This is a genomic window from Lyngbya sp. CCY1209, assembly GCF_035615495.1.
Classification (GTDB): Bacteria; Cyanobacteriota; Cyanobacteriia; order Cyanobacteriales; family Microcoleaceae; genus Limnospira.
This window is the reverse complement of sequence record NZ_JAJENU010000419.1, coordinates 1-49,672: the sequence shown is the minus strand read 5'-3', so window position 1 is coordinate 49,672 and position 49,672 is coordinate 1. Positions and strand designations below refer to the sequence as shown.

38 protein-coding genes are annotated in these 49,672 nt (G+C 52.9%); 21 read left to right on the top strand and 17 right to left on the bottom strand.

Features of this window, described 5'->3' with window-relative positions:
• The 4 genes from LKE08_RS12705 to LKE08_RS12690 all read left to right on the top strand — a co-directional run.
• Window positions 1-409: DUF6745 domain-containing protein (locus tag LKE08_RS12705; protein WP_375341422.1), on the top strand; the 409-nt coding region annotated here is incomplete at its 5' end.
• A 211-nt stretch (window positions 410-620) separates the two neighbouring features.
• A complete protein-coding gene (locus LKE08_RS12700; protein ID WP_324704597.1) occupies window positions 621-968 on the top strand; it encodes a hypothetical protein in 348 nt (115 codons plus the stop codon).
• Between the two features lie 59 nt (window positions 969-1,027).
• Complete coding sequence (locus LKE08_RS12695; protein WP_324704596.1) at window positions 1,028-2,323, top strand: glucosyl-3-phosphoglycerate synthase; 1,296 nt, start codon at window positions 1,028-1,030, stop codon at window positions 2,321-2,323.
• Between the two features lie 208 nt (window positions 2,324-2,531).
• Window positions 2,532-4,037, top strand: coding sequence for a site-2 protease family protein (locus LKE08_RS12690; protein WP_324704595.1), 1,506 nt, complete (start codon window positions 2,532-2,534; stop codon window positions 4,035-4,037).
• 10 nt (window positions 4,038-4,047) lie between these two features.
• On the opposite strand, the gene LKE08_RS12685 is transcribed toward LKE08_RS12690, so the two are convergent.
• The 4 genes from LKE08_RS12685 to LKE08_RS12665 form a co-directional block, all read right to left on the bottom strand.
• On the bottom strand, window positions 4,048-4,686 hold the full coding sequence (locus LKE08_RS12685; protein WP_324704594.1) for a Uma2 family endonuclease: 639 nt from the start codon (window positions 4,684-4,686) through the stop codon (window positions 4,048-4,050).
• Window positions 4,687-5,011: 325 nt separating this feature from the next.
• Window positions 5,012-8,245 (bottom strand): SUMF1/EgtB/PvdO family nonheme iron enzyme, encoded by a 3,234-nt coding sequence (locus tag LKE08_RS29290; RefSeq protein WP_375341421.1) that lies wholly within the window; start codon window positions 8,243-8,245, stop codon window positions 5,012-5,014.
• Between the two features lie 859 nt (window positions 8,246-9,104).
• Window positions 9,105-9,590: an ATP-dependent zinc protease gene (locus LKE08_RS12670; RefSeq protein WP_375341420.1), complete on the bottom strand. Its 486-nt coding sequence runs from the start codon at window positions 9,588-9,590 to the stop codon at window positions 9,105-9,107.
• 144 nt (window positions 9,591-9,734) lie between these two features.
• Window positions 9,735-11,138 carry an ankyrin repeat domain-containing protein gene (locus LKE08_RS12665; protein WP_324704593.1) on the bottom strand — a complete coding sequence of 468 codons (1,404 nt, stop codon included), beginning with the start codon at window positions 11,136-11,138 and terminating at the stop codon, window positions 9,735-9,737.
• 327 nt (window positions 11,139-11,465) lie between these two features.
• Here LKE08_RS12665 and LKE08_RS12660 point away from each other — a divergent pair, with 327 nt between their 5' ends.
• Complete coding sequence (locus LKE08_RS12660) at window positions 11,466-11,936, top strand: DUF4079 domain-containing protein (RefSeq protein ID WP_324704592.1); 471 nt, start codon at window positions 11,466-11,468, stop codon at window positions 11,934-11,936.
• Window positions 11,937-12,015: 79 nt separating this feature from the next.
• Here the strand turns inward: LKE08_RS12660 and LKE08_RS12655 are convergent, their stop codons facing one another.
• Window positions 12,016-12,729 carry a DUF1997 domain-containing protein gene (locus tag LKE08_RS12655; RefSeq protein ID WP_324704591.1) on the bottom strand — a complete coding sequence of 238 codons (714 nt, stop codon included), beginning with the start codon at window positions 12,727-12,729 and terminating at the stop codon, window positions 12,016-12,018.
• Window positions 12,730-12,870: 141 nt separating this feature from the next.
• Between LKE08_RS12655 and LKE08_RS12650 the strand changes: the two genes are divergently transcribed.
• Window positions 12,871-13,530 carry an NAD(P)H-binding protein gene (locus LKE08_RS12650; RefSeq protein WP_324704590.1) on the top strand — a complete coding sequence of 220 codons (660 nt, stop codon included), beginning with the start codon at window positions 12,871-12,873 and terminating at the stop codon, window positions 13,528-13,530.
• A gap of 5 nt (window positions 13,531-13,535) precedes the next feature.
• Window positions 13,536-14,330 carry a glycoside hydrolase family protein gene (locus LKE08_RS12645; RefSeq protein WP_324704589.1) on the top strand — a complete coding sequence of 265 codons (795 nt, stop codon included), beginning with the start codon at window positions 13,536-13,538 and terminating at the stop codon, window positions 14,328-14,330.
• On the opposite strand, the gene LKE08_RS12640 is transcribed toward LKE08_RS12645, so the two are convergent.
• The 11 genes from LKE08_RS12640 to trxA form a co-directional block, all read right to left on the bottom strand.
• Window positions 14,320-15,009, bottom strand: coding sequence for an RNA methyltransferase (locus LKE08_RS12640; protein WP_324704588.1), 690 nt, complete (start codon window positions 15,007-15,009; stop codon window positions 14,320-14,322). The genes LKE08_RS12645 and LKE08_RS12640 overlap by 11 nt on opposite strands.
• Window positions 15,010-15,144: 135 nt before the next feature.
• Window positions 15,145-15,627 (bottom strand): hypothetical protein, encoded by a 483-nt coding sequence (locus LKE08_RS12635; protein ID WP_324704587.1) that lies wholly within the window; start codon window positions 15,625-15,627, stop codon window positions 15,145-15,147.
• A gap of 137 nt (window positions 15,628-15,764) precedes the next feature.
• Window positions 15,765-16,625, bottom strand: a complete 861-nt coding sequence (locus tag LKE08_RS12630; protein ID WP_324704586.1) for a hypothetical protein — start codon at window positions 16,623-16,625, stop codon at window positions 15,765-15,767.
• A gap of 158 nt (window positions 16,626-16,783) precedes the next feature.
• A complete protein-coding gene (locus LKE08_RS12625; protein ID WP_324704585.1) occupies window positions 16,784-17,701 on the bottom strand; it encodes an Npun_R2821/Npun_R2822 family protein in 918 nt (305 codons plus the stop codon).
• A gap of 13 nt (window positions 17,702-17,714) precedes the next feature.
• A complete protein-coding gene (locus LKE08_RS12620; RefSeq protein WP_324704584.1) occupies window positions 17,715-18,713 on the bottom strand; it encodes an Npun_R2821/Npun_R2822 family protein in 999 nt (332 codons plus the stop codon).
• A 12-nt stretch (window positions 18,714-18,725) separates the two neighbouring features.
• On the bottom strand, window positions 18,726-19,688 hold the full coding sequence (locus LKE08_RS12615) for a glycosyltransferase family 10 domain-containing protein (protein ID WP_324704583.1): 963 nt from the start codon (window positions 19,686-19,688) through the stop codon (window positions 18,726-18,728).
• A gap of 308 nt (window positions 19,689-19,996) precedes the next feature.
• On the bottom strand, window positions 19,997-22,009 hold the full coding sequence (locus tag LKE08_RS12610; protein WP_324704582.1) for an ABC transporter ATP-binding protein: 2,013 nt from the start codon (window positions 22,007-22,009) through the stop codon (window positions 19,997-19,999).
• A gap of 53 nt (window positions 22,010-22,062) precedes the next feature.
• Window positions 22,063-23,238 (bottom strand): glycosyltransferase family 4 protein, encoded by a 1,176-nt coding sequence (locus LKE08_RS12605; protein ID WP_324704581.1) that lies wholly within the window; start codon window positions 23,236-23,238, stop codon window positions 22,063-22,065.
• A gap of 205 nt (window positions 23,239-23,443) precedes the next feature.
• The gene (locus LKE08_RS12600) at window positions 23,444-24,565 is read right to left on the bottom strand and encodes a glycosyltransferase (protein WP_324704580.1); all 1,122 of its coding nucleotides are present in this window, start codon (window positions 24,563-24,565) and stop codon (window positions 23,444-23,446) included.
• A 95-nt stretch (window positions 24,566-24,660) separates the two neighbouring features.
• The gene (locus tag LKE08_RS12595) at window positions 24,661-25,941 is read right to left on the bottom strand and encodes a glycosyltransferase (RefSeq protein WP_324704579.1); all 1,281 of its coding nucleotides are present in this window, start codon (window positions 25,939-25,941) and stop codon (window positions 24,661-24,663) included.
• Window positions 25,942-26,241: 300 nt separating this feature from the next.
• Complete coding sequence (gene trxA / locus LKE08_RS12590) at window positions 26,242-26,559, bottom strand: thioredoxin (protein WP_324704599.1); 318 nt, start codon at window positions 26,557-26,559, stop codon at window positions 26,242-26,244.
• A 310-nt stretch (window positions 26,560-26,869) separates the two neighbouring features.
• Here trxA and fabG point away from each other — a divergent pair, with 310 nt between their 5' ends.
• The 8 genes from fabG (at window position 26,870) to LKE08_RS12550 (ending at window position 40,727) form a co-directional block, all read left to right on the top strand.
• On the top strand, window positions 26,870-27,637 hold the full coding sequence (fabG, locus tag LKE08_RS12585) for a 3-oxoacyl-[acyl-carrier-protein] reductase (RefSeq protein ID WP_324704578.1): 768 nt from the start codon (window positions 26,870-26,872) through the stop codon (window positions 27,635-27,637).
• 367 nt (window positions 27,638-28,004) lie between these two features.
• Complete coding sequence (gene groL, locus LKE08_RS12580) at window positions 28,005-29,699, top strand: chaperonin GroEL (protein ID WP_324704577.1); 1,695 nt, start codon at window positions 28,005-28,007, stop codon at window positions 29,697-29,699.
• Window positions 29,700-29,941: 242 nt separating this feature from the next.
• Window positions 29,942-31,609, top strand: a complete 1,668-nt coding sequence (locus tag LKE08_RS12575; RefSeq protein ID WP_324704576.1) for an AAA-like domain-containing protein — start codon at window positions 29,942-29,944, stop codon at window positions 31,607-31,609.
• Between the two features lie 35 nt (window positions 31,610-31,644).
• Window positions 31,645-35,199 carry an AAA-like domain-containing protein gene (locus tag LKE08_RS12570; RefSeq protein ID WP_324704575.1) on the top strand — a complete coding sequence of 1,185 codons (3,555 nt, stop codon included), beginning with the start codon at window positions 31,645-31,647 and terminating at the stop codon, window positions 35,197-35,199.
• Complete coding sequence (locus LKE08_RS12565; protein WP_324704574.1) at window positions 35,196-38,753, top strand: AAA-like domain-containing protein; 3,558 nt, start codon at window positions 35,196-35,198, stop codon at window positions 38,751-38,753. Before LKE08_RS12570 ends, LKE08_RS12565 begins: the two co-directional genes overlap by 4 nt.
• 210 nt (window positions 38,754-38,963) lie before the next feature.
• Window positions 38,964-39,866 (top strand): Rpn family recombination-promoting nuclease/putative transposase, encoded by a 903-nt coding sequence (locus LKE08_RS12560; RefSeq protein WP_324704598.1) that lies wholly within the window; start codon window positions 38,964-38,966, stop codon window positions 39,864-39,866.
• A gap of 124 nt (window positions 39,867-39,990) precedes the next feature.
• The gene (locus LKE08_RS12555; protein ID WP_324704573.1) at window positions 39,991-40,404 is read left to right on the top strand and encodes a XisH family protein; all 414 of its coding nucleotides are present in this window, start codon (window positions 39,991-39,993) and stop codon (window positions 40,402-40,404) included.
• Window positions 40,392-40,727, top strand: coding sequence for a XisI protein (locus LKE08_RS12550; RefSeq protein ID WP_324704572.1), 336 nt, complete (start codon window positions 40,392-40,394; stop codon window positions 40,725-40,727). Before LKE08_RS12555 ends, LKE08_RS12550 begins: the two co-directional genes overlap by 13 nt.
• Before the next feature lie 53 nt (window positions 40,728-40,780).
• Here the strand turns inward: LKE08_RS12550 and LKE08_RS12545 are convergent, their stop codons facing one another.
• Complete coding sequence (locus LKE08_RS12545; RefSeq protein WP_324704571.1) at window positions 40,781-40,972, bottom strand: hypothetical protein; 192 nt, start codon at window positions 40,970-40,972, stop codon at window positions 40,781-40,783.
• Between the two features lie 230 nt (window positions 40,973-41,202).
• Between LKE08_RS12545 and LKE08_RS12540 the strand changes: the two genes are divergently transcribed.
• From LKE08_RS12540 to LKE08_RS12515, 6 genes are all read left to right on the top strand, one after another.
• Window positions 41,203-44,751 (top strand): AAA-like domain-containing protein, encoded by a 3,549-nt coding sequence (locus LKE08_RS12540; protein WP_324704570.1) that lies wholly within the window; start codon window positions 41,203-41,205, stop codon window positions 44,749-44,751.
• 370 nt (window positions 44,752-45,121) lie between these two features.
• The gene (locus tag LKE08_RS12535) at window positions 45,122-45,559 is read left to right on the top strand and encodes a DUF4079 domain-containing protein (protein ID WP_324704569.1); all 438 of its coding nucleotides are present in this window, start codon (window positions 45,122-45,124) and stop codon (window positions 45,557-45,559) included.
• A 157-nt stretch (window positions 45,560-45,716) separates the two neighbouring features.
• Complete coding sequence (locus LKE08_RS12530) at window positions 45,717-46,679, top strand: SMP-30/gluconolactonase/LRE family protein (protein WP_324704568.1); 963 nt, start codon at window positions 45,717-45,719, stop codon at window positions 46,677-46,679.
• Between the two features lie 256 nt (window positions 46,680-46,935).
• A complete protein-coding gene (locus LKE08_RS12525) occupies window positions 46,936-48,654 on the top strand; it encodes an iron uptake porin (RefSeq protein ID WP_324704567.1) in 1,719 nt (572 codons plus the stop codon).
• A 271-nt stretch (window positions 48,655-48,925) separates the two neighbouring features.
• Entirely contained in the window at window positions 48,926-49,222 is a 297-nt protein-coding gene (locus LKE08_RS12520) for a DUF1830 domain-containing protein (RefSeq protein WP_324704566.1), read from the top strand.
• Window positions 49,223-49,300: 78 nt separating this feature from the next.
• Window positions 49,301-49,513, top strand: coding sequence for a hypothetical protein (locus LKE08_RS12515; RefSeq protein WP_324704565.1), 213 nt, complete (start codon window positions 49,301-49,303; stop codon window positions 49,511-49,513).
• Window positions 49,514-49,672 lie beyond the last annotated feature (159 nt).

Here is a 49,672-nt window from a genome sequence, read left to right as displayed (position 1 = left end):
CGCCGAAGGGGAAGCCGCGATCGAATTTTCGGACGGATATCGCCTCTATTTTCATCACGGGGTGAGACTGCCGGAAACATACGGTCGAGTCCATCCCCGCCAGTGGAAGTCCGAATGGTTGTTGGAAGAAGAAAATGCGGAATTGCGGCGGATACTGATCCGAGAAATTGGCTACGGGCGAATTTGCCAGGAATTGCGATCGGTGGAGTTGGACAGTTGGGAAGAATATACGTTATTGAGAATCGAAAGTCCCCGGGAAAATGAACCGATTGTTCTGTTGAAAATGACCGATCCGAGTACGGATTCGATTCACGCGCTGCGGGTGCCTCCCAACATGACTTCGGCGCGGGAGGCGATCCGGTGGGTGAATTGGGGGATCGATCCGGAAGACTTTGCAATTCAAACTTAGAAAAATGGCATCAATCCGACGTCAGACGAAATCTAAAATTGTGGTCGTCGAAAATGGCGCGCGATCGCGGACGGATCAGGTGACAACCGAAGAACCCCGGTAAATCCGCCTCCTTCCCCCCAAAAAACCGTCGCCATCACCCCGGCGGATGCCGGGGGCTGGTTTCCTGTACGGGGAGGGAATTATTGCCCGCCGGGACGATATCGCCAAAATGAGTTACTGTGTTGATCCGGAAATCGACGGGGAACAAGGGCAAAATATTGTCAATATCGAATTGCGATCGGGTTTGAACCCGGACTTCGCCTGCCTTGATCGCCACTTTTTGACCACCGGCGCCTGCAGCCTGTGCGGAAAGGCGAGTATCGAGGCGTTGAAGTGGCTCGGACATCGATTTCCGACGCCGGATTTTTGCACGGCCGGCGGTTCAATATCTACTCTGAACCGAAGCGAATTTCGCTCTGACATCGACCGCGATCGGCGCGGCAAAAGGAGCGGCGATCGGGTCGAAGTCGCCCCCCGAAAATCAAAATGTAATAAATTGTATCAATTCCAACAGTGAGATGGTACAATAGATCGTATCATGACAACGTCCGATCGTTTGGGAGTTGGGTGTTTTTTATGGATTACAAACAAGAATTAATCACTACAATTCACGACTTTGGCTGCGATCTGGAATTGCTCGAAGGTCGCCTAACCCAACTCAGTGAAGTGTCTCCGACCGCCGTCCTGATCCCGGCCCTGTACGAAGAACTCGAAAGGCCGGCGCTGACCCAAATTCGGGACTGTTTGCGAGGGTGCGACTTTGTCAAACACATCGTCGTCTGCGTGTACGCCAAAACCGCCCAACAGTACGCCCGGGCCGTGGAATTTTTTGAAGTCCTGCCCCAGCCGATTTGGGTGATTTGGGAAAACGGGCCGCGCGTCACCCAACTGATGGAGAAGTTGCGGGAAAAAGGGCTGGACCTGTTGAGTTTCAAAGGCAAAGGTCAGGCCGTCTGGCTGGGGTTGGGGGTGGCCACCCTCCACGCCGAAGCGATCGCCCTCCACGATGCCGACATCACCACCTACGACAAATCCTATCCCCTGAAACTGCTATTTCCCCTGGTGGAGAAAGAGCTGGGTCTGGCCTTCAACAAAGCCTACTACGCCCGCATCGGCGGCAACCCCCCCAGCTTCCACGGCCGGGTTGTCCGCCTGTTCGTCACCCCCCTGCTGACGGCCATGATGGACGTGTTCGGCTACCACAACTACCTCCGCTACCTCGGCGCCTACCGCTACCCCCTCTCGGGAGAATTCGCCCTCACCAACGACCTCGCCCTCAACACCCGCATCCCCGGCAACTGGGGGTTGGAGATCGGGCTGCTGGCAGAAGTGTACCGCAACGTGGCGGAAAAGCGGATCGCCCAGATCGATCTGGGGATTTTCGACCACAAACATCAAATCGTCGGAACCTCCAGCAACGAGGGGCTGCGGAAGATGTGCCGGGACATTTTCCGGTCGATCCTGAGAACCCTGGCCGAAACGGAACGGGTGACGATCGACCGGGAACACATCCACACCCTGCGGATCAAATTCCGCCGCGAAGCCCAGGACTACACCCGCCAGTATTTCGTGGATGCCCGGTTCAATAATTTACACTACGATCGCCACCAAGAAGAAATCACCGTCGAACTGTTTGAACAGGTGATCGCCGAGGCGGGAGAAGAATATTTCAGGAACCCGGCCGGGGCGCAAATTCCCGACTGGACGAGGGCTCTGGCCGTCATGCCCGCCCTACGGGAACAGTTGCGGGAGGCAACGCGGCGGGATATGGTGGACGCGAGGAAACTGCGATCGCAAACGCCAACGCCGATATTTTCCCCGGAATCTCCCCCCCTCCTCGAAACCGAACCCGTGCGAGTGCAGCAACACTGACAGGGCGCTTCGCGCCGGGAACGGGGATCAATTGATAACTGATAATTGATAATTATCAATTCTTCCCCACACCCCGATCGCGGACTGTCGCACCCACCAGATCGCCGTCAGGGGTTATTGTAAATAGAGAGGAAAATTGACGGACGCGATTTTGGGTCGCAAAGACTGCGCGATCGCCGAATTTTGGGTGACTGACAAAAGGAAGAGAATGTTTATTGCATCGGACAACACCACGATCTTTATCTTGCTGATAGCCCTGGGAATCCTGGGGTGGGGGTACTATCGCTCCCGGCCCTACGGAAAAGCCGGACTCCTCTCTTGGTTGCAGTCGGCCTCCCTGATGGCGCCGTGGCTGTTATTTTTCGGGCTGGCCGCCTTCGGCATCTATATCAACTTCGTCAGCATCCTGCTGCTGTTCGTCGCCTCCACCGGGCTCTACATTTACCTGGGGCGACGGATGCGGGCGATCGCGGACGAAGAAACCCCCGAGACCCCCCCCGCGCCCTCGGATGCCCCCCACGCCGCGGAAAACGAGTCCTCCCCCGGCGAAGCGGAAACCCGGACGACCCCCGAACCCGACGCGACACCGGCGCCGGAACCCGCCCCCATCCCCCCGGAAGATTTGAAAGTGATCCAGGGGATTTTCGGCATCGACACCTTTTTCGCCACCGAAACCTTCCCCTACCAAGACGGCGCCATCTTCAAAGGCAACCTCCGCAGCGACCCCGACGAGGCTTACAACCGCCTCTCCGCCAGCCTGGAAGACAAAATGGGCGATCGCTACCGCCTGTTTTTGATCGAAGATCCCGAGGGCAAACCCGTCGCGATCGTCCTCCCGAGTCGCAACGACCCCAAACCCACCACCGTCCCCCAAACGGTCCTCGCCCTGATTTTACTCGCCATCACCGTCGCCACCACTTTCCAAGCCGGGGGCCTGCTGATGGGATTCGACTTTTTCAGCGAACTGAACCGCTACCGGGAAATTCTGCCCATCGTCGTCGGGGTGGGGGCCGTCCTCGCCGCCCACGAAATCGCCCACCAGGTCATGGCCCGCCACTACGACGTCAAATTCAGCCTGCCCTTTTTCATCCCCACCGTCCAGATCGGCACCTTTGGCGCCTTCAACCGCTTCGAGTCGGCGATCCCCAACCGGCAGGTGTTGTTCGACGTCGCCCTGGCTGGACCCGCGGCGGGGGGCCTGCTGTCCCTGCTGATGCTGCTGGCGGGGTTGATCCTCTCCCACCAGGGCAGTCTGTTCCAAGTTCCCACAGCCTTTTTCCAAGGTTCGGTATTGGTGGGAACCCTAGCCAAGGCGATCCTGGGTTCGGCCTTGAATCAGACCATCGTTGACGTCCATCCCCTCACGATTATCGGCTGGTTGGGGTTGGTGATCACGGCGATCAACTTGATGCCCGCCGGACAACTCGACGGGGGCCGGATCATGCAGTCCATCTACGGCCGCAAGGTCGCCGGACGATCCACCTTCGCCACCTTTATCGTGCTGGCGATCGCATCTTTGGTCAATCCCCTCGCCCTGTACTGGGCGGCGGTGATCCTGATTTTGCAGCGCAATTTGGAACGCCCCAGCCTCAACGAACTCACCGAACCCGACGACACCCGGGCGGCGCTGGGACTGCTGGCGCTATTTCTGATGATCGCCACCCTGTTTCCCCTCACCCCCGCTTTGGCGAGTCGCTTGGGGATCGGGGGTTAGGCAATCCTTTTTATAATTGTTCCGGATCGATGCCCAATTCCCGCAACTTGGCAAAGGCGCGATCGCGTTCTTCGATAAATTCCTCCGGTTCCTTGAACGGTTCCCCGTCGGGATAGAATATAGCCAAACCGTCCTCGAACATCTCAAAGCGAATGTTGAGTGTGGGGGAAGTCCAGGGAAAATTCAGAGGAGTAACGGGGGTGAAATCCTGTGTCGGATCGGTTCGTACCCAGCCCCAGAAATCGCGGGAATCCGGATCGTAAAAAAACATTTCTAAAACGCCGTGCTGGGTATAAAATAACTGTTTATTCAGCATTTCTCTGGCGCTATTGCTGGGGGAAATAATCTCAAACACCACCTGGGGCGCGATGTCGTCCTCTTCCCACTGTTTGTAACTGCCCCTGTCTCCATCCGGGCGCCCCAAAGCCACCATCACATCCGGGGCGAGGCAGGGGGCGGGCGGCGTTTCCACCTGTATCGGATACCAGAGTAAATCCCCGGCGACAAAAGCCGTTTGTCCCTGCAATAACCGCTTCAAATTGGTGACGAGGCGGACAATCCAGCGATATTGAACGGTATTTTCGGCCATCGGCTTGCCGTCCGAGTCGGGGTAGAGAACTTGAGATGCGATCGGGCTTTTTATAACCATCGGTCGGATGATCTGATACTGAGGTTTATTATATAGCAGTTTCCGATCCAATGAGAGACGGAAGATCCCCCATTATCCCCCTTAAAAAGGGGGACTTTGAATGGGTCAGTGTACCCCATTGAATTGAAAATTGCTGTAGCATTTCCCAAACTGACGAGGTGAAACCTCCTCTGGCTCCCCCCTTCTTAAGGGGGGCGGGGGGGGATCGAAGAGAAATTTGAGGGAATTATCAATGCAAAACAGTTCACAAAAACCCATCAATCAAAGCCCCCAGAATTGGGGGTTTGGGGGCGAGAGTCAAAATTCAAAATTCAAGGGAAAAAAGCTAAGGGGAAAGAGTCTCCAAGGCGGGACAGACGACGCGGAAACCGAGGCTGTTGTAGAGGAAGTCCGGGACGTCCCAGGAGCGGTGGGCACAGCGACAGTTTTCAAGATTGTAAGACCACGAACCGCCGTGCAGCACCCGTTTGCGTTTATCACCCAATAATTTAACTATAAAATTAATGTATTGACTATAATAACTTTTATCACTCTTCTCATCCCACACCCGAGAATCTGAGGGTGCACCGTCATAGTGATCATGCCACGGGTCTGCACACCACTCCCAAACATTCCCGTGCATATCGTACAGACCAAAGGCATTCGCCACTTGGAACCTTCCCACCGGAGTGGTTCGGTTGCGACTTGCTGCCGTAGAATTTGCCAAATCGCCGGTCAGGGTATTTCCAAAGGCAAAAGCCGTTTTCGTTCCGGCACGGCAGGCATATTCCCATTCGGTTTCGCTGGGCAGGCGATAGCACCGATTCGTTTTGCGGGAGAGTCGAGCACAAAACTCGATCGCATCATACCATGAAACCCGTTCGACGGGAAGATCTTCCCCTTTAAAATAGGAAGGGTAGGGTTTGAGGTCGCGTTGAATCTTGGGTAAATTTGCAACCGCCCGCCACTGGGCTTGAGTCACCGGATATTTGCCCATCCAATAGCCCGACACCCGAACCTTGTGTCGCGGATACTCATCATTATATGAGCCGACTTCTCCTTCCTCCGAACCCATCCAAAATTCACCCCCCGGAACCCTCACCAATTCCAAATAAATGCCATCCCCCAAATCCTCAATTTCTATCGGCGGGGAATCAATCACGCGCAGCCAGACATTCCCTTCCCTATCCGTCTTTGCCGTCCGCATCGGCACATCCTCCCCCCACCGCTTCAGCAGCCAAGAAGCCGCCAACCTCACCTTCGTTTCTTCCCTCTCACTGTCCAGAAGTTTCCCCAGGTTATCCTTCGTCAAATAGGATTTATCAGCCGCGTCTTTTTCCAATCCTTGCTGATTTAAACTATCAACCTTCTTGTCTGTCAGATAATTACATAACTCTTGGTGCCAACTCGTCTCTAAAAATTCCCGCGCCAACGGCGAGAAGGATAACACCGTTGCGTATTCTTCCAAGACTTTTTCCCCGGCTTCCAGCCGCAATCCCTGCCACAAAAAATCCCCGGATTTGTCGTGTTTCCACCAATCTTCCGCATCCCGTTCCAACTGCTTCGCAAACTTCCGACTCTTCCGCGTCTCCGTCCGCCACGCATCCAACTGTTTCCACCCGGAAATCAACACTTCATGGGTCAAATCCACTTCACTCTCCCCCGCCACCAACAGGCGACCTTTCACCAACCCGCAGTCCCCATCAATCAATTCTGTCAACCGTTCCCGCTTTTCCCAGTCATCTCCGCCGATGGAGAAAATATCGGCTTTCAATTGGGGCAGCCTCGTCTCCTTTTCCCCCTCCCCAACTTGTAGCAGTTTCAAGAAAATTTTCTGGATTAAATCTTTCTCCATTTCCGAACGCCGGTCTTGGGGATTCTCTTCCTCATAATCCCGATAATGATAAACCTTGGTCGCGTGTTCATCCAGCGCCCCGGCCAGCCGACCAATCGCTTCATATCCCTCTAAAGTCAACTGTTTCCGTTTTTCATCCCGCCGTTCCCAAAGCCGCGTCAACGCAAACTCCAACAGCGGTAAAGTCGCCCGTTCTTTGGCTACATCTTGCAGGATTTCCCCCAACAGTCCCCCGGCTAATTCATAACCCTGCCGTCTCGCAGGTCTGACAATGACAGTTACTAAATTTTCTCTTTCCAGATAGGGCATAAAAACTGGATTTTCGATTAACTGACTCAAGTCTGCATCCTTCAAACACTCCGTCAAAAAATCAGACCGCAGGGTGACAACCACCGACAGGCGCGACTGAGTTTCCACCTGAGACAGCAGGTTGATGAACTGTTTCTGGTCGTCTTCGTTATCACAAAGCGTGAATAATTCCTCAAACTGGTCGATGACCAACAAAAAACGCTCCGTTCCGGGCAATCTTTCAATCAAACCCGGCAAGTTTGGCGGATTTTTTTTGATATAATCATTGAGCTTTTTCCGCTCTTTTATAGATTGATTAAAATAAGGATTGAAAACTGTTTTAATTTGATGCAGCGGCTGACTCCCCGGTCGAATAGTTGACAGGATATTCCAACCCTCCAATTCTTTAAACCGAGGCATGACCCCCGCCAAAACCACCGACGATTTGCCACTACCGGACTCCCCGATAACCGGAACAAAATTCCGCCGACTCAACTTCTGTTCGATTTCTTCGACCTTCCGAACCCGACCGAAGAAAAATTGCCGGGTTTCCTCCGTAAACGACTTCAACCCCTGATAGGGACAGATAACTTCACCCGTTTCATCCCTTAAAGGTTCCGCATCTGTTTCCCCTTCTTCTTCCGGACGTTCCTTATCCCCGGCAAACAAGAGTCCGTCCCGCAACCGCATCCACAAAACGGGCGCCCCAAAATCCCGACGGTTATGGGATTGATTGCCAATTGCCAACTGTTCCCGTCCCGCCTGCACCGCCACATCCACGGGTTTCCCCGCCGCCAATTTGCCATAAAAAGTTTTGACAAACTTCCACGCCTGGGGTTGAGAAATCGGATACCGGATGGCGACGGCGGCGGGAATGTGAGTCTCAACTAACGTCGCTGCGGTTCCCGTGAACGCCAATTCCTCCGACGGAGATGCCCCCTCGCAGGCTTGCAGGACGACCAATTTCACGCCTTTCACACCTCCTACCCGCAAAACATCGGACAGCGATTGGTCTGACAACCAGGATGTTTCGCCATCCGGCAAGTCTCCCAAGGCCAACGCCCCCTTTTTTCCTTGTCCTAAAAAATGCAAAATATGCGGGGATTTTTCCTTCAGCGTTTCGGACAATATCTCCGGTGTCGGGTTGTCTAACGTTTCAACTTCGACGCTATCCCCCAATTCACTCAATACTCGATTAACCAAACTGACAAAACCAACCGCTTCTAATTTTGAAAGCCGACCGCAAACGAACAAAACCCGCAGCGGCAAGTCTCGGACGGCATATCCCTCCAGGGGATTATTCAGCCAAGTTTGATAGCCGCAGGAGAGGGCGACGCGGGGATGGGTCGCCAAAAATGTATGATTATCATCGGGATAGCAAAGAAACTCCCAAGGCAGGTTAATAATCTGGCTGGCGAGTTCGGTGCGTTCATTCACTTCCTCAAAAACAATCCGAAACCGCAAAGATAAGGCATCATCACGAGTGATGAGCTTCCAAACTTCACTATGAAAGCTGCCATTTACGGGTTTAAGGAGGGCTGCAAACAGTAAATTTCCTAAATAAGTAAAGTCATCTCGTTCTTGAAATCTACCGTTGGTTAAGAAACGAAAACAGTGTTGGATATGCTTGAGCTGTTCTCTGTCAAATTGCCCTCGTGGCGACTCTTCCCCATTGACTTGAGGAACAATCTCGCCGTGATTTCGGATGGCTAAGGTATAGTTGATAAACTGATTCACCGATCGCGAATTTTTTTTGTATATTTGTATACTGAAAAAATACTTATCGATCTATCCAAAAGCACTTCTTGCCCTCACCCCCAGCCCCTCTCCCAATTCTGGGCGAGGGGAGAAATGTCCGGTTTAACCCGAAAATCTTTGATTTGCCCTCACCCCCAGCCCCTCTCCCAATTCTGGGCGAGGGGAGAAATATCCAGTCTAGCCCGAAAATTCTCGATAGTGCAACCCTTCACAGACCAATTGCGAGAATCCGGAAACCCAAAAGACAAAGTCCCCCAAAGTTGGGGGATTTAGGGGGCTTGAGTCTTAAAAGTCCCGATCTTGCATTCGCGCCTCGATTCCCGAGATTAATTGTTCCTCGGCAATGTGACAATTTTCCAGTGTCAAAGGATAGACATCGAGTTGCGGTGTAAAATCGACCCGTTCTTCCCACAGATTTTAAAGTCGTGCGATCGCCTTTTCTTTGAACTTATCGACTTCCGCTTCGGGGAATTCATCCCTCAATTATATATCAGAAAAACGGACAATTTCTATCGCTTTTTCGAGCCAGGCTCGGTCTTCAATCTTCATCATATCTGTCCTCCCGACTCCCTACTACAGGCTTGTGACTCAACAAATACGATCGCCCCGGATGAACCAAAAATTGATCCCGCACGGCGGCGCGTCCGAGCAGCATTCGGAACCCCATCACGTCCCGATTTGTCAGGGTCAATTCGATCGCCCATTTGTGCTCCTTGAGTTGGGCGGTGGTGAGGATGACGGTGCGCTCCTCCGCCTGCCCCCCGGAGTTGCGGACGTGGCGGCGATCGAGGACTTTTGCCCGGGCTTCCACCGTCTGGGTGGTGCTGCGCTGGATGGGGTGCATTTTGAAGCGCACCATCGGCTGTTCCCCTTCAAAAAAATGGTGGATGTCGAAGGCGTGGATCGCCGACGATCGCGCCCCCGTGTCGATTTTAGCTTTAATTGCAGTTACGCCCAAATCGGGAAGAGCCAGCCACTCGCGCCACCCGATTACATCGATTTTTTTTCGGTTCGGTTCGTTCAAAATTCTTGCCTATTTTTGACGACAATATAGCGCTACGCGCAATTCAAAATTCAAAATTCAAAATTCAAAACTTGATGACAAGGGCTGTTCGGCTTTTTGCAATATCCCGATCGATATGCGGAGTGCTATCGACCGGCGATCGCTTCATTCGATAGCATCGGCATTTCTGAGCCGTTCCACTACCTCCCGATGGCGGTTAAATTCGGCCAACATCAACGCCGTGTAACCGCCCCGATTTTTCAGGTTCACGTCCGCGCCGCGATCGACGAGCAATTGCACCGCTTCCCCGTGACCTGCGTAGGCGGCCCGCATCAGAGCCGTCGATCCGGTATCATCTCTGATATTAATATCGATGTCGGCCTCCAAAAGACGCTCCAAAATCTCCGTATTTCCCACTTCTGCCGCCGCCATCAAAGGCGTTTTATTTCCCTCCCCGGTCAAATTGATGTCGGCACCGCCCTCCAACAAGAGCTGCACCGCTTTCAAATCCCCCTGGCGGATCGCGAGGATCAGGATCGTTTCCTCGCCGATTTTGACGTTGAGGAGGGCATCCCGGCGATCGCGGGAGATGCGCGGGACCAGGAGCGCCACGATTTCGGCGTGTCCCTGGAGCGCGGCCACCATCAGCGGGGTATCGCCGAACCGGTTGACGGCGTGGACGTCGGCCCCCCAACCCAGCAGCAGTTTCGCCATGTCCGGATATCCCTCCAAAACCGCCAGGTGCAGGGCCGTCTCCCCGTCGCGATCGCACGCATAAATATCGGCCCCCGCTTTCAACAAGGTACTCGCGATCGTCAGGTCCCCGGCCGCCGCCGCCGCCATCAGGGCCGTTCCACCGTCCACATTTCGGGCGTTCGCGTCCGCCCCGGCTTGCAGCAACAGTTCCACCCCCTGCCAGTCCCCCCCGTCCGCGGCCAACATCAGCGGCGTCTCCCCCTCCGCGTTGCGGACGTTCGGGTTCGACCCCGCCTCCAGCCAGCTTTTCAGCGCTTCGGGATTGCCCGTCCGGGCCACTTGCAGCAGCAGTTGGGAATCGGTCCGGGCGTCGTCGGGAGTCGCCCCCGCCTCGATCAGATCTTCGGCGATATCGAGATGATTTTTGGAGAGCGCCAATTTCAACGCCGTGTCGCGATCGCGATCGGCCACATTCACCTCCGCCCCAGCCTCCAGCAACAGTTTCACCATCGAGCGATCGCCCTTCGACGCGGCCGCCATCAGGGCCGTGCTGCCGTCCTCATTGCGGGCGTTGACATCCGCCCCATTTTCGAGCAAAAAGCGGGCGCTATCAAGTTTCCGGTGCGCTGCAGCCGCCATCAGGGCCGTCATGTTGTGGTGCCGACTACTGTAATTGACCTCGGCTCCCCGATCCAGAAGCGATCGTAAAATATCCGTATATCCGGCCCGGGCCGCCAACATCAAAACCGTCGCGCCGTTGCGATCGCGGGCGTTGGCATTTCCCCCCTTGGCCAGCAGGGCGCGGGTATGAATGAGATTGCCGGTTTTGACGGCGCGAATTAAAGAACTGTCCCGCTGTGCTGTCGATCCCATGAAATCTGCTTTTCACCCCACTCGTCGGTTGGAGAACAGAACGACGATTCCCCCGGCGGAGGGGAAGCCGGCAGTTATGTCAATTGAATCTTCGCAGGATCTATCAAAAACCGTCAATCCCTTTTGTTGGGGTGTGGGATGTGGCCCTTCGACTCCGCTCAGGGCAAGGGGTGTGGGGATTTTAGATTTTAGATTTTAGATTTTAGATTTTCCCCTCCGCTCCCCTGCCTCCCCGACTCCCGACTCCCAACTCCCGACTCCCATCTTTAAACGGCTGATATACTAAGTTTTGTGAAGATCTGACGATATTACCATTCGGAGAATACTATGGAGCTTCCCATTCCAGAGTCGATCAAGCCTTACCTGAATTTTATCCACCCGGCGATCATGTGGGTTTTGCTGGCCCTCTCGTTTTACGCGCTGTACCTCGGGGTGCAGATCCGCCGCACCCGGGCCGCTGAGGGAGACGAGAAAAAGGAACTGATCAAAGGTAAATTTAATGTCAGGCACTATCAAGCCGGTTCGATCCTTCTGGCTTTGATGGTTCTCGGCGCCATCGGAGGAATGGCCGTCACCTACATCAACAATGGCAAATTGTTCGTCGGCCCCCACCTGCTGGCCGGTTTGGGGATGACGGGGTTGATCGCCGTTTCGGCATCCTTGAGTCCTTTGATGCAAAAGGGAGTCGATTGGGCACGATATAGCCACATCGCCCTGAATGTCGCTTTGTTGGGCCTCTTTGGCTGGCAGGCGTTGACGGGGATCGAAATTCTCCAGCGGATTCTCGAAAAAATGTAATCCCAAAAAAATGGGGGCGACTGAGTTCAGTCGTCCCCGCGTTTTCGATCGCATCTCCGCAGAGAATCGGAACATCCCTTCACCGTTTTTTGCCTTTGAGGGGGAAGGGCAGGTTGTGGGTGGTGTGGAAATCCATTTGAGTTTTGTAGCTGAGGCGGCGGGAAACTTGGTTGACGATGCGTTTCAGGAGGCCGTCGCCGGTTTTTTGGATCAGCGATCGCGACATCGACAGGATAAACTGGGGAAACTTCACGCCCACGGCCAGATCCAGGTGCCACTTGGCGCCGACGACGGTGGCCGGACAATCCTTCGGGTCGAGGCCGTATTTCTCGCACACCTGTTCGAGGGGCAGTTCCACCAATTTCATGATCGATTGAAAATCGACTTCGTAGCCCGGGGGGACGTAATCCGGGATGGGGGTGGTGCGGATGCGGTAGGTCCCGGTTTCGTCGGGGGGAACCAGTTCCAAACCGACTCGGGCTTCGACTTGGTAGCCGAAGGCCCCGAAGCGCCCGACGATCAGCGCGTAGGCGTTTTCCCCGATGGGTTCGGTTTTCATGGGTTGGGCACACCGACAGAACCAACCCCGGTGAGTTCCCAGATATTCGGCGACCGTATCGAGATCGGCAAACATCTCCATGCAGTCCTCGTACTGGGTATGGAACCAAATGGTTTCGGCGCGATCGCCCGATGCCTCACGATTTTGAGAATCTGAGGATTGCAGATCGAAAGGCTCGCGCAAGTAGGGATCGGATGCTGCCACAGGCTGAAGTTTGACCAAATCGTGCTGCATGATGGGTTCTCCTGGAATATGCCATGTGCCTCTATCTCTAGAATGCCTCGTGACAAGGTGAGACCGCTACAATGAATATACTGAAATTTTGAGAGTAGAATCGGACAAAATATAACATCTGTTTTAGCATAGGTGGGAGATATGAAGGCTTTTGTAGCAGGTGCGACCGGTCAGACGGGTCGCCGCATCGTCGAGGAACTCGTGAAGCGAGATATCCCCGTCCGCGCCCTGGTGCGGAATCTGGAGAAAGCGCAGGAAGTTTTGCCCCCGAATGTTGAGATTGTTGTCGGGGACGTGACCGAGCCGCAAAAGCTGCCCGATTCCATCGGTGACAGTACGGTTGTATTGTGTGCCACGGGTGCGACACCGAGTTTCGATTTCACCGCCCCCTACCGGGTGGACTGCGAGGGGACGAAGCATTTGGTGGATGTGGCCAAGGAAAAGGGGATCGAGCATTTCGTGTTCGTGTCTTCCCTGTGCACGTCCCAGTTTTTCCACCCCCTGAATCTGTTCTGGCTGATTTTGTTCTGGAAGAAGCAGGCGGAGGAGTATTTGCAAAAGAGCGGGTTGACTTATACCATCGTCAGGCCGGGGGGTCTGAAAAATGAGGAGAACGGATATCCGGTGGTGATGGAGTCGGCGGATCGGTTGTCCGACGGCAGTATTCCGCGATCGCAGGTGGCCCGGGTTTGCGTGGAGGCGTTGTTTGTTCCCGCGTCTCAGAATAAGATTGTGGAGGTGATTGCCAAACCGGAGGCGGCTGAGAAGTCCCCGGAACAGTTATTTGCCAGTGTCGCTTAATTGTAATGCACCCATCCAGACCCCGGCGGAGGCGCGATCGCATCGAGCAATCGGCCTCCGAGATCGATCCCCCCGTATTTGTCACCCGACCCCCGCGACCGACGCCGAGACGGCGGTTGCTCAAACCGCTGATTCTGGGATTTTTGATCCTGTATGGTCTGAGTTGGGGGTGGTCGAATCTCGTGACGCGATCGCCTTTAGGACAATTGGGGGGCGATCTTCGGGTCGAGGAACAGTGGCCCCCGCTGGTGATGCGGGGGGGCGACCCCTACATCCGGGCCCTGATGCGGACGATTTCGGCCAGCGAGTCCAACTATCCACACCCCTACCATGTTATCTACGGCGGGAAGTACGTCTGGGATCTGAGCCGCCACCCCGATCGCTGTGTTACGATCGTTGCCGGCCCGAATCGGGGGAGATGCACCACCGCGGCTGGACGGTATCAGTTTTTGACGACGACCTGGGAACAGATGGCCGATCGCTACCACCCAAAACCTGCTAGATTTTGGTATTGGCATCCCTATAGTTTTGATCCGGAATATCAAGATCTGGTGGTCTACCGCTGGCTGTTGGATGAGGCGTTTTGGGATGCGGACATTTCGGGGATGCTGCGGCGGGGGCAACTCGACGAGGTTTTGAAGTTGCTCTCGGGGACTTGGACGAGTTTGGGATACGGCATCGAGGATAATTTGATGACGAGTTCCTTACCCCGGGTTTACGAGCAAGTGTTGCGGGATGAATTGTACGGTTTTCAAAATTCCGGGGGTTTGGAAGAGGCCTATTTTCCCCCTAGCAACTAGATTGGCTCAAAAACCGAGCTTCGATTTGCGGCCCGCCCCGGATGGACTGGCGCAGCCAAGCGACTTCTAAATCGAGGATTTCAGCTTCGCTCAAGCCCCAGGTTTGGGGGGGTTGCTCCCGCAGTCGGGTGGTGGTTTCGTAGAGGCAGAGGGCGACGCTAACGGAGATGTTGAAGCTTTCGCTGAAGCCGAACATGGGAATTTTGACGAAGCGATCGGCCCGGGAAATGGCGCCGTCGGAGAGTCCGGTGAGTTCGGTGCCGAACATCAGGGCGATTTTGCGATCGAGGGGGAGGTCGTGAATGGAGATGTCGTCGGTGTGGGGGGTGGTGGCGACGAGGAGATATCCTTGTTTTTTGAGGGAATTGAGGCAGGTTTCGGTATTGTTAATGTCGGGTCGATTGTAGCGGTGCAGGGTCAGCCAGCGATCGGACCCGACGCTGACTTCCCGGTTGAGGTCGAAGCGGTTGCGATTTTCGATGATGTGGACGTCCTGGATGCCGAAGCTGTCGCAACTTCTCAGGCAGGCGCTGGCGTTGTGGGGTTGGTAGAGGTCTTCGAGGACGACGGCGATCTGGCGGGTGCGCTCGCGCAGGATGGTTTGGATTTTGCGCGATCGCTCCGGGGTGGCGAATTCTTGCAGGTGGTTGATGAGCGATCGTTTCTGTTCCGGGTTCATGGGGGTGCGATCGGGCTGCTTTTGTCGATTATACTGGCTCGGGGTGCGATCGCGAGCGCCACTACCCCTGGCGTTGCGGAAACCTGGCGGGCGTTGATTTTGTCAATAGAGCCTTCGAGGGCTGGTCTGTGTGCTTCATTGTTGGACATCAAAAAACTTGCCGAATGCATTTAAGCGTTTTTGTAATCCCTCAATTTTGAATCCGACAAAACGTTGAAGTCGGTCTGCAGACAGGGCGGTTTGACGTTTGAGAAAAAACCGTTTCCGATGTAGCACCGGATTAGAACACCATCTGTGATAGGCGGGAACGGCCACATCTGTCAGAAACTCGATCCATTCTTGAGTTAAGATATTCGGCTGAGTTTCGTATGCTCGCCGTCTGCCATTTTCGACCATCGATTGGCGGAACAGCACATCGTCTCTAAGTTTCTTGAGGGCCGCCAGGGCTTCTTCTACTGTTGTAACTTCCAAATAATCCAAGTGACTTTTCCGTTCGGCTTGATAGGCAGACTCCCATCCTAAAATGGCGGGAACGCCCCCATGCCAAGCATTGAAAAGCTTGGTGGCCGGTTTCCAGGCAAAATTATCGGTACATTCAAACTGACGGACGGCAATCATTACATCTATGTCGCCAAAGTCCTTCCAGCCTTATCCTCGTTTTCCCGGTCCTCTAAAAGACCAGTTCAATCCCAACTCCTTGATGCTCCGTTTCCAGAAATCAGTTTTGAACTCGGGAGCCAAGGAGCGACCCACACCTAAAAATACGACCTCAGACGAACTGAGTGATATATATATTCTATATTTTTTGTTATTTTCCGGACAATTTTATCAAAAATAGAAGAATTTGAATTTTCAATTTTTTTCTGAACTTCAAAATACATTTTTTTCGCTTCCGGGTCGGATTGTCCTTTTGCTATCCTGACTTTTTCGATGCGATCGTCAAAAAAATCGATTCCTTCCATCGTATCATGTCGAATGGGAAAACCAACTTTTGCAGCCGCCAGCCCGATGGCATAAGCGGGGTGCTTGTGGTGTTGATGTAGTTCGGCGTACAGTGCGAGTTTTTGCCATTGCTCTAAAAACTCAATTTCTTTGCCCCCATCACGAGTCACCACAAATAAAAATTCATTGACAAACGTAATCGGATCTTTTTCCAAGTCCAAGCCGATTTTTTTTGCCATATCTTTGTAAAAATTAAACTCTTTAACCAAAGTTAGCCTCGGGGGATTGGTTTTGTCAAGTCGCCCTCGAATATGCTTCATCATGCTCGTACAACTTCGAGCCGTTATTCCGGGGAACCAGGACAGATTGTCTGGTATGAGAGCGCAGATACGTATATCTGCATCTAAATACATACAAGAGTTGAACTTTGACAAAGCATTTGCGATCGCAAATCTCCGTTCGTGGTAACACAAAACTCCTTGCCTTTTATGACCAAAGATCAGAACATCATTATTTTTGATGTCACTAAAATCCCCCGGTCTATCTGTCAATAATATGAAAGGAGTTCCGGGAGCGTATTTCTGACAATCTTGAATCAAATTTTTGACGAGATTTCGGTAGACTTTGCCGGCGGCAAAGGTACAAAAGCAAAAGTCTCTATTTTGTAGTTTCATACGATACTTTAACCTCTAATAACATCAATATTCAGATACCTTATCTAACAGATAAGAACTAGAATAGCCACTGCGTCAACTTCCATTGAATCTGACCGTTTTTTCTGCCCTCTCAATTTTGATGCTAAACTTCAGAATAAGTAATTGGCAAATACACTTCAAAAGCGCTCCCCAACTATTTTTTTGATGGTCTGCCATAAATTGCTTTTCGTTTTGGGCTGTAAGGACTCATCATCCGGCATGGGTTCGTCCAAATACCGATAATATTTCCAGATCTCCCAGTAAGGACAACCGGGTTTGATGCGAATTCCCGCCCAGTGCAAGTATTCCAGTGGTTGATTGACGTTAGGATCGACGATTTGACGCTCTCCTGTCACCTGAAAATGCTTGCTACCCGCCCAGCTTCCCGGCGCCCCCCCAGGCCGACGGACGATGTTGAAGCGACGCGGGATTTTTTTCAAAATCATATAGTTGATGATCGGTTGATCTGACGTTTTTTGAGAAAAGTCGAAATATTCGGGGTGGGCGGCACATTCGGAAAACGTTTCATATAAAGTTTCTTCCGAAATCAAATTTTTACGCGCCCCCCAAAATCCGCCGTTGAACAGATCTTGAATGTCACTTTCTTCGAGGACACCATCTGCAAATATTTTGGGGGTGAACACATTGGTGATTCCCCCCTTATGCTGATAGTCGTAACAAATAAAATCGGACTCATCCAAATAATTGGTCGTCTCGATGATCTTGTCAAATACGACAATGTCCGTATCGATATAAATAAATTTTTCAAACGGACCGAACCAGCAAGCCTGTTTGCGAAATTGATTGGGTCGGGCGAAAAACCCCTCGCCAAAGATTTGGTATAACTGGTTGGACAGGCGGTCTATAAATTCCAGATCTTGATAGATTTCGACGCCGTAGGATTCGGTCAATATCGAGGCAATTTTTTGATAGTTATCGTCGTAGGGGATCAAAACAACCGGTGTCTCGCTGTCGTACATCCGGATGCTCTTCATAAGTGCGATCGCCTGTTCGATCACCTTGTCATTCGCCGTGATATAAATGCCGCGACTCATAGAATTGTCCTCATCAGTTGAAAGTTGACTTAAATTGATTCAAAGCTCGTCGGAATAAATTTGGGGGGCGCTTGTACGGTTCGGGTTGGGAGTCAAATCGAGGTCGTTTTTCCGGTTCGTGTAAATAGCGATAATAGAGGAAGGTCTCTCGATAGGGAAAATCGAGGTTTTCTCCGGCACAGACCCGGGCAAAAATCTTGGAAGATACGCCGATATAGTGCAGGTAGGTCAGACGTTTTCCGCCGTCGTAAACGAGATGATCTTTTTCTTGGAAGTGGGCGGAAGTGACGCTATTTCCCGTTTTTTCGTCGGCGGGCAAGCTCCGGGCCAAATTGCACACCTTGAGATCCGACCTCATCACCATATAATTGAGCACCGTTTGATCGGGAGCCATCAAATATAAAATTTCGGCTTCGCCCGCTTCGAGCTGATGCAGCAGTTGCTCTCTTTTCTGCTCTTCAAATATTCTTTTCGATGTGGCATAAAATCCAGAACAAAAGATCTCCGACTCGATGCGATCGGGCGAAAAGACTTCCCCCAATTTGTTTGAAGACAGGTCGTAAACGTGGCCGGGATCTTTAAATTGAAAGTCGTAAACGACCCAATCGCTGCGCTCTAACTGCCGAAAAATGGGCACCGCCGGCGACAGAAGTAAGGCGTCGGCATCCATGTAGATAAACCGGTCGAAAGGCCCGTCAAAAGCGCAGTAGCGGCGATGAGTCCCGACCCGATGATAAGGTTCGTAGCCCCGCTGCGCCCAAGTTTGGCGGGCCGAGGGGTGGGCGTCCCAAACTTGGCGGGCGAAACGGTCCCAGCGTTCTATGGATTCGCGATCGCCATAAAGCTGCACTTGAGGGCGGCGGTTAATTTCCGCGGCGATCCGCTCCGTATTATCATCGTAGGGATAAACGCAAACCGGTATATCAGCCCCCTGATTGGCTTCGATACTATTTAAGAGGGCGACGAGCTGATCGTAAACTTTATCATTGGCTAAGGTACAAATTCCATCCATTATTTCAACCCACTAAGCAACAAATTCTGACAGCCAGTTGAGGAGGTTCAACTTGTGCAAAATAATCTGTCGAGCTTCGGCGATCGCGGGCCATGCCTGATGCCAGCGATCGGGGTCAGAAATGACCTCTTTCACGTAGGAGATGCCCTTTTCATCCAAACTCGGCAATCTTAAAAAACTGCCGGGGGGCAACAACTTGTCAGCCGCCGGCCCCCCGTAATAAATCGGCAAACACCAGGCCAGCAAAGAGTCCCACAATTTTTCACTCACATACAGGTCATTTTCGGCATAATTTTCGATCGCCAGATTGTAGTAATAGGGAGCCATTCCATGCCATTTATTGCTGAGAGAACCGCCCGATTGGGACCAGTCGGGCAAGTTCCGCCCGTAGATATCAATGTCCATCTCCGATTTAATTTGTCGCAGAAAGTCGAGGCGTCGCTGGTGATTTAAAGTGCGGTTGATACCGGATGTGATCCAAGAACAGGCTTTAGTTTTGGCGGGAGCTTCGAGAGTATCCAGTTCGCGAAATGAGTTGCTGTGATACCAAATGGCGGGCATATAGTCCGGCACGGGAGCGAAATCATCCGGCCCGGATATATACCCGCAATAATTCTGGGCTTGTTCGTAATTGACCTTGTTGATTTCCCGAATTTCTTCCAGGGGAGGTTCCCGCAATAAATAAATGATTCGCTCTTTCGGAACCCCCCGAAGCTTTTCGGGCAGGCTCGGTTCTTCGGGTTGGGGCTGCGGTTTGAGGATCTGCTTCAACTGCTGACGTAAAGTCGGACTCTTTTTCGGCTTCTTGCGGGCAAAATCGAATTGGTAAAGGAGAAGGTAATCGGGGCGAGGGTGATTGGCTTGCATGATGATATTTCCCCATTTGCCAAAGCTGTGAGGAGTTTGCTTCCACAGCCAATCGCTTTGATTGAGCTGCGGATAGCTGGTTAACATTCCGATAATTTTTTCGCTCACTTGACTTGAATGATTGAACTCGAATTTGCAGGACGCTTTTCGTCAATTCAGTCCCAGTTTACACCCATCAATTTGATCGAATTGGCATTTTTATGATAGCACACACCCGGCTGAGTTGCACGTTTTTTAATATTAAAGAAATGTAAAGGCAATCGTCGGAATGGCGGCAGCTTTGACGGCGGACTTGAGAACAAATGGGTTGCCCCACTATTTCCGGAACGCCCCCTCGCTGACGGTTTCGGCGATCGCGCTCCGGGAGGGTCAATTGCCGGAAACGGTGGCTGACCCGGCTCATTTTGGGGGTGCAACTACTTTTCATGCAGTTTATTTTCAAACACCTCTATAGTTCTCAACAAATAGATAGCCGATTGATAGGCTTCTTCGGTGAGTTCCGCTTGCTCGTCGGGCGTGTCTACAATCTCGTCTGCCAGCAATCTCAGGGAACCAATAATTGAATTGAGAAAACCGCGAGCTTCGTAAGACGCTTTGGCCAGAACCTGTTCGTCCAAATAGTTTTCTTCTTTCTCCTTGTCGGCAAATTGTATGGAATATAAGCGACGGTAATAACCGTCTTCTTTTTGGAGCAGTTGTTTGTGGCTGCCGACTTCGACGACCTCTCCCTGCTCTAAAACGGCGATCGTATCTGCTTTTTGAACCGTGGAGAGGCGGTGGGCAATCACCAGCACGGTGCGATCGCGACTCAACCGGTCGATCGCCTCTTGAACCAGACGCTCGGAAACGGTATCCAAAGCACTGGTTGCCTCGTCCAAAATCAGAATTTGGGGCTTTTGAAGTAAGGCTCGGGCGATCGCCAACCGCTGACGCTGCCCCCCCGAGAGCATGACGCCGCGATCGCCGATTTCCGTTTCCCACTGTTTGGGCAAATTCATGATAAACTCGTAAGCATTCGCCTGTTTGGCGGCATTCACGATTTCATCTTCCGTAGCATCCGGACGGGCATAAATAATATTATTTCTGACGGTATCGTTAAACAGAAAAGTCGTTTGACTGACAATTCCCATCGACCGCCGAAGACTGACCAAATCGAATTGGCGAAGGTCGGTGCCGTCGATGGTAATCGAGCCCGAGGTGGGGTCGTAAAATCTGGGCAGCAAATCTGCAAAAGTTGACTTTCCCGCCCCGGAACTTCCGACTAATGCCAATGTCTGTCCTTTGGGCAGCGTCAGGTTGATGCCTTTGAGCGCCTGGTGACTTTGCCCCGGGTAGGAGAAAAAAACGTCGTTGAAACTGATGTTGTCGTGACAACCTTCAAAGGGAATCGACCCCCGTTCCATGATCGGTTTGTTGTCCCGTCTCCACAGGTCATAAGCCATATTAAAACTCGCAGATCCCCGAGAAATTTGGTTGCGAATGCCGTTCAAACTGGAGACCACCGGGAGCAGGCGAAATAAGACGAGCAAGTAAGTCAGCAAGACGGCCGATATGGCTTCGATTTGATCGGAGAATAAGCTGCGGCCCAACACCAAGATAACGATGATTGCCAGAATGCTGGTAATTTCATTGATCGGTTGGATGAGTGAAGAGTTCATCTCCGACTTGAGAGCGATATTTTCAAGTTTCAGCATCAGGTCTCTGATGGTTTCGTATTCTCGATTTTCGCTCCCCACAGATTTGATCAATCGAATTCCATTTAAGGTTTCAATAACTTTGACAAAATAACCCTTTTGAGTTTGATTGAGGAGATCTCCATATTGCTTCGAGCGGCGGATAATATTTTGGTTGATGAACAGAATTAAAATAATTAAAATAGTCGAGGCTAATGTGAGCTGCCATGAAATCGACACCAGCAATCCCACAAAGACTAAAATCGTGATGCTTTGTGTGACCAAATTGATGTACGCATTGATGGTCTGAACGGACTGGGCCGTATCCGATCCCAATCGCTTGGTCAGGTCTCCGACTTTCATTTTTGTAAAAAAATCCAGGTCGGTGTCCATCAAAGTGATGAGCATTTCCGATTTGACCGTATTCGCCAAACTGCGATTGAATGCGACGGAGAGCAAATTTCTCAGATAATTGGTTCCATTTTTCAGGACGATCGTCAAAACAATAACCGCCAGCATGACGATCAGTCGGTACTGCTCCGGAATCGACTCGAACGGAGAAAACAGGGTTTTGATGATGGGTGGAGAGCCTTTGAGTTCGATTTCTTGACCCGCAATCTGTAGCAGTACGGGGACGATCAGTGCCGTATTGACACCGTTAAAAATCGCGCTAGAAAAACCCAATAAAATATTGAAAAATACTTTGAATGGATTGCGTTTTATCAGGTTGATAACAAATGCATTTGTGCCAGACATAAATCGATCCTTTCATTCAACTTGAACGGCGATCGCCCCCGACGCCAATCACCCTAACGATAGTTTTCTATCACCTCGGACAAAATTTCAGACATCCGATCAATACCGTAGTGCTTGACGCACCGGGCACGAGCTTGGATGCCGAGCTGATTTGCCTCATCTAAATGATTGAAAATCCACTGAATTTGGGTGGCAATTTGTCGGGGAGAACTCGGATCGACCAAATACCCGGTCTCTCCCAAAATTTCGGGGATGTCGCCGACGCGGGTCGCCAAGACGGGTTTGGCCATCGCCATGCCATCCGTCAGCTTCAGGGGGAACTGTGCCCGAGTGGCGGGGTGATCCCGTTGGGGCACAACAACCAGGTGAGCGGCCGACACAATCTCCGGCATCATTTGAGGCGGGGAGTTGGGAAGCTCGACGATCCACCGCCCCCACTTTTCATTCAGTTTAGCATCATAATCGTCGTAGGGACTGCCGCCCACAATTGCCAATCTCAGATCCGATTCGTCCAATAAATCGAGCGCCGTCAGCACCTCTTCCACTCCCTTGTAAGGCCGGGGAGCCCCCGGAAACATCAACACTCGATATCCGCTCAACCCGTAACGATTTCGACTCGCGTCAGGGTCGTAATTTGCCGGGTCGAATAACTTCGTATCTTTGCCGTTGGGGAGGTAGATGCCGCCGAAACGCTCCCGCAGAAACCGGGTGTGCAACGTGACGCGATCGGCTTTTGACACCCATTTTTCGATCCAATTCAAATAAAAGGGATGGTCGGGTTGTCGCAAAGCGCCGTCGGCTTTTAACAGATCCTTTGCGAACTGTTTGACCGTCGGGCGATACTTCCAGTTGTCTCCTCCGTGCCAACTCAATTCCCAATCGTCGATATCCAAAAAGACCGGGCGACCCGTCTGCATTTTTTTGAGCAGCGCCAAACCAAAGCTGGTGGGTTTGAGCTTGTAAGCGTAAATGATATCTCCCGTGATTCGGGCTAGTAATTTTTGAGCCGATCGCCAAAATTGGGGATAAGACTTGGAACTCGGAATGGCAACGATTGGCACCGGGCTGTTGTCAAAATTAATCGGCGAACCGTCCTGGCAAAATCCCAAGATTTCGACATCATACCCAATTTGTCGCAGGGCTTGGGAAAGCAGAAAAGGGCGGACCGCGCCCCCCCATCTCCCGGCTCCACTGCTCGACAGATCGCTAACGATTAAGGAAATTTTCACGAAGTTTCTACCCCCGCCCGTCTGAGATTGATTGATCGGTCTACTTCTGCCCCCCGCCAACTCAACTTTAGGTTAACCTAAAACCTTGAAAGTGTCACGACTGCGATCGCCGGTACTGCCGAACCCGACCGACACATCCGGGAATCAATGTGGCAGGGCTGGGGCATTTTGGGGGTTTTTTAAACGGGCCACAACCGTTGGAAACTCAGGGTTCGGATGTCCCGGACTGAGAGAGTTGCAATTCATGGTTGACAAATTCCCCGATTTCCTTCGTAAAATGTTCGGTCGAAAAGATGGACTGACGTTCCTCTAAAGTTTGTCGGAGTTGTTGCTGCTTCTCGGGATGCTCCAACACAAATAAGATTTTTTCGACGGCTTCTTCTTCGCTGTCAAAAAATAAATCTCGATTCTCCGGCCCGACAATTTCGACCTGGCCGCCGACACTGCGGACGAACGGAATGGCCCCGGCTTTCACCATTTCGGCAATTGAAATCCCAAAGGGTTCTTTTTTGTAGTGAATTCCATAGCGACACTTGGCCAAAACCTTCACGTAGTCCGGGTAGGGTAAGTTTTGATACAACGTCACCCAATCCGAATTTTCGGCGACCATTTTTTTGAGAAATCGAACGTATTTCCAACCGTACAAGCCACCGCCACCCCCGGTGAGATAGAGTTGGACATCGTGGCCTTTTTCTCGAATTTTTTTGAGAATTTGAATCGCTTTGTGGGGTTGCTTGGCAACGGTCAATCGGCCGCTACAGATAAAGGCATTTTCTTTGAGTTCCCAGGGAATATTTTGCACCTCCAAAACGACGGGAGGGTAAATTACGGTTGACTCGATACCATATTCATCCCGGACTGAATCAGCCACAACGTAAGAATTGGAGATGGATATATTGCCTTTCATCCTATCATCAGAAAAGTGGGAAATGTTCTTATAAAATCTGTCGTCTTTGTCAAAAACGTTGATCCAGTGAATGTATTGAATCCCTCTTTTTCCCAAGTCGGCTGCATTGTAAGCTGACACCACCAAATCATCGTCTTGAGTTTGGGCTTTAAACCAACCGATAAAAGAATGATTGACCCACTTTTTGACCCCACTATTGTTGGCGATTAAAAACTGCAAGCTCTTCTGGGCGGCGCGTGGAAACATCGATTTTACGGCTACATTTTGGGGCGAAAGTTGGGTTCCATAGGCTGAATTGATCTGTTGGAAGTCGAGAGGAAATAAAGTTAAAAGTGTGACATCATACTGATTTTTTAAAGCCTCTAGAATCCACAGGCCGACACTTTCCGCCCCTCCCCCTGCAAAATTTGGGTAAAACACGGCAATTGAGGGTTGAGAAGCGACTTCTCGTGTGAATTGATCGCTGCTTGAGCCACTGGACATTCTCGTGTTTTCCTCACGCTTGCTCTAGTTTTTCATCGCCTTTCATTCAATCTGACATCTTCATCAACTTCCGTCACCCGCCAACTCAATTTCAGGTTGACCCAGAAATTCCAAAGTGTCACGATCGCGATCGCACCCAATTTCGCCAGATAAGCGCCGACACCCAAGCCCCAAACCAAGGCGTTGAGTATAACTACATTCAATCCTAGCCCCGCCAGACAAATTAAATTAAATTTTAACAATCTTTTAAACCTTCGATGCCAGCCGGACTGGCGGCGGGAGATGTCCCCGAAGGTCCAGCGGTCGTTCCAGAAAAAATTGTTGAGGAGGGCGATTTCCGCCGACAGCAGGGCACTCAGCGTCAAAGGCCAGCCCCACCCATCCAGCAATAAGTAAAAGATGGCCATATCCACCAACAGCCCACTCGTCCCCACGATCGCAAATCTTAAAAATCGACCCACCGGCCAGCGGGCCATCCGCAGCCGCAGCAGATGTTCGAGATATTCCCAATATTGCTTCCAAGTGACCTTGCTCTCCCCCTCCTGCCGTTCCTGGAACACATAGCCCACCTCCCGCACTGTAGCGATCTGACCCCGCCCGAGCACCTCAATTAACACCTTGTACCCCACCGGATTAAGATTGATTTGGGCGATCGCATCCCGGCGCACCATAAAATAGCCACTCATCGGGTCCGAAACCCGGCCGAGGACTCCCGGCAAGACCATCAGCCCCATCACCTGCGCCCCCCGAGACAGCAGCCGTCGCGCCAAACTCCAGTCGCTCACCCCGCCGCCCTCGACGTGGCGACTCGCCACCGCCAGATCGGCCCCGGTTTCCATTTGGGCCCACAATTCCAATAAGGTGTGCAGGGGGTGCTGCAGGTCCGCGTCGATGACCGCCAACACCCGGCCCCGGGCGATCTGCCAGCCCCGAATCACGGCCGTCGAAAGGCCCCGTTCCCCCCGGCGGCGCATCACCCGCAACTGGGGGTAAAACTCCGTCAAGGCCGCGGCCACTTCCCCGGTGCGATCGGGGCTGTCGTCGTCCACGACAATCAATTCGTACTGTCCGGGGATCGCCGGGTCCAACAAGCCGACGAGGCGATCGATCAGGATGGGGAGGTTCTGGCGTTCCCGAAACGTGGGGATGGCGACCGAGAGGAGAATTTCCGGTCGGTCCAAATCGGGCGATCGCGAAGCCGTCGGAGGAATCCGCAGCGGCCCCTCCGGGACGGGTAGAAGACGGCAAACCTCATCCGGACTCAAATTTGGTCGTCTCGTCTCCCCACAACCCTCGCCAGAAAAGGGATACATCCGCGCACTCCCACTCAACCTGTTATCTCACAAAGCGTAGAAATCATAAGACATTTATTTATGAATTTCAAGTCGATCGCCCAGATCGGGAGTGATTTGGGAAGATTTTAAATTCGGGATAATTCCGCGATCGCTACCGATATTTATCAAGGCTCGAAACGCCACAAAATTTCCCATTCTCCAGACGCGATCGCCCGCTTTCAAACAGCAGAAAAACGACTCAAGGTCAGCTCCAGTAAAAACTCGCCCCCCTCAATTCGAGCCGACTTTCCGGGCGATCGCCCCCTCAAATATAACGAATCAAAGTAATCCGTACAACCACTGAATCAGTTCCGGAGCACGTTTGACCCCCTCAATGCGATCGGCGGGCTTGCCATTTTTAAATAAAACCAGGGTCGGCAGCGCCATAATCTGGTAGGTGGACGCAATGTCCGGATATTTGTCCGTGTCAATTTTGACAATTCTGATTTGTTCTTTCATTTCTTGGTTGACCTCTTCCAAGATGGGGGCCATCATCTGGCACGGACCGCACCAAGTTGCGTAAAAATCGACCAAAACGGGAACGTCAGAACTGTCGAGAAGTTCCTGAAAGTTGTTAAACTGCTTGTGAACGGCCATAATCTGAACGGGTTCGTCGGTTTTGCTCTCCAATTATAGTACAGTCCCCCGAGTGTAAATTCCTCGACCTCCGGAAACAGTTGAGTCTCCCCCTTCACCGGCGTGGCTCGATTTTGGGGGGGGCGACTTCGAGGCGGTCAAACGGTTGAGAAAGTGGGACATTATTTTTTGAGGCGACATCCATCTCGGGGGCGAAATCCGCCCGGTTCTCGGAGATGGGAGGGGGGGTTGAAGGCGCGATCGCGGCACTGCGATCCCCCCATCGCTATATCATGGTTGAGTTTGAGCGTAAATTAAAGGAAAAACCGATATGGAAGGACTACCCGAACCCATGGGACGGTTGAACGGACAAGTCGCCCTCGTGACCGGGGCATCCCGGGGCATCGGCAAGGCGATCGCGATCGCCCTGGCCGGCGAAGGCGCTCGGGTTGTGGTCAATTATGCCAGTTCGAGCGCTGCGGCCGAGGAAGTGGCCGCCGAAATCACCGCTGCCGGGGGGGAAGCGATCGCCCTGAAAGCCGATGTCTCCCAAGCCGCCGAAGTGGACAACCTGGTTAAAAACATCACCGACGAGTGGGGCGGCATCGATATTTTGGTCAACAACGCCGGCATCACCCGCGATACCCTGCTGCTGCGGATGAAACCGGAAGATTGGCAGGCCGTGATCAATTTGAACCTGACCGGGGTGTTTCTCTGCTGTCGGGCGATCGGCAAACTGATGCTGAAACGGCGATCGGGGCGGATCGTCAACATCGCCTCCGTCGCCGGCCAGATGGGCAACCCCGGCCAGGCCAACTACAGCGCCGCCAAGGCCGGAGTCATCGGCCTGACCAAAACCCTGGCCAAAGAATTCGCCAGCCGGGGTGTCCTCGTCAACGCCGTCGCCCCCGGATTCATCGCCACGGACATGACCAAGGACCTGAAAAATAGCGAAGAGATCCTGAAATTCATCCCCCTCGGCCGCTACGGCGAACCCGAAGAAGTCGCCGGCCTGGTGAAATTCCTCGCCGCCGACCCCGCCGCCGCCTATATCACCGGCCAAGTCTTCAACGTCGATGGCGGCATGGTAATGGCTTAGGGAGTCGGGAGTCGGTATTAGGGAGTCGGGGAGGCCGAGGAAGCGGAGGAGGCCGAGGAGGCTAGTTTATATAAGATCCGTACACACTCCCCAATCATCTGAATATGATTTTCGCTTGTAGGGGCGCAAGGTTTGCGCCCTCGGGAATTGATTCCCAAGCGATCCGGATATCCCACCCTCCGCTCCCTCCGCTCCCTCCGCTTCCCCCGCTCCCTCTTCTCCCTCTGCTCCCTCCGCTCCCCCCGCTCCCCCCGCTCCCTCCGCTCCCTCCACACCCCACACCCCAACTCTGTACGGTTTCCACGAATTAGCACTCAGACCCCATGAGTGCTAAATTGACTATTTGGAGAGCTAAATTAAGGTTCCTATGGCGAAAATTGTAGCGTTTGACGAAGAGTCACGGCGGGCGATCGAGCGGGGCGTGAACGCCCTAGCCGATGCCGTCCGCGTCACTCTCGGGCCGAGAGGTCGCAACGTGCTGATAGAGAAAAAATTTGGTGCGCCGGACATCATCAGCGACGGGATCACGGTGGCCAAAGAAATCGAACTCAGCGATCCCCTGGAAAATACAGGCGCCCGGCTGATTCAAGAAGTGGCTTCCAAAACCAACGACGTGGCTGGGGACGGGACCACCACCGCCGCGGTTTTAGCCCAGGCCATGATCCAGGAAGGGTTGAAGAACGTCGCGGCGGGAGCCAACCCGGTGTCACTGCGGCGGGGGATCGATAAGACAGTCCAGCACCTGGTCAAAGAAATCGAAGCCCTGGCCAAACCCGTCGAAGGGAGCGCGATCGAACAAGTCGCCACGGTTTCCGCCGGCAATGACGCGGAAGTGGGCGAGATGATCGCCTTGGCGATGGATAAAGTCTCCACCGACGGCGTGATCACGGTGGAAGAGTCCAAATCCCTGACCACCGAACTCGAAGTCGTGGAAGGGATGCAGATCGATCGCGGCTACCTTTCCCCCTACTTCATCACCGACAACGAGCGGATGACCGTCGAGCTCGATAACGCCCGCATCCTGATCACCGACAAAAAAATCGGCGCCATCCAGGATCTCGTCGCCGTGCTCGAAAAAGTCGCCCGCGCCAGCCAACCGCTGCTGATCATCTCCGAAGACATCGAAGGCGAAGCCCTCGCCACCTTGGTCGTCAACAAGGCCCGGGGCGTGCTGAACGTCGCGGCCGTGAAAGCGCCGGGATTCGGCGAGCGCCGCAAGGCGATGCTGCAAGACATCGCCATCCTCACCGGCGGCCAGATGATCTCCGAGGAAATCGGTTTGAGCCTGGAGACGGCGGACCTGGATATGCTGGGGACGGCCACCAAAATCACCATCGACAAGGATTCCACCACCATCGTCGCCGGGGCGGGGAATAAGGGCGACGTCGAACAGCGCATCGTCCAACTGCGCCAGCAACTCGCGGAAACGGATTCCGACTACGACAAGGAGAAATTGCAGGAGCGCATCGCCAAACTGGCCGGCGGCGTGGCGGTGATCAAAGTCGGGGCTGCGACGGAAACCGAGCTCAAATCCCGCAAACTCCGCATCGAAGACGCCCTCAACGCCACCAAAGCGGCGGTGGACGAGGGGATCGTCCCCGGTGGCGGCACGACTCTGATTCACCTGAGCAAGAAGGTGGAAGAATTGATGGCGACGTTCACCATCGAAGAAGAGAAGCTCGGCGCCCAGATCGTGGCCCGGGCCTTGGAAGCGCCGCTGCGTCAGATCGCCAACAACGCTGGGGTGGAAGGCTCGGTGATCGTCGAGCACGTCCGCGGCACCGATTTCAACGTCGGTTACAATGCCCTGACGGGCGAGTTTGAAGACCTGATCGCGGCCGGCATCATCGACCCGGCGAAGGTGGTCCGCTCCGGGCTGCAAAATGCCGGATCGATCGCCGGAATGGTGATCACGACCGAAGCCCTGGTCGTCGAGAAGCCCGAGAAGAAAGCCCCGATGCCCGACATGGACGGCATGGGCGGCATGGGCGGCATGGGCGGCATGGGCGGCATGGGCGGCATGGGCGGCATGGGCGGCATGGGCGGCATGGGGATGATGTAATCCCGATCGCCCGTTCCGCAGTCCATTAAACCCGTAAAAACCCGGTAGAATCGACACCTACCGGGTTTTGTTTTGTCCGTCAGGTGGGTGATTTCAAGCGATTATGATAGGGTTATAGCTAAATCCGGTTCAATGCCCAGATGTCGAGCGATCGCTTTGACTCCCCCCCGGCGAAGGGGAGGGCTGGGGAATCCGCGATCAATTCCAGTTCGACACCGGCTCTGATATTCGTCAATTATGGGATGTTGCCAGTCAAAATCATGCAATTTGAAGATCCCAGCGGCCCCGTTCCTCTCGACTCGCCTCTCTATATTTTCCGACCGCCGATCGAAGAGCGAATTTACCGAGAAATTGAGCAACCGGGCAGTGTCATTCGCATCCGCGCCCCCAGAAAAATGGGCAAAAGTTCCCTCCTTTACAGAATATTGGCGCGGGCTCAACAGTGCGGTTATCATACGGTCAGCATCGATTTTACCCGGGCAGAAACTGCGATTTTGTCGGATCTGAATCGGTTTTTACGTTGGTTTTGCGCCGCCGTTTGCCATCACCTCCATCTCCCCCCTCAATTGGACGACTATTGGGACGAAGATATCGGCAGCAAAATTAGCTGCACGATCTATTTTCAGGATTATATATTGACCCAGATCGATCGCCCCTTATTTATCGCCCTCAACGAGGTAAATCATCTCTTCGAGTACCCCGGAGTGGCGATGGAATTTCTGCCGTTGCTGCGGTCGTGGTACGAAGAGGCGCGGCAGGTGGAAGTGTTAAAAAAGTTGCGGTTGGCGATCGTCCATTCGACGGAAATTTACGTCCCCCTGAAATTAAATCAATCTCCGTTTAATATCGGACTGCCGATCCGACTTCCTCCCTTCACGGGCGAACAGGTCGAAGATTTGGCGCGACGTCACGGACTGGACTATAAGATTGAAAAGATGGTGCCAAAATTGATGGAGATGGTGGGGGGTCATCCCTATTTGGTACGGCTGGCGTTGTACGACCTGGTCAGTTCGTCCGAGGGGGGCAAAAATGGCAATTATAACCGTCGCCTCGACACGATTTTCGACACCGCCACCACCCAAGCCGGGATTTACAATCAACACCTGTGCGAACTGCTGGCTATTCTCGAAGATCGACCGGAATTGTTGGACGGTTTGGAAGCCGTTGTGATGGCGGAAGGGGGAACCCAAATCGAACCCATCGCTGCCTACAAATTGGAAAGTTTGGGGTTGGTGAAACTGACGGGAAATCAAGCCACGATCGGTTGCGAACTCTACCGCCAGTATTTTAGAATTCTGTGCGAACGGGGCATATTGAAACAGCGATCGCGGCTCGAACAGTTGGAGGAGATGAACCGGGAATTGCAAAAAATGGCGAATGTGGACGAATTGACCCAAGTCGCCAACCGGCGCTTTTTCGCCTCCTACTTGCGAACGCAGTGGGAACAACACGCCCTGCGGGGGGACGTCCTCTCCCTGATCATGTGCGACCTCGACTATTTCAAAGCCTACAACGATACTTACAGACATATCGCGGGCGATCGCTGTTTGCAACTGGTGGCAAAAACCCTGCAGTCGAGCGTGGGGCGATCGTCGGACGTGGTGGCTCGTTACGGGGGGGAAGAATTTGCCGTCATCCTGCCGCAAACCACCCCGGTCGGAGCCCGACATATCGCCGAAACCATCTGCAAAAATGTGAAAGCGTTACAAATTGTTCACGAAACCTCTCTCACCGGCGAAAAAATCGTTACGATGAGTGTCGGAGTCGTCAGCATGATTCCGAGGCGAAACCTCGATCCTTCAACGTTGGTGGCGGCGGCGGATGAGGCGCTGTACGAATCGAAATCTCGGGGTCGCGATCGGGTCACGGCTAAAGATCTGACGGCCGCGCCCTTTCACCAACAACTCTAGTTTCTCCGACCCGCCGAGCGATCGCAATTTGTGTCATGAATTTATCTTATTACCAAGTCGGCGGCAGCCTCCGCAATGACGCTCCCTGTTACGTAGAACGGGCGGCGGATACTCAACTCTACGAAGCTTTAAAACGGGGGGAATTTTGTTACCTCCTCAACGCCCGACAGATGGGAAAATCATCTTTGCTGGTGCGGACGAGCCACCGTTTGCGTCAGGAAGGATATCTCTGCGCCACCCTGGACATGACGGTGATCGGCAACCAGGATATCACGCCGCAGCAGTGGTACAAAGGGATCGTCGCGGCCCTGTGGCAGAAATTGAAACTGATCCGAAAGCTGAATTTAAAATCTTGGTGGGCGGAGCGAGAAGAGCGTCCGTTCGTGCAGCGGTGCGGGGAATTTATCGAGGAAATATTGGGGCAATTTCCGGATCAAAAAATCGTCATTTTTATCGACGAAATTGACAACGTTTTGAAGCTCGATTTTTCGGCGGATGATTTCTTCGCACTGATCCGTTTTTGCTACAATCAACGGGCGCTCAACCCGGAGTACGATCGCATCACGTTCGCCATTTTCGGCGTGGCAACCCCGTCCGACTTGATCCGCGATGGGTGCGCTATCGCGAATCGCACCCGCACCCCCTTCAATATCGGGACGGCGATCGCGCTCCACGGTTTTACCCCGGAAGAAGCGGAACCTTTGGCGCGGGGATTGTCGCCCCGCTCGGAGGTGGGGCGATCGCTCCTCCGAGAAATTTTAAAATGGACATCCGGCCAACCATTTCTCACTCAAAAATTGTGTAAAATACTGACAACTATAGTCGCAAAAAAAAGCAAAAATTTTATCACAGAAAATTTCGATTTTCCCCCTTTTTGGATCGATTCTGTCGTCCGAAATGAAATCGTCGAAAGTTGGGAAGCGCGGGACGAACCCGAACATTTGCGGACGATTCGGAATCGCCTTTTTTCCGACTCCAACAAGGTCGGCCGGTTGTTGGGAATCTATCAAAAAATTGTGCGGGGAGAAGCGGTCAAAAGCGATGACAGCCGGGAACAGATCGAGCTGCGGCTGTCGGGATTGGTCGCCGTCAATGGCAACTATTTGCAAGTCAAAAATCGCATTTACGAAGCCGTCTTCAACTCGGACTGGGTGCGACGGCAACTCGACGACATCCGCCCCTATTCTCAGGCGTTGGAAGCGTGGACGGCATCGGGACAGAGCGATCGCTCGCGGCTGTTGCGGGGGCGAGCCCTGCAAGACGCCCACCGGTGGGCGCAGGGCAAAAGTTTGGGCGATCTGGACTACCAATTTTTGGCGGCTTCTGTAGAGTGCGATCGCCGGGAAGTGCAGCTATTTTTGGAAGCCAAGCGGACGCAAGAAATCGAAGCGCGGCTGAAACAAGAACAACAAACCGCGAAATTTCAGCGATTATTTTTATTCGCCCTCGCAACGGCTTTTTCCGTCGCTATCGTATTGGGAATATTGTTGTATTGGCAGTATTTGCGGGCTGTCGAAGAAGCCCAAAAAGCGAAAATCAATGAAATTAAAGCCCTGAGTTTGTCCGCCGAGAAATTGTTGTTTTCTCCGCACCATTTGGAAGCCTTGTTGGGGGCGATCGAAGCCAAAATAAAATTGAATGGGGTCGAAACTCCGGTGGAATTACGGGGCCAAGTCGATGCGATTTTGGGAAAAGCCATTTTCGATCCCACCATGCCTTTCAATCATTTTTCCGCCCATGAGGGGGTGGTGACGGCGATCGATATCAGCCCCGACAGCCGGACGATCGCCACCGGCGGTTACGACAAAATCGCGCGCCTGTGGAAGCGAAACGGCGAGTTACTCCAAACCCTCGACCACGATGCCAGCATCTACAGCCTGCGCTTCACCCCCGACGGCAAAACGTTGGTGACTTCCACGCAAAAAGGCACGATTTATTTCTGGCAGCCCGACGGCCGTTTGTTGCGGACTATTCCTGCCCACGACTCCGGAATTTGGACGGTGGCGATCGCCCCGGACGGAGAAACAATCGCCTCGGCCGGAGAAGATAAAACCGTCAAAATTTGGAACCGGCGGGGCGAGAATTTGAGGACGCTGGAGGGGGTCGAGGCGGTGGGTTTGGCGTTTTCTTTCGGGGGGGATAAAATCGCCCTCGGGACTCGGGAGGGCGAACTGCAAATCCGGACTTCTGGGGGTCAACTGCTGCATACCGTCCCGGTCCACCGAGATGCTATTAAAGACGTGGCCTTCGTGGAGTGGCCGGAGGAGGGGGGCGGCACCCGGGAGGCGATCGTTTCGGGGAGTCGGGACGGGGCGGTGAAATTTTGGGACGGCGAAGGCCGGTTGCTGCAAACCCTCCCCGAACCGGGCCGGGAAGTGTACCGGATCGCCGTCGGCGGGGGCGGAACGTGGATCGCAGCCCGCTACGAAAACGGGACGGTGAACCTGTGGAAGACCCCGGGCCTGCTCTGGCAGCAGTTTCAGAGTTCCCAGTCCACGCCCCAGGCGTTGGCCTTCAGCCCGGACGGCAGGTTTTTGGCCCTCGCCGCCGACGGCGGGACGGTGAAACTCGTGCCCCTCCTCCACCCCCTGCTGACGGTGTTGCCGGGACACGAGGCGCGGGTGTGGGGCGTGAGTTTCGGCCCGGACGGGAAAACCCTCGCCTCGGGGAGTGCCGACGAGACGCTGCGGATGTGGGCGGCGGACGGTTCTTCGGTGCAAATTTGGCCCCAGGGTGTCGGGACGGTCAAACCCCAGTTTTTTACCCCGAAAATGGAGACGGAATTTCTGCCCCGGCGGCCGCTGTTGGCGACGGGGACGAGCGGCGGGGGAATTCGATTTCTGGATGCGAAAACGGGCGAGTTGGTGCGGGAATTGCCCGCCGTCCACCGCAGTTGGTCGTCGGTGGCGGTGAGTCCGGACGGGGGGGCGATCGCGTCTTGGAGCCACGATCAAACGATAAAATTGTGGAATTTGCGGGGGGAGTTGGAGCGGACTTTGAGGGGACACGGGGGCGGAATTTACAAAGTTTTGTTCAGTCCGGACGGCAAAAAAATCGCATCGGTGAGTCAGGATCACACCTTAAAAATTTGGGAATCCGACGGGACGCTGCTGCACGATATCCCCGCCCACGACAATGCGATTTCCGGCTTATCTATTTCTTCGGACGGCACGAAAATCGCCACCGCCAGCCTCGACGATACCCTCAAAATTTGGAACTTTGACGGTCAATTGCTGCGGGCGATCGCGACGGGTTCCGGGGGGTCATTGTCCGTCGCTTTCAGTCCCGACGGCGACCTCATCGCCACCGGGGGAATGGATGGAAATCTGAGCCTTTGGAAGGCGGACGGCACGAAGTTGATAACATTGATTCACCACGAGGGCGTTATTTTCGATGTCGAATTCAGCCCGGACGGCCGGCGGTTGGCTTCGGCGGGAGATGACGGTGCGATCGCCCTGTGGAATGTGGAAAAACTGCGCGATTTCGACCCCCTTAATTTTGCCTGCGGTTGGATTCGGGATTATCTGAATTACAGCGATCGCGTGGAGTCGGAAAAGCGGAGTTTGTGCGATCGTGCGGAGGAAAAATGATGGATGCAGATGCCATTTTTAAAGTCGGCGGAAGCCTGGAAAAAGACGCTCCCAGCTACGTCATGCGGGCGGCGGATACGCTACTTTACGAATCCTTAAAAAGGGGAGAATTTTGCTACGTTCTCAACTGTCGCCAGATGGGAAAATCTTCCCTGCTGGTGCGGACCAGCTACCGCTTGAAAGACGAGGGATTTCGATGTGCGACCCTGGACATGACGCTGATCGGCAATGAAGACATTACGCCCTTGCAGTGGTACAAGGGAATTGTGACCGTTTTGTGCCAAAAATTCGGAGCCGGCCATTTCAATTTAAAAAAGTGGTGGAAAGAACGAGAGGACGTATCGCTGTTGCAGCGGTTGGGAGAATTTGTTGAAGAACTGCTGCGGTTATTTCCGGACGATCGCCTGTTTATTTTTGTCGATGAAATCGATAATATCCTGAGTTTAAATTTTCCCGTCGATGATTTTTTCGCCCTGATCCGATACTGTTACAATCAGCGGGCGATCGCCCCCGAATTTAACCGAATAACGTTTGCCATTTTTGGGGTCGCTTCCCCCTCGGATCTGATCCGCGATCGCCAGAAAACGCCCTTCAACATCGGCACGGCAATTCCCCTCTCCGGCCTGTCCCTGGAAGAAGCAAAACCCCTGGAAAAGGGATTGCAAATTCCCGGCTTCGATCCTCGGATATTACTGCGGGAAGTTTTATCTTGGACGGGGGGGCAACCCTTTTTGACGCAAAAGCTGTGCAAGCTGATCGTTTTGACGGTTCGGGACTCCCAAAAAATATCGGTTCAAACCGAGGCGGAACTGGTGGAAAAAATTGCGATCGCAAAAATCGTCGATAATTGGCACTTCCAGGACGAACCGGAACATTTGAAAACCATATCGAACCGCCTGTTGAGAAGTCCGAATCAGAGTGCCGGGGCGCTATCAGTCTATCAAAAAATATTGCAAAAATATTCGGTAAAATTTGACGGAAGTGCCATTCATGTCGAACTTTTGTTGTCCGGAATAGTTGAAAATTTGAGCGAAAACTTAAAAGCAAAAAATCTCATTTATGAATCCGTATTTGATTTGATATGGGCGAGAAAAAATCTGGAAAAAATCCGCCCATATTATCGAGAAATAGACGCTTGGATTTCCTCCCAAAAAACGGATGAATCTCGGCTGTTGCGCGGGCGGGTACTCCGGGAAGCTCAAGGTTGGGCACAAGACAAAAGTTTGGGCGATTTGGACTATCAATTTTTAGCCCGTTCTGCGGAATTCGATCGCCAAGAAGTGCAAAATGCCCTGGAAGCCGAGCGATCGCAAGCCATTCAAGCACAACTGCTGCAAGAACAAAAAAACAATCGGCTGCAAAAAATACTGTTGGCGATCGCCAGTTTTTCTGCCTTAATTTTCGCCGGAATTGGTGGTGTCGCCCTGTGGCAATATCAGCGGGCAAAAGTCAGCGAAATCCTCGCCACCGCTTTTTTTTCCGAAGCCCTCTTCGCCTCGGGTCAACAGTTGGATTCCATCGTCGCCGCCATCCGCGCCAAACGTCAACTACAAAATTTGATAGTCGGCGCGGACAAAGAAACAATATCTCAAGTTCAAAATACTTTGAAACAAGCTGTTTATGGAACCAATGAATTGAATCGCATCGTCGGACATAACGGCTCCGTTCTGACCGTTGACATCAGCCCCGACGACCAATTAATCGCGACGGGAAGCAACGATAAAACGGTCAAAATTTGGCGGCGCAACGGACAGCTACTCCACACGTTGAAACACGGGGGAACCGTCCACCGCATCGCGTTCAGTCCCGAGGGCGATCGAATTGTCGCCGCCAGTTTGGACGGCAACATTCATCTGTGGAGTGTCGGCGGAGAATTGCTCGCCAGATGGCGGGGACACGATGCCCCGGTGTGGGGAATTGACATCAGCCCCGACGGAAAATTGATCGCCTCTGCCAGCGGCGATAAAACCGTAAAATTGTGGTCAATTTCCGGGGATAAAAATTCGACTCCCGCCCTTCTCCGAACCTTGACAGGACACGATATCGCCCCCTGGAATGTCGCCTTCAGTCCGGATTCCAAGTGGGTCGCCTCCGCCGGAGTAGACACTACGGTTAAACTGTGGAAGGTGGACGGAACCGCCGTAAAAACCCTGGAAGGACACCGGATGCCGGTCTGGGACGTGGCATTTTGTCCCCCGATGAATTGGCTGGTTTCCGTCAGTTCCGATCGCACGTTTAAACTGTGGGATATGGAGGGAAAATTGCTGAATTCGGTGGAGACGGAAGATGCAATTATCGGTGTCGATTGCAGTAAAAACGGTACATTTATCGCCACGGGCGGTCAAGATAATGGCATCAAGATTTGGAAGCCGGACGGCACGTTGGTTCGCCCTTTAAAACAACATGATGCTGTAGTTCGGGATGTCGCCTTGCAGTCCGACGGCTTGATGGCGGCTTCCGTCAGCGACGATGGGACGGTGAAACTGTGGGGGCGCAACAGCAACCTGGCGAACCCCCTTTACGGCCACGAAGATACGGTTTGGGACGTGGCGACGAGTCCCGATGGCCGGTGGGTGGTTTCGGCGGGGGACAAAACCCTGCAATTGTGGGACACGGCGGGGAGGCGACTGCACACCCTCGCCAACCCGGAGGGACAAGTTCGGGCCGTCGCCTTCACCCCGGATTCCCGGGGGATGATCTTCGGCAGCAATGTCGGCACCCTGGAAATTTGGGAGTGGGGCGAGGGACCCTTATCGGAGATGCGGCGCACCCAAGTTTTGAACGGACACGCGGCGTCCGTGTATGCCGTCGCCGTCAGTCCCGACGGCCAAACCATCGCCTCCGCCGGGGACGACAAAACCATCAAACTCTGGACTCGAAATGGTGAACTCCGGCACAGTTTTTTCGCCCACGAAGAGAGAATTTGGAAATTAGAATTTACACCCGATGGCAAACAATTGGTTTCTGCCAGCGAAGATGGGACGGCAAAATTGTGGGATATCGAGGGCACGGCAAGGGCGACTTTTTCCCACGATGGGGTGGTCTGGGGGGTCGCCGTTCATCCCCACAAAAATCTGGTCGCTTCCGTCAGCCGCGACGACACTTTGAAGCTGTGGAAATTTGACGGGACTTTGGTGCGATCGCTTCCCGGAAACAGCCGGGGACTGACCCGCGTTGCCTTCAGTCCGGACGGCGAAACCATCGCCACGGCCGGGGTCGATAACACGGTGAAACTGTGGGATTTACAGGGAAATTTATTGTCCACTTTGCCCGGACATCGGGGGATGGTGATATCGCTGGCATTTACCGCCGACGGCGGGTTTCTCGTTTCCGGCGGAGACGACACCACGGTTATTTTGTGGAATTTGCAGCAAATGGAAACCTCGAACGAACTCGAATATGCCTGCAATTGGGTGCGGGATTATTTGCAAACCAGTCCGGAGGTCGGATCGGATTATTATCATCAGAATCAGTTGGGCGATCGCAGTTTGTGCGACGGGGTGGGCGATCGGCATCGAAAGGGAACCAATCCATTTATTCGCCACGACAATTAGCCGGAAATTGGCAATGGCAGACCGGGCGCAAACCCGCCCTCCTAAAAGTGTCAAAAATTTGCTATCATTATTAATATATAGCAATCAGAAACCATTTGTAAAATTGTCTAGCCCCCAAACCCCCAATACTGGGGGCTTTGAGTCGATCAATTTTTCACGAATCATTTCACACTGCTATAGAAGAAACTTTGAATACCTGCGGTGACAGCCATGCGTTTCCTCAACCCCAAAACCGATTTTGCCTTTAAAAAAATCTTCGGTTCCCAACAGAGTAAACCGATTTTGATCGATTTCCTCAACGCCCTCCTCTACGAGGGGCGAACCGTCATCGAAGATTTGGAAATTATCGACCCGTACCAAGCCCCGCAACTTCAAGGGATGAAAGACACCTTCCGGGATGTCAAAGCCCGCATCACGGGCAATAAAACGGTCATCATTGAAATGCAAGTTCTCAACGTTTTGGGATTCAAAAAACGGGTGCTTTATAACTTATGCAAAGCCTTTTCAATGCAACTGGATTCGGGACAAGGTTACGACCAAGTGAATCCGGTGATAGCGTTAACAATTACCGATTTTGAGATGTTTCCAGACCGTCCCAAAGTCATTTCCCATTATCAATTAAAAGAGCGAGAAGATGCAACGGATTATTCCGAAGATGACGATATCAAACTGGTGTTTGTGGAGTTACCGAAATTAAAAAAACCCCTCGAACAGTTGGAAACGGTGACGGATAAATGGATTTATTTTCTCAAAGAAGCGGGAAGTTTAGAAATCATCCCCGAGAATTTAAACGAACCGGCCACATTGGAACGGGCGTTTCAAATTGCCCAGTTGAGTTTGTTAAGTCGGGAAGAGTTAGATATTTTTGAACGCAAACAGCTTTTCCTACAAGACAGCCGCAATGCCATATTGAAAGCGGAACAGGATGCTTTACAGCAAGGTATGCAGCGAGGAATACAGCAGGGATTGCAACAAGGATTGCAAGAAGGATTGCAGCAGGGAGAGAAGCAAAAAGCCGAAGCGATCGCGCGATCGCTCCTCGATATTTTACCCATCGAAACCATCAGCCAGACGACGGGACTCAGCGTAGAAGAAATCCGGCAATTGAGATAATAATTTTGGGAGGAACCCACCGGGACGGCGACCCTCGCCCAGGAAAGGCCAAATCGAGCGATCGCACCGTATTCTGCTTTGCGCTGCTATATAATCATTTTTAGAGTCTTACTCAATCCATATCATGGCTAAAGACCTATTTCATGATGCCGTGAAAAATGCCTTAGAAAAAGGAGGTTGGCTCATTACCGATGACCCCCTAGAAATCAAGACCGGTGGTGCTACCGTAAAAATTGACCTGGGAGCCGAACAAATCCTAGCCGCAGAACGAGATAACGAGAAGATTGCCGTTGAAATCAAAAGCTTTCTTGGCTCCTCTAACATTTATGAATTTCACTCAGCCGTAGGGCAGTTCATAACCTATCGAATTGCCTTACAAGTCGAACAGCCAGAACGCACTCTTTATCTAGCCGTTCCCCTAGATATCTACCAACAATTCTTCTCTCTTCCATTTGTACAACTCGTTGTCGATCGGTGTGAAATTGCGTTAATTATTTATGATGCCGTTGAAGAGGTGATTTCAGAATGGAAAAAATAGAGCGCTATCGTTCCTATATCCAAGAACTTTTAACCGAACACGCCAAACCGTTTAAATCGGAGGGTGAAGCCCAAACGGAACTGATTTTTGATCTCCAACGCGACCATTATCAAGTCGTGCATACGGGCTGGAAAAACCGCAGACCTCAGTATGGATGTACTTTACACTTGTCGATTAGGAAAGACAAAATTTGGATACACCATGATGGAACAGAAATGGGTATCGCCAATCAGCTCGTCGAAAAAGGAGTGCCTAAATCAGATATTGTTTTGGCTTTTCGCGAACCTTTAATGCGTCCCTACACGGGATTTGCTGTTAATTAATTGGCAAGGTGGGCAATGCCTACCCGACTGAACCGGCTCGATATCTTACCCATCTAAACTATCAGCCAGACGACGGGACTCAGCGTGGAAGAAATCCAGCAATTGAGGGAATAATTTTGGGAGGAACCCGTCAGGACGGCGACCCTCGCCCAGGAAAGGCCAAATCGAGCGATCGCCACCCGAACCCTCACCCCCGAACCCTTCCACACCGACAGTGCCTCCCAACCGCCCCAAGTCGTCCCCATTCCCGACAATCCGACCCTGATCGCCCCCGCTGACTGGCTTTCACCCCCAAACTGGGGAACTTTACACCACCGTCAACGAACGGAATGGACTCGGGGATGATTGAGTCCCCGACTATCTGGCCCGCCTGCAATTTGGCAAATTTTACGGTTGGCTTTATGCTTATTTAAATTGATGATTGTCAATTCTTCCCGATTCCCGATTCCCGACTCCCAACTCTCTCTAATTGGCTGTGAATGAATATATTTATCAAGTTGGTGGCAGTCTTCCGACTGACCATTTTAGTTACGTCGAACGTCAGGCGGATGGCGAACTTTACGAAGCCCTGACGCGGGGCGAGTTTTGTTATGTTTTCAATGCCCGACAGATGGGAAAATCCTCCTTGATGGTGCGATCGCGGCACCGTCTCGAAGCCGATGGGGTGAGATGCGTCACCCTGGACATGACCCAGGTGGGCGGGGAAATGATCACGCCGGCACAGTGGTACAAAGGGGTGGTTGTCAACCTGTGGTTCGGTCTGAAACTTCGCAAGCAATTTGATTATAAAAAATGGTGGTCTGAGACGGAGGGGCTGTCCCTCATCCAGCGGTTGAACCAGTTTATCTTTGAAGGGGTTTTGAGTCAATTTGAAGGGGAAAATATTGTCATATTTGTCGATGAAATTGATAGCTTATTGGGGTTGGATTTTCCCACGGATGATTTCTTTGCTTTCATCCGATTTTGCTACAATCAGCGGGCGACCAATGGGGCTTACAACCGCCTCACGTTTGCCCTGTTCGGCGTGGCGACTCCGGCCGACCTGATCCGCGATCGCACCCGCACCCCCTTCAACATCGGCACCGCCATCAAACTCTCCGGATTCACCGTCGAAGAAGCCGAACCTTTAGCCGTGGGTTTGGAGGCTAAATTCGGCTGCGGAAAAGCCCTGCTTCGAGAGATTATCCGATGGACGGAAGGACAGCCATTTTTGACGCAAAAAATTTGCAAATTGATGATGCATTTCGTCCCCCAAACGGAAACCCACGGAAAATTACAAGGATTAGAAGCATTTTGGATCGAATCGATCGTCCACCGCCACATCATCGATCGCTGGGAATCCCAAGACGAACCGGAACACCTCAGAACCATCCGCAATCGCCTCTTTTACTATCCGCAATTCACCGGAAGATTGCTGAGTTTGTATCAACAAATTTTACATTTAAATTCCATCAAAGCGGACGACTCCCGAGAACAGATCGAACTCCTCCTCTCGGGATTGGTCGTCGAACAAGATGGCAAACTGAGCGTTAAAAATCCCATTTACAAAGCCATTTTTAATGAAACCTGGGTGCAGCAGCAACTCACCCAACTCCGACCCTATTCCCAAACCTTTGAGGCCTGGATTCACTCCGGAAAAACCGACCCCTCCCGACTGCTGCGGGGGCAGGCGTTGAAAGATGCCCAGCAGTGGACCCAGGGCAAAAGTTTGAGCGATGCGGACTATCAATTTTTGGCTGCTTCCGTCGATCGCGATCGCCAAGAAGTCCAACACGCCCTGGAAGCCGAACGGGCAAAAGCGATCGAAGTTAAACTCCTCGCCGAACAACAAAAGCGCCTCCAAGAAAAGAAAAATGCTCGACTACAGCGGCTGTTGTTGGGGGCCGTTAGTGGCGCCTTTATCATCACATTTGCCCTCGGTTTGGCGACCTTTTGGCAGTACCGAAAAGCCAAAATCAGCGAAATTAAAGCCCTCACCCAATCCTCGGAAAGTCTCCTCGCCCTCGACAAACCCCTGGAAGCCCTTTTACAAGCCATCAAAGCGACGCGATCGCTCCAAACCCTGCGATGGTCCGACCCCGAAATCAAGTCGGAAGTGCAATCGGTCCTCTGGCAAACCACCTACAGCATTCAAGAAGTCAACCGATTTTCGGGACACACCAGTTCAGTTATTGACGTTAACTTCAGTCCCGACGGTCGCCTGATCGCCTCTGCCAGCCAAGATCGGACGGTCAAACTCTGGAAGCCAGACGGCGAATTATTCGCGACCCTCGCCGGGTACGAAGATGAATCCTTTCGCTTCAATTTCAGTGCCGACGGTCGCTTTATCGGCACTTCCGGCCGGGATGGAACCATCAAAATCTGGCAAATTCATGCCACAAGTGCGACGCAATTGGCTTCCTGGAGAGCCCACAAACAATCCACCATGACGGTGGCCATCAGCCCGGACAATCGCACCGTAGCATCCGTTAGCATCGACGGAGAGGCAAAATTATGGACGATGGAGGGAAAATTACTCAAAACCCTGGCCACACCGGGGGAAGAACTTCGGGAAGTCATCTACAGTCCGGATGGTAAGCTGTTGGCGATCGGGGGTGGGGAGTTGGAGAACAATAGCTTGATTCAACTGTGGACTGCGGACGGGACGCTATTGAAAACCCTCAAGGAACATGAAGATCAGGTGATGGCGATCGCATTTAGTCCCGACGGCCGGCGGATGGTGTCCGCGAGTCGCGACAACACCCTCAAGATCTGGAATTTGCAAGGGGAAGTCCTACAAACCCTCGTCGGCCACGAGGATGGCGTTTGGGATGTTGCTTTCAGTCCGGACGGGGAATATATCGCCTCTGCCGGTCGCGACCAAACTGTTCGGCTGTGGAAAAAAAGCCGGGTGGACGGAACCTATCACGCCGACCAAGTTTTTTACGGCCACGAAGGAGAGGTGGCGGGGGTGTCCTTCAGTCCGGACGGCCAGACGGTGGTATCGGGTAGCTGGGACCGGACGGTGAGACTCTGGAAGACCCGCCACCCCCTGATGGTCAGCTATCAGGCCCATGCGGATGAGGTCTGGGATGTGGTGTTCAGTCCCATCTCGGACGCGATCGCTTCGTCCTCCGCTGACTTCACGATCAAATGGTGGAACCGGGAAGGAGATCTCCTGCAAACCTTGACGGGACATACCGGAAGGGTCAATAAACTGGCTTTCAGTCCGGACGGAAAATGGTTGGCGTCCACCTCCAATGACGCGAGTGCCAAACTCTGGCGGACGGACTTTGAAATTCCGGGATCGGATGCCGCCGAGAAAACCTTCGCCGGACATCAAGGGGGGGTTTGGGGCGTTGACTTTACCCCCGACGGCCGACAACTGGTCACGGCGAGTTGGGACAATACCGTGATTCTGTGGAACCTTGACGGGCAGATCGAACATTCCTTCGACGAACACGGCGGGGGAGTTTGGGGCGTTGATGTGCGATCGGATGGGGAGATGATCGCTTCTAGCGGCCACGATAATACGATCAAACTCTGGCGTTTGGATGGGACTTTGATCGACAGCCTCACCGGACACCGGGACGGGATCTGGACTTTGGAATTCAGTCCTGACGGCAATTATATCGCCTCCGGAAGCCGCGATCGCACCGTCAACTTGTGGCAACTGAACTCAACCGGAGACAGCTACAATTGGGATCGAACCCTATTCGGCCACCGGGGGAATGTGATTGAAGTTGCCTTCAGTCCGGATGGTCAGATGATCGCTTCCGCCAGCGACGATCGCACGGTGGGAATCTGGAATTTGCAGGGCGATCGCATTCGCCAGTTGGGGGGACATCGCAGTTTGGTGAGAACGGTTGAGTTTAGCCCCGATGGCACAATTCTCGCTTCGGGCGATCGCGATGGAACGATCATTCTGTGGAATATCAACCCCATCCTGAACCTCGACACCCTCGAATATGCCTGTGATTGGGTGCGGGATTACCTGCGGCATAATGCCCGGTTAGAAGAGAGCGATCGTCGGCTTTGCAATTGATAATTGATAATTGATAATTGATAATTATAAAAATTGGCGATCGGGGGGGGTTGACGGGGGCGGGGATTTTTGATAAAATTGAAGTATCTTCTTCATAATGGGAGTGGTTGCGAAAATAAAATTTTTGTCACTATTTCCATTATGAGACAATCATAGCACGGCGGAAGTTTTAAATCAAACAATTCGGCAAAATTTAAATTTTTTTTTATATTTTGGGGATGCCGAAAAGCGATCGTCTGAGACAATAGAGCAGTGTGAAGTCATTCTGAAACAGATCTGGCCCCCAAACCCCCAATTCTGGGGGCTTTGACCCTGTAGTTTTCACTGATCATTTCACATTGCTATATTGCTAGATTTGGGGAACTTGCCGATGGATTTACCGTCTTTTTTGTGGCTGTGGAAGATCGCGGCTTGGTCGATGGGGCTTTCGGTCACGGCCTACCTGTTGCTGGCGGTGACGGGGGGTTGGATGTTCTACTCCCGCAAGACGAAACAACCCCGTCCCTCCGGACTGCGAACGACCCATTATATTGTCGGCGGCACGATGGTGGCGTTGGTGTTATTATTGCTGGCGATCGGCATTGTGGGCACCCTGGGACAGTACGGAAACCTCGGCCACTCGGTCCACCTCCCGGCGGGGTTGACGGTGGTGGGTTTAGTGTTGCTGTCTGCCTGGAGTGCCACCCAAATCGGGCCGAAAAAACCCTGGGCGCGATCGCTCCACATCAGTACCAATATCGTGTTATTCTTAGGTTTTGCGATCGTCTCCCTCTCCGGCTGGGTCGTGGTGCAGAAATATCTACCTTGACCGAAGCGATCGGCTAAAATAAGTTCATATCCATTCGTTGTAGCGCTTTAGCGCCTTTCTCTGGGGGGCTAAAGCCCAACAACTGTGAAAATCCGTTGTAGCGCTTCGGTGCCTTTCTCTGGGGGGCTGAAGCCCAACAACTCACTGATATTTAATCATGAAAAAGTATCTGATATTGGGGAGTGCTTTAATTTTATTTTTATCCCTCCCCGTTAGTTGTACAATTCCCGAGAACGAACCCGAACAATTGGGGGCGGGCGATCGCGCCGTCGCCCAAGAACAGAATCAAAATTTAGATCGGCTATTTCCCCCCGATGCCACCCTCGAAAAAGTGGCGGAGGGGTTCAAATTTATCGAGGGACCCGTCTGGCATTCGGACGGATTTTTGCTGTTCAGCGACATTCCCGCCGACCGGATTTATCGGTGGAAACCCGACGGGGAATTGACCGTATTTCGACAGCCCTCCGGCAAAGCCAACGGCAACGCCCTCGACGACCAAAATCGGTTGATTACCGGCGAACACGATAACCGTCGCGTCTCCCGCACCGAAGCGGACGGAACGATCATGACTCTCGCCGATCGCTACAATGGAAAACGCCTCAACAGCCCCAACGATCTCGCCCTCCACTCCGACGGCAGCATCTATTTCACCGATCCGCCCTATGGCATCAAATCGGAACAGGAAGAATTGGGATTTTACGGAATTTATCGCCTCGCCCCGGACGGAGAATTGACCTTACTCAACGATGAGATGATCCGCCCCAACGGCATCACTTTTTCCCCGGACGAATCCCAACTTTATGTCAACGATTCCCAGGAGGGATACATCCAAGTTTTTGACGTGGGAGAAGATGGCACGTTGGCGAATGGGAGACGCTTTGCGGAACTCAAAGATCCGGATCTCTCTGGTGTCCCTGATGGCATGAAAGTGGACGGTGAGGGTAATATTTACAGTACCGGACCTGGCGGCGTGTGGATATTTTCGCCGGACGGGGAGCGACTGGGTATTATCAGAGTGCCGGAAACCGCCGCCAATTTGGCTTGGGGCGATCGCGATCGCCGCACCCTTTACATCACCGCAACGTCTGGATTGTATCGAATTCGTCTGAATCGGGAGTAGAGAATGGGGAGTCGGGAGTCGGTATTAGGGAATGGGGAATAGGGAATAGGAAATCGGGAATCGGGAATGGGGAATAGGGAATGGACGAATGCCAGGGAGTCCCTACTTTTTTTGTGTGGGGAAAGTGCGATCGCATCCTCAACCGTTCCGGGAAGTGGTACAACTGATTGAAGTGATCGATGGGGTGCGATGCTCGAATCCGGCCCGATCCCACATTTTCAAATTTTAGGAACTTCCCACCTCGCGCATTTTTTTCATGAACGGCAACAGTTTCGGACGCTTGTGGATTTTGACGCTCACGCTTTCCGCCATCGGGGGGATCTTGTTGCCGTTGGGGGCGATCGCGACACCCGGCCCGAATCCAGACACCTGGAACCAACTTCAACAATACAGCCAGGAAGGACGAAAACAGAAATCCCGACAGTCCCAAGTCACCTCGGTTTCCCAACTCTCGGACGTCCAACCGACGGACTGGGCTTTTGAAGCGTTACAATCCTTGGTGGAACGGTTCGGCTGTATCGCGGGCTATCCCGACGGGACCTTCAAGGGAAATCGATCGCTGAGTCGGTACGAATTCGCCGCCGGAGTCTACGCCTGTGTTGATCGCATCGAGGAATTGATCGAAGCCGGAACCCGCGATCGTGTCACCCAAGCCGAATTACTGGCCCTCAAACGACTGCAAAACGAATTTGCGGCGGAATTGGCCCTGTTGCGGGGCGATATGCGGGGTATCGATGTCCGCCTCGACGAAATAGACGACAATCAATTTTCCGTCACCACCAAACTGCGGGGGGAGGCGATTTTCGCCCTCACCGATGCCTTCGGGGAAGATACCGGATCGGATCAAACTGTCTGGCAAAACCGAGTCCGCCTCGACTTCAACACCAGTTTCACCGGACGGGATCTGTTACTCACCCGCCTGGAAAGTGGGGACGCCGAACCCTTCAACGGGGGCGTCATCGGCCAGGGCACCCAGACATTTAATATAACGGACGATACCGATAACTCCGTGCGGTTGGCGAGATTATTGTACCAGTTCCCCGTCGGCGATCGCCTCAATTTCACCCTCGCCGCTAAGGGTGCCACCTGGGATGATTTCGTCCCCACCCTCAACCCCTACCTCGACGACTACGACGGCGGAAACGGTTCGCTGAGTGCCTTCGGACAGCGGAACCCCATCTACCGCCTCGGGGGAGGCACCGGGATCGGGATTAACTATCAGTTCGGCGATCGCAGTTTTGCCAGCATTTTCGGCCCCACTTCTCTATCCGTGGGCTATTTGGCCGCCGGCGCCGGGGATGCAACGGCGGGGACGGGACTATTCAACGGCGATTTTTCGGTTCTGGCCCAACTGACCGTCACCCCGGCGGATACGGTTCAATTCGCCCTCACTTATAATTACACCTATTCCACTCCGGGAAATTTCGGTTTCGATAACGGAGAGCAAAATGGCCCCGTATTCGATCGCACCACCGGAGAAGTCCGTATCGACGCCTTCAACGGCTATGCGGGCACCGGTATTGCTAACTCCCTCTACGGTTTGACGGAGGGGCTCAATCCCGCCGGTATCGCCGCCCCGGTTTCGAGCAACTCCTACGGGGTACAATTGGCTTGGCAAATTAGCCCCCGAGTGATTTTGGGCGCCTGGGGGGGCTACACCGCAGCCCGGGCGATCGGGGTGGGGGACGGCCAAATTTGGAATTATGCCCTGACGTTGGGACTCCCGGATTTGTTTCGGGAAGGGAGTTTGGGCGGCATCGTCGTGGGACGGGAACCGTACCTGGCCCATCTGGACGGGGAGTCGGGACGGGGCCTTCCCAACGATGGGTCCTGGCATTTTGAGGCGTTTTACCGATATCAGTTGACTGACTATCTGTCCATCACCCCTGGTATCATTTGGATAACCAACCCCAACCAGAGCGATCGCAATGATGACCTGGCGATCGGAACCGTGAGAACGACCTTTGCATTTTAGGGGGGGTGCGATATTTTTGAGTGATTTGTCATCGGATATACAGACATTGGTTACAATGAATTGTATACCAACGGTTGCGATCGGGGATCGGCGGCATTCAGCGATCCCCGACGGCCGTAACCGCCCCCGTCACCCCGGGAAAGTCATGGGGATCAATAAAAACTTTACAAATCGTAAGGAAGATTTCGGGCAAATTCACAAATTCCTCATCTTTTCTCTTTAAGCTGTGAAGACAGATAGAGATGAAAGATTTTAGAAGGAAGGTTTAACGATGTCTCAAGTCTTCGATTCCGTTCCCTCGGCTTATACCAATACAATTTTGTGCTACTACAATAATTCCACCACCCAACTACAGACCCTGCGCGTGACCAACATCCCCGGGTGGTACTTCGAGCGGATCGTGTTTCCGGGCGAACGGTTGCTGTTTGAAGCCGTCTCGGAAGCCCAACTCGAAATTTACCCCGGCTGTCGGGTGATTCAAAATTTGGCCCGGTTAGTCCCCTGCTGGCAACTGGCGGTCCAAGAGAGCGAACCGGCGAAATCGAAAACCGCCGTCTGCTCCGCATGAGTTTGAACTCTCCTTTCCCTTCCCTTCCAGTTTCCGCCAGTCTGATCGCAATCGTCGAGTTGGGTGAAATAATATCTGATGAGTAACTGTCCTTGTTGTTCGACCCCCTTGCTCCCCCACATCCGCCACGGCAAAGTCCACTGGTTTTGTCCCTCCTGTTGGCAAGATATGCCCAACTTCTCAACCCTCCAACAGGCGATCGCCGATGCCCACCACCGACAAAAACGGGCCGCTCTCCCCGATATCTCGGATTTTACCCTGAAAAGCGACCCAGTAGAATTGGGGGTGTAGGGGATAATTAACAATTAACAATTAACAATTAACAATTAATAATTGTTAATTTATTCCTGGGTGCCTCTATACTGGGGAGGGTAGTGCGATTCGTTCAGGAACGAAATAGGGCTGAAATGCCCGAAATAACTTCCTGGTAAGGCTTTCATCCCTCTGGAT

Bases quoted from the DNA above. Each gene is read 5' to 3' on its own strand.
- LKE08_RS12700 (WP_324704597.1), top strand. From the start codon at position 621: ATGAGTTACTGTGTTGATCCGGAAATCGACGGGGAACAAGGGCAAAAT.
- LKE08_RS12695 (WP_324704596.1), top strand. From the start codon at position 1,028: ATGGATTACAAACAAGAATTAATCACTACAATTCACGACTTTGGCTGC.
- LKE08_RS12690 (WP_324704595.1), top strand. From the start codon at position 2,532: ATGTTTATTGCATCGGACAACACCACGATCTTTATCTTGCTGATAGCC.
- LKE08_RS12685 (WP_324704594.1), bottom strand. From the start codon at position 4,686: ATGGTTATAAAAAGCCCGATCGCATCTCAAGTTCTCTACCCCGACTCG.
- LKE08_RS12665 (WP_324704593.1), bottom strand. From the start codon at position 11,138: ATGGGATCGACAGCACAGCGGGACAGTTCTTTAATTCGCGCCGTCAAA.
- LKE08_RS12660 (WP_324704592.1), top strand. From the start codon at position 11,466: ATGGAGCTTCCCATTCCAGAGTCGATCAAGCCTTACCTGAATTTTATC.
- LKE08_RS12655 (WP_324704591.1), bottom strand. From the start codon at position 12,729: ATGCAGCACGATTTGGTCAAACTTCAGCCTGTGGCAGCATCCGATCCC.
- LKE08_RS12650 (WP_324704590.1), top strand. From the start codon at position 12,871: ATGAAGGCTTTTGTAGCAGGTGCGACCGGTCAGACGGGTCGCCGCATC.
- LKE08_RS12645 (WP_324704589.1), top strand. From the start codon at position 13,536: ATGCACCCATCCAGACCCCGGCGGAGGCGCGATCGCATCGAGCAATCG.
- LKE08_RS12640 (WP_324704588.1), bottom strand. From the start codon at position 15,009: ATGAACCCGGAACAGAAACGATCGCTCATCAACCACCTGCAAGAATTC.
- LKE08_RS12635 (WP_324704587.1), bottom strand. From the start codon at position 15,627: ATGATTGCCGTCCGTCAGTTTGAATGTACCGATAATTTTGCCTGGAAA.
- LKE08_RS12630 (WP_324704586.1), bottom strand. From the start codon at position 16,625: ATGAAACTACAAAATAGAGACTTTTGCTTTTGTACCTTTGCCGCCGGC.
- LKE08_RS12625 (WP_324704585.1), bottom strand. From the start codon at position 17,701: ATGAGTCGCGGCATTTATATCACGGCGAATGACAAGGTGATCGAACAG.
- LKE08_RS12620 (WP_324704584.1), bottom strand. From the start codon at position 18,713: ATGGATGGAATTTGTACCTTAGCCAATGATAAAGTTTACGATCAGCTC.
- LKE08_RS12610 (WP_324704582.1), bottom strand. From the start codon at position 22,009: ATGTCTGGCACAAATGCATTTGTTATCAACCTGATAAAACGCAATCCA.
- LKE08_RS12595 (WP_324704579.1), bottom strand. From the start codon at position 25,941: ATGTATCCCTTTTCTGGCGAGGGTTGTGGGGAGACGAGACGACCAAAT.
- trxA (WP_324704599.1), bottom strand. From the start codon at position 26,559: ATGGCCGTTCACAAGCAGTTTAACAACTTTCAGGAACTTCTCGACAGT.
- fabG (WP_324704578.1), top strand. From the start codon at position 26,870: ATGGAAGGACTACCCGAACCCATGGGACGGTTGAACGGACAAGTCGCC.
- groL (WP_324704577.1), top strand. From the start codon at position 28,005: ATGGCGAAAATTGTAGCGTTTGACGAAGAGTCACGGCGGGCGATCGAG.
- LKE08_RS12575 (WP_324704576.1), top strand. From the start codon at position 29,942: ATGTTGCCAGTCAAAATCATGCAATTTGAAGATCCCAGCGGCCCCGTT.
- LKE08_RS12570 (WP_324704575.1), top strand. From the start codon at position 31,645: ATGAATTTATCTTATTACCAAGTCGGCGGCAGCCTCCGCAATGACGCT.
- LKE08_RS12565 (WP_324704574.1), top strand. From the start codon at position 35,196: ATGATGGATGCAGATGCCATTTTTAAAGTCGGCGGAAGCCTGGAAAAA.
- LKE08_RS12560 (WP_324704598.1), top strand. From the start codon at position 38,964: ATGCGTTTCCTCAACCCCAAAACCGATTTTGCCTTTAAAAAAATCTTC.
- LKE08_RS12555 (WP_324704573.1), top strand. From the start codon at position 39,991: ATGGCTAAAGACCTATTTCATGATGCCGTGAAAAATGCCTTAGAAAAA.
- LKE08_RS12550 (WP_324704572.1), top strand. From the start codon at position 40,392: ATGGAAAAAATAGAGCGCTATCGTTCCTATATCCAAGAACTTTTAACC.
- LKE08_RS12545 (WP_324704571.1), bottom strand. From the start codon at position 40,972: ATGGGGACGACTTGGGGCGGTTGGGAGGCACTGTCGGTGTGGAAGGGT.
- LKE08_RS12535 (WP_324704569.1), top strand. From the start codon at position 45,122: ATGGATTTACCGTCTTTTTTGTGGCTGTGGAAGATCGCGGCTTGGTCG.
- LKE08_RS12530 (WP_324704568.1), top strand. From the start codon at position 45,717: ATGAAAAAGTATCTGATATTGGGGAGTGCTTTAATTTTATTTTTATCC.
- LKE08_RS12525 (WP_324704567.1), top strand. From the start codon at position 46,936: ATGAACGGCAACAGTTTCGGACGCTTGTGGATTTTGACGCTCACGCTT.
- LKE08_RS12520 (WP_324704566.1), top strand. From the start codon at position 48,926: ATGTCTCAAGTCTTCGATTCCGTTCCCTCGGCTTATACCAATACAATT.
- LKE08_RS12515 (WP_324704565.1), top strand. From the start codon at position 49,301: ATGAGTAACTGTCCTTGTTGTTCGACCCCCTTGCTCCCCCACATCCGC.